This is a genomic window from Pseudomonas glycinis (assembly GCF_054871425.1).
On sequence record NZ_JBTYHF010000005.1, the window covers coordinates 338019 to 392240 of the forward strand.

The 54222-nt window shown below is 59.3% G+C and carries 60 protein-coding genes and 1 tRNA gene (2 of these 61 running past the window's edge); 22 read left to right on the forward strand and 39 right to left on the reverse strand.

The window, feature by feature from the left end; all coding sequences use genetic code 11:
• From ACYSTU_RS14580 to ACYSTU_RS14605, 6 genes are all read right to left on the reverse strand, one after another.
• Nucleotides 1-225, reverse strand: partial view of an MFS transporter gene (locus ACYSTU_RS14580; RefSeq protein ID WP_038861763.1) — the start only. Its footprint begins 1455 nt before the window's first position; 225 of the gene's 1680 nt are visible here — the first part of the coding sequence; the start codon lies at nt 223-225; the stop codon falls past the left edge of the window.
• Between the two features lie 178 nt (nt 226-403).
• On the reverse strand, nt 404-1171 hold the full coding sequence (gene phnE / locus ACYSTU_RS14585) for a phosphonate ABC transporter, permease protein PhnE (protein ID WP_206422065.1): 768 nt from the start codon (nt 1169-1171) through the stop codon (nt 404-406).
• A complete protein-coding gene (locus ACYSTU_RS14590; RefSeq protein ID WP_024013147.1) occupies nt 1168-1995 on the reverse strand; it encodes a PhnE/PtxC family ABC transporter permease in 828 nt (275 codons plus the stop codon). Before ACYSTU_RS14590 ends, phnE begins: the two co-directional genes overlap by 4 nt.
• The gene (locus tag ACYSTU_RS14595; RefSeq protein ID WP_498999566.1) at nt 1989-2786 is read right to left on the reverse strand and encodes a phosphonate ABC transporter ATP-binding protein; all 798 of its coding nucleotides are present in this window, start codon (nt 2784-2786) and stop codon (nt 1989-1991) included. Before ACYSTU_RS14595 ends, ACYSTU_RS14590 begins: the two co-directional genes overlap by 7 nt.
• Nucleotides 2783-3646, reverse strand: a complete 864-nt coding sequence (locus tag ACYSTU_RS14600; protein ID WP_498999569.1) for a putative selenate ABC transporter substrate-binding protein — start codon at nt 3644-3646, stop codon at nt 2783-2785. Before ACYSTU_RS14600 ends, ACYSTU_RS14595 begins: the two co-directional genes overlap by 4 nt.
• 157 nt (nt 3647-3803) lie before the next feature.
• On the reverse strand, nt 3804-4202 hold the full coding sequence (locus ACYSTU_RS14605; RefSeq protein WP_122698149.1) for a RidA family protein: 399 nt from the start codon (nt 4200-4202) through the stop codon (nt 3804-3806).
• 115 nt (nt 4203-4317) lie between these two features.
• On the opposite strand from ACYSTU_RS14605, the gene ACYSTU_RS14610 reads away from it, so the two are divergent.
• The 3 genes from ACYSTU_RS14610 (at nt 4318) to ACYSTU_RS14620 (ending at nt 7616) form a co-directional block, all read left to right on the forward strand.
• Nucleotides 4318-5211: a LysR family transcriptional regulator gene (locus tag ACYSTU_RS14610; protein WP_264365362.1), complete on the forward strand. Its 894-nt coding sequence runs from the start codon at nt 4318-4320 to the stop codon at nt 5209-5211.
• Nucleotides 5212-5329: 118 nt separating this feature from the next.
• Complete coding sequence (locus tag ACYSTU_RS14615; RefSeq protein ID WP_130886945.1) at nt 5330-6490, forward strand: radical SAM protein; 1161 nt, start codon at nt 5330-5332, stop codon at nt 6488-6490.
• A gap of 115 nt (nt 6491-6605) precedes the next feature.
• The gene (locus ACYSTU_RS14620; protein ID WP_177421646.1) at nt 6606-7616 is read left to right on the forward strand and encodes a GlxA family transcriptional regulator; all 1011 of its coding nucleotides are present in this window, start codon (nt 6606-6608) and stop codon (nt 7614-7616) included.
• 219 nt (nt 7617-7835) lie between these two features.
• Here the strand turns inward: ACYSTU_RS14620 and ACYSTU_RS14625 are convergent, their stop codons facing one another.
• Nucleotides 7836-8870 carry an alpha/beta fold hydrolase gene (locus tag ACYSTU_RS14625; RefSeq protein WP_498999575.1) on the reverse strand — a complete coding sequence of 345 codons (1035 nt, stop codon included), beginning with the start codon at nt 8868-8870 and terminating at the stop codon, nt 7836-7838.
• Nucleotides 8871-9176: 306 nt separating this feature from the next.
• Between ACYSTU_RS14625 and ACYSTU_RS14630 the strand changes: the two genes are divergently transcribed.
• Nucleotides 9177-9251: transfer RNA gene (locus ACYSTU_RS14630), tRNA-Gln, on the forward strand.
• 113 nt (nt 9252-9364) lie between these two features.
• Here the strand turns inward: ACYSTU_RS14630 and ACYSTU_RS14635 are convergent.
• On the reverse strand, nt 9365-11353 hold the full coding sequence (locus ACYSTU_RS14635) for a peptidase U32 family protein (protein ID WP_498999577.1): 1989 nt from the start codon (nt 11351-11353) through the stop codon (nt 9365-9367).
• A gap of 224 nt (nt 11354-11577) precedes the next feature.
• Between ACYSTU_RS14635 and ACYSTU_RS14640 the strand changes: the two genes are divergently transcribed.
• Nucleotides 11578-12054 carry a hypothetical protein gene (locus ACYSTU_RS14640; protein ID WP_498999580.1) on the forward strand — a complete coding sequence of 159 codons (477 nt, stop codon included), beginning with the start codon at nt 11578-11580 and terminating at the stop codon, nt 12052-12054.
• Nucleotides 12055-12220: 166 nt separating this feature from the next.
• Here the strand turns inward: ACYSTU_RS14640 and ACYSTU_RS14645 are convergent, their stop codons facing one another.
• Together ACYSTU_RS14645 and gstA are read right to left on the reverse strand one after the other, a co-directional pair.
• Nucleotides 12221-12601 (reverse strand): RidA family protein, encoded by a 381-nt coding sequence (locus ACYSTU_RS14645; RefSeq protein WP_016774944.1) that lies wholly within the window; start codon nt 12599-12601, stop codon nt 12221-12223.
• A gap of 72 nt (nt 12602-12673) precedes the next feature.
• Nucleotides 12674-13285, reverse strand: coding sequence for a glutathione transferase GstA (gstA, locus tag ACYSTU_RS14650; RefSeq protein WP_217878324.1), 612 nt, complete (start codon nt 13283-13285; stop codon nt 12674-12676).
• Between the two features lie 108 nt (nt 13286-13393).
• Here gstA and ACYSTU_RS14655 point away from each other — a divergent pair, with 108 nt between their 5' ends.
• Nucleotides 13394-14287, forward strand: coding sequence for a transcriptional regulator GcvA (locus tag ACYSTU_RS14655; protein WP_498999584.1), 894 nt, complete (start codon nt 13394-13396; stop codon nt 14285-14287).
• A gap of 123 nt (nt 14288-14410) precedes the next feature.
• The gene (locus tag ACYSTU_RS14660) at nt 14411-14824 is read left to right on the forward strand and encodes a cupin domain-containing protein (protein ID WP_217878322.1); all 414 of its coding nucleotides are present in this window, start codon (nt 14411-14413) and stop codon (nt 14822-14824) included.
• 12 nt (nt 14825-14836) lie between these two features.
• On the opposite strand, the gene ACYSTU_RS14665 is transcribed toward ACYSTU_RS14660, so the two are convergent.
• The 5 genes from ACYSTU_RS14665 to ACYSTU_RS14685 all read right to left on the reverse strand — a co-directional run bounded on the left by ACYSTU_RS14665 (nt 14837) and on the right by ACYSTU_RS14685 (nt 17263).
• Entirely contained in the window at nt 14837-15088 is a 252-nt protein-coding gene (locus ACYSTU_RS14665; protein WP_016774942.1) for a hypothetical protein, read from the reverse strand.
• Nucleotides 15085-15342: a DUF6555 family protein gene (locus ACYSTU_RS14670; RefSeq protein ID WP_016774941.1), complete on the reverse strand. Its 258-nt coding sequence runs from the start codon at nt 15340-15342 to the stop codon at nt 15085-15087. Before ACYSTU_RS14670 ends, ACYSTU_RS14665 begins: the two co-directional genes overlap by 4 nt.
• 208 nt (nt 15343-15550) lie before the next feature.
• Nucleotides 15551-16102 (reverse strand): ATP-dependent Clp protease proteolytic subunit, encoded by a 552-nt coding sequence (locus ACYSTU_RS14675; protein ID WP_073476696.1) that lies wholly within the window; start codon nt 16100-16102, stop codon nt 15551-15553.
• A gap of 97 nt (nt 16103-16199) precedes the next feature.
• Nucleotides 16200-16616, reverse strand: coding sequence for a con-10 family general stress protein (locus tag ACYSTU_RS14680; RefSeq protein WP_498999782.1), 417 nt, complete (start codon nt 16614-16616; stop codon nt 16200-16202).
• Between the two features lie 470 nt (nt 16617-17086).
• On the reverse strand, nt 17087-17263 hold the full coding sequence (locus ACYSTU_RS14685) for a con-10 family general stress protein (protein ID WP_016774938.1): 177 nt from the start codon (nt 17261-17263) through the stop codon (nt 17087-17089).
• Nucleotides 17264-17591: 328 nt separating this feature from the next.
• Here ACYSTU_RS14685 and ACYSTU_RS14690 point away from each other — a divergent pair, with 328 nt between their 5' ends.
• The gene (locus ACYSTU_RS14690; RefSeq protein ID WP_110645428.1) at nt 17592-17759 is read left to right on the forward strand and encodes a con-10 family general stress protein; all 168 of its coding nucleotides are present in this window, start codon (nt 17592-17594) and stop codon (nt 17757-17759) included.
• A gap of 67 nt (nt 17760-17826) precedes the next feature.
• Here the strand turns inward: ACYSTU_RS14690 and ACYSTU_RS14695 are convergent, their stop codons facing one another.
• From ACYSTU_RS14695 to ACYSTU_RS14720, 6 genes are all read right to left on the reverse strand, one after another.
• Nucleotides 17827-18057 carry a hypothetical protein gene (locus tag ACYSTU_RS14695; RefSeq protein WP_016774936.1) on the reverse strand — a complete coding sequence of 77 codons (231 nt, stop codon included), beginning with the start codon at nt 18055-18057 and terminating at the stop codon, nt 17827-17829.
• Between the two features lie 155 nt (nt 18058-18212).
• Nucleotides 18213-19250 carry a DNA topoisomerase IB gene (locus ACYSTU_RS14700; RefSeq protein ID WP_073476691.1) on the reverse strand — a complete coding sequence of 346 codons (1038 nt, stop codon included), beginning with the start codon at nt 19248-19250 and terminating at the stop codon, nt 18213-18215.
• A gap of 71 nt (nt 19251-19321) precedes the next feature.
• Entirely contained in the window at nt 19322-20401 is a 1080-nt protein-coding gene (gene modC / locus ACYSTU_RS14705) for a molybdenum ABC transporter ATP-binding protein (RefSeq protein WP_498999592.1), read from the reverse strand.
• A gap of 3 nt (nt 20402-20404) precedes the next feature.
• Nucleotides 20405-21085 carry a molybdate ABC transporter permease subunit gene (gene modB, locus ACYSTU_RS14710; RefSeq protein WP_122506786.1) on the reverse strand — a complete coding sequence of 227 codons (681 nt, stop codon included), beginning with the start codon at nt 21083-21085 and terminating at the stop codon, nt 20405-20407.
• Nucleotides 21086-21853: a molybdate ABC transporter substrate-binding protein gene (gene modA / locus ACYSTU_RS14715; protein ID WP_390896814.1), complete on the reverse strand. Its 768-nt coding sequence runs from the start codon at nt 21851-21853 to the stop codon at nt 21086-21088.
• A gap of 133 nt (nt 21854-21986) precedes the next feature.
• Nucleotides 21987-23051: an NAD(P)H-dependent flavin oxidoreductase gene (locus tag ACYSTU_RS14720; RefSeq protein ID WP_498999596.1), complete on the reverse strand. Its 1065-nt coding sequence runs from the start codon at nt 23049-23051 to the stop codon at nt 21987-21989.
• Nucleotides 23052-23258: 207 nt separating this feature from the next.
• Between ACYSTU_RS14720 and acuI the strand changes: the two genes are divergently transcribed.
• Complete coding sequence (gene acuI / locus ACYSTU_RS14725; protein ID WP_136492566.1) at nt 23259-24242, forward strand: acrylyl-CoA reductase (NADPH); 984 nt, start codon at nt 23259-23261, stop codon at nt 24240-24242.
• Here the strand turns inward: acuI and ada are convergent.
• From ada to ACYSTU_RS14745, 4 genes are all read right to left on the reverse strand, one after another.
• The gene (gene ada, locus ACYSTU_RS14730) at nt 24232-25293 is read right to left on the reverse strand and encodes a bifunctional DNA-binding transcriptional regulator/O6-methylguanine-DNA methyltransferase Ada (RefSeq protein ID WP_498999601.1); all 1062 of its coding nucleotides are present in this window, start codon (nt 25291-25293) and stop codon (nt 24232-24234) included. The genes acuI and ada overlap by 11 nt on opposite strands.
• 80 nt (nt 25294-25373) lie before the next feature.
• A complete protein-coding gene (alkB, locus tag ACYSTU_RS14735; RefSeq protein WP_498999603.1) occupies nt 25374-26045 on the reverse strand; it encodes a DNA oxidative demethylase AlkB in 672 nt (223 codons plus the stop codon).
• A 7-nt stretch (nt 26046-26052) separates the two neighbouring features.
• Nucleotides 26053-26223: a hypothetical protein gene (locus tag ACYSTU_RS14740; protein WP_016774926.1), complete on the reverse strand. Its 171-nt coding sequence runs from the start codon at nt 26221-26223 to the stop codon at nt 26053-26055.
• 28 nt (nt 26224-26251) lie between these two features.
• The gene (locus ACYSTU_RS14745) at nt 26252-26554 is read right to left on the reverse strand and encodes a DUF1883 domain-containing protein (protein ID WP_007912251.1); all 303 of its coding nucleotides are present in this window, start codon (nt 26552-26554) and stop codon (nt 26252-26254) included.
• Between the two features lie 211 nt (nt 26555-26765).
• Between ACYSTU_RS14745 and ACYSTU_RS14750 the strand changes: the two genes are divergently transcribed.
• Entirely contained in the window at nt 26766-27122 is a 357-nt protein-coding gene (locus tag ACYSTU_RS14750; protein WP_016774925.1) for a hypothetical protein, read from the forward strand.
• Nucleotides 27123-27194: 72 nt separating this feature from the next.
• On the forward strand, nt 27195-27425 hold the full coding sequence (locus ACYSTU_RS14755; RefSeq protein WP_016774924.1) for a hypothetical protein: 231 nt from the start codon (nt 27195-27197) through the stop codon (nt 27423-27425).
• A 3-nt stretch (nt 27426-27428) separates the two neighbouring features.
• On the opposite strand, the gene ACYSTU_RS14760 is transcribed toward ACYSTU_RS14755, so the two are convergent.
• On the reverse strand, nt 27429-27716 hold the full coding sequence (locus ACYSTU_RS14760) for a hypothetical protein (protein ID WP_071172599.1): 288 nt from the start codon (nt 27714-27716) through the stop codon (nt 27429-27431).
• Nucleotides 27717-27857: 141 nt separating this feature from the next.
• On the reverse strand, nt 27858-28043 hold the full coding sequence (locus ACYSTU_RS14765) for a hypothetical protein (protein WP_016774922.1): 186 nt from the start codon (nt 28041-28043) through the stop codon (nt 27858-27860).
• Nucleotides 28044-28301: 258 nt separating this feature from the next.
• Here ACYSTU_RS14765 and galU point away from each other — a divergent pair, with 258 nt between their 5' ends.
• Together galU and gorA are read left to right on the forward strand one after the other, a co-directional pair.
• Entirely contained in the window at nt 28302-29141 is an 840-nt protein-coding gene (gene galU, locus ACYSTU_RS14770) for a UTP--glucose-1-phosphate uridylyltransferase GalU (RefSeq protein ID WP_024013124.1), read from the forward strand.
• Between the two features lie 129 nt (nt 29142-29270).
• On the forward strand, nt 29271-30629 hold the full coding sequence (gorA, locus tag ACYSTU_RS14775; RefSeq protein WP_498999612.1) for a glutathione-disulfide reductase: 1359 nt from the start codon (nt 29271-29273) through the stop codon (nt 30627-30629).
• On the opposite strand, the gene ACYSTU_RS14780 is transcribed toward gorA, so the two are convergent.
• On the reverse strand, nt 30626-31642 hold the full coding sequence (locus ACYSTU_RS14780; protein ID WP_498999615.1) for a DNA-binding protein: 1017 nt from the start codon (nt 31640-31642) through the stop codon (nt 30626-30628). The genes gorA and ACYSTU_RS14780 overlap by 4 nt on opposite strands.
• A 177-nt stretch (nt 31643-31819) precedes the next feature.
• On the opposite strand from ACYSTU_RS14780, the gene ACYSTU_RS14785 reads away from it, so the two are divergent.
• The 3 genes from ACYSTU_RS14785 (at nt 31820) to ahpF (ending at nt 35146) form a co-directional block, all read left to right on the forward strand.
• The gene (locus ACYSTU_RS14785) at nt 31820-32758 is read left to right on the forward strand and encodes a site-specific integrase (protein ID WP_498999618.1); all 939 of its coding nucleotides are present in this window, start codon (nt 31820-31822) and stop codon (nt 32756-32758) included.
• 137 nt (nt 32759-32895) lie between these two features.
• A complete protein-coding gene (gene ahpC / locus ACYSTU_RS14790; protein WP_016774916.1) occupies nt 32896-33459 on the forward strand; it encodes an alkyl hydroperoxide reductase subunit C in 564 nt (187 codons plus the stop codon).
• 124 nt (nt 33460-33583) lie between these two features.
• The gene (gene ahpF, locus ACYSTU_RS14795; protein WP_122698166.1) at nt 33584-35146 is read left to right on the forward strand and encodes an alkyl hydroperoxide reductase subunit F; all 1563 of its coding nucleotides are present in this window, start codon (nt 33584-33586) and stop codon (nt 35144-35146) included.
• 252 nt (nt 35147-35398) lie between these two features.
• Here the strand turns inward: ahpF and gloA are convergent, their stop codons facing one another.
• Nucleotides 35399-35920 carry a lactoylglutathione lyase gene (gloA, locus tag ACYSTU_RS14800; RefSeq protein WP_016774914.1) on the reverse strand — a complete coding sequence of 174 codons (522 nt, stop codon included), beginning with the start codon at nt 35918-35920 and terminating at the stop codon, nt 35399-35401.
• A gap of 137 nt (nt 35921-36057) precedes the next feature.
• On the opposite strand from gloA, the gene ACYSTU_RS14805 reads away from it, so the two are divergent.
• On the forward strand, nt 36058-36576 hold the full coding sequence (locus ACYSTU_RS14805; protein ID WP_071172593.1) for a DUF4946 domain-containing protein: 519 nt from the start codon (nt 36058-36060) through the stop codon (nt 36574-36576).
• A 215-nt stretch (nt 36577-36791) separates the two neighbouring features.
• On the opposite strand, the gene ACYSTU_RS14810 is transcribed toward ACYSTU_RS14805, so the two are convergent.
• Both ACYSTU_RS14810 and ACYSTU_RS14815 read right to left on the reverse strand, forming a co-directional pair.
• Nucleotides 36792-37157 carry a histone-like nucleoid-structuring protein, MvaT/MvaU family gene (locus ACYSTU_RS14810; protein WP_016774912.1) on the reverse strand — a complete coding sequence of 122 codons (366 nt, stop codon included), beginning with the start codon at nt 37155-37157 and terminating at the stop codon, nt 36792-36794.
• A 227-nt stretch (nt 37158-37384) separates the two neighbouring features.
• The gene (locus ACYSTU_RS14815; RefSeq protein ID WP_498999624.1) at nt 37385-38920 is read right to left on the reverse strand and encodes an EAL domain-containing protein; all 1536 of its coding nucleotides are present in this window, start codon (nt 38918-38920) and stop codon (nt 37385-37387) included.
• 351 nt (nt 38921-39271) lie between these two features.
• Between ACYSTU_RS14815 and hppD the strand changes: the two genes are divergently transcribed.
• Complete coding sequence (gene hppD, locus ACYSTU_RS14820) at nt 39272-40348, forward strand: 4-hydroxyphenylpyruvate dioxygenase (protein WP_016774910.1); 1077 nt, start codon at nt 39272-39274, stop codon at nt 40346-40348.
• 139 nt (nt 40349-40487) lie between these two features.
• On the opposite strand, the gene rarD is transcribed toward hppD, so the two are convergent.
• Both rarD and ACYSTU_RS14830 read right to left on the reverse strand, forming a co-directional pair.
• On the reverse strand, nt 40488-41369 hold the full coding sequence (gene rarD, locus ACYSTU_RS14825; RefSeq protein WP_071172591.1) for an EamA family transporter RarD: 882 nt from the start codon (nt 41367-41369) through the stop codon (nt 40488-40490).
• Nucleotides 41370-41654: 285 nt separating this feature from the next.
• A complete protein-coding gene (locus ACYSTU_RS14830; protein ID WP_130927775.1) occupies nt 41655-42965 on the reverse strand; it encodes an MFS transporter in 1311 nt (436 codons plus the stop codon).
• 171 nt (nt 42966-43136) lie between these two features.
• Between ACYSTU_RS14830 and ACYSTU_RS14835 the strand changes: the two genes are divergently transcribed.
• From ACYSTU_RS14835 to ACYSTU_RS14850, 4 genes are all read left to right on the forward strand, one after another.
• Nucleotides 43137-44255 carry a sugar diacid recognition domain-containing protein gene (locus tag ACYSTU_RS14835; protein ID WP_498999628.1) on the forward strand — a complete coding sequence of 373 codons (1119 nt, stop codon included), beginning with the start codon at nt 43137-43139 and terminating at the stop codon, nt 44253-44255.
• A gap of 217 nt (nt 44256-44472) precedes the next feature.
• Complete coding sequence (locus tag ACYSTU_RS14840) at nt 44473-45609, forward strand: glycerate kinase (protein WP_498999631.1); 1137 nt, start codon at nt 44473-44475, stop codon at nt 45607-45609.
• A gap of 158 nt (nt 45610-45767) precedes the next feature.
• Nucleotides 45768-47393 (forward strand): methyl-accepting chemotaxis protein, encoded by a 1626-nt coding sequence (locus ACYSTU_RS14845; protein ID WP_425643602.1) that lies wholly within the window; start codon nt 45768-45770, stop codon nt 47391-47393.
• 41 nt (nt 47394-47434) lie between these two features.
• Nucleotides 47435-48622 (forward strand): pyridoxal phosphate-dependent aminotransferase, encoded by a 1188-nt coding sequence (locus tag ACYSTU_RS14850; RefSeq protein ID WP_264365354.1) that lies wholly within the window; start codon nt 47435-47437, stop codon nt 48620-48622.
• Between the two features lie 149 nt (nt 48623-48771).
• On the opposite strand, the gene ACYSTU_RS14855 is transcribed toward ACYSTU_RS14850, so the two are convergent.
• The 6 genes from ACYSTU_RS14855 to ACYSTU_RS14880 all read right to left on the reverse strand — a co-directional run.
• Nucleotides 48772-49734, reverse strand: a complete 963-nt coding sequence (locus ACYSTU_RS14855) for a 2-hydroxyacid dehydrogenase (RefSeq protein ID WP_498999635.1) — start codon at nt 49732-49734, stop codon at nt 48772-48774.
• Nucleotides 49735-49748: 14 nt separating this feature from the next.
• Entirely contained in the window at nt 49749-51047 is a 1299-nt protein-coding gene (locus tag ACYSTU_RS14860; RefSeq protein ID WP_498999638.1) for an MFS transporter, read from the reverse strand.
• Between the two features lie 57 nt (nt 51048-51104).
• On the reverse strand, nt 51105-52112 hold the full coding sequence (locus ACYSTU_RS14865) for a sugar kinase (RefSeq protein WP_498999640.1): 1008 nt from the start codon (nt 52110-52112) through the stop codon (nt 51105-51107).
• The gene (locus ACYSTU_RS14870) at nt 52105-52887 is read right to left on the reverse strand and encodes a sugar phosphate isomerase/epimerase family protein (RefSeq protein ID WP_136492581.1); all 783 of its coding nucleotides are present in this window, start codon (nt 52885-52887) and stop codon (nt 52105-52107) included. Before ACYSTU_RS14870 ends, ACYSTU_RS14865 begins: the two co-directional genes overlap by 8 nt.
• A gap of 150 nt (nt 52888-53037) precedes the next feature.
• A complete protein-coding gene (locus ACYSTU_RS14875; RefSeq protein WP_498999643.1) occupies nt 53038-54066 on the reverse strand; it encodes a LacI family DNA-binding transcriptional regulator in 1029 nt (342 codons plus the stop codon).
• Between the two features lie 133 nt (nt 54067-54199).
• Nucleotides 54200-54222 carry the 3' portion of a DUF1345 domain-containing protein gene (locus ACYSTU_RS14880; RefSeq protein WP_136492583.1) on the reverse strand. Its footprint extends 619 nt past the window's final position, so the window shows 23 of its 642 coding nt (coding positions 620-642); its start codon lies off the right edge, out of view — the gene reads right to left on this strand; it ends in the stop codon at nt 54200-54202.

Sequence of the window (54222 nt, forward strand, 5' to 3'; positions counted from 1 at the left end):
AAACCCGGCGGCAAACGCCAGCAGGGCAAAGATGAACGCGGTGGTTTCGTTGACGCCGGCGAAGAAGTGCTTGGCGATGATCGCCGCCAGTGAGCCGTAGAGGTAAAAGTCGTACCACTCGAAAACCGTGCCCAGCGAGGAGGCGAAGATGACCTTGCGCTCCTCCTTGGTGATGCCGCCGCTGCGCGGTGGCGTGCCGGTGGATGCTGTGTCGATTGTGGCCATGGGTGTTCTCCGTCGTGCTTATTGTTGTAGGCCGGAGTCCCCCGTTACTGCCTGTCGCACTCTGGCCCGTTGGCATCTGTCGCCATCGCTGTCGCGTGAAGCTTGCACAGTCTGACCGCCTCGCAGGGCTGCAAGGTTTCCTGAAGCATAATCAGCTTTTGCCAGATATCCACTCGGCCTACGCTTTGACCCAACGCTGCCGGCTCCAGGCGCTCAACCAATCGACCAGAAACACCAGCAACAGCATCGCCAGAATCACCGTACTGGCCTGGGCTTCCTGGAACAGGCTCAGGCTGACATACAGCATCTGGCCCAGGCCGCCGGCGCCGACGAAACCGAGCACGCTGGCCATGCGGATGTTGTTTTCCCAGCGATACAGGCAGTAGGCGAGCAGTTGCGGGGCGAGGTTCGGCAGGGTGCCGTAGCAGAACGCGAGAAGCGGATTGCCGCCCTGCAAGCGAATCGCTTCGGCGGGTTGCGCCGGGGTGTTTTCCAGCGCTTCGGCGAACAGCCGACCGAGTACCCCGGTGGTGTGCAGAGCGAGGGCGAGGGTGCCGGCGTTCGGTCCGAGTCCGGCGGCGAGCACCATCAGCGCCGCCCAGACCAGCTCCGGAATCGCCCGCAAGCCGTTGAGCAGCAGACGCGCCGCACTTTGCAGCGGCCAGCCGAAACGCCCGGCAGCGGGCAGCGCGAGAACGATGCCGAACAGTGCCGCAAGCAGGGTGCCGAGGGCCGACATAGCGAGAGTTTCCAGCGAACCGTGGGCGATGGCTTTCAGATACCCGGCGCTCAAATCGGGACTGAGAAAACGCTGCACATAACTGCCCATCTGCTTGAGGCTATTGGCGCTGCCGAGTTCGGCAAGATCCAGTTCCAGATAGGCAAAAGAGGCGACCACCGCGACCGCAATGGCGGCGAGCAGCAGCAGGTTGATCAGGCGCCTCATGTCAGCCTCCAGCGCAGCAAGCGGCTGAGTTGATCGGCGCACAGCACCAGCAGCAGGAACGTCAGCAACATGCTGGCGACTTCACCGCCGGCGAACATGCGGATCGACAGGTCGATCTGTTGCCCCAGGCCACCGGCTCCGACAAAGCCCATCACCACCGAGGCACGAATCGCGCACTCCCAGCGATACACCGTGTAGGAGAGCAATTCGGCGGCGACATTCGGCAGCGTGCCGTAGGCAAACGCCGCCAGTCGACCGCTGCCGGCCTGCAACAGTGCGTGCGCCGGGCGTTGGTCGGTGGATTCGAAAATTTCTGCGTAGACCTTGCCGAGCATGCCGCTGTAGGTGATGGCGATGGCCAGCACGCCCGCCGCCGGCCCGAGGCCGACCGCGCGCACAAACAACAGCGCCCAGACGATCTCTGGCACGCTGCGCAAAAAGATCAGCAATCCGCGTACCGGCCAGCGCAGCAAGCGCCCGGGCAGGCTCGGCACGCCGCCTCGGGACGCCGCTGAGAGCGACAACGCGCGACTGGCGATCAGACTTGCCGGTACCGCCAGCAGCAGCGCCAGGGCCATGCCCGCTGTGGCAATCGCCAGGGTTTGCAGGGTGGCTTTGAGCAGCAGTTGCAGAAACGCCTGATCGTGCGCCGGTGGCCAGAATGCCGAAACGAAACGGCCCATTTCGTTCTGGCTGTCGGCCTGAAACAACACGCCCAGGTCCAGTTCGCTGAGCTGAATGCCCGGCCACAGCAGGGCCAGCGCCAGCAATGTCAGCAACAATCGCGGCCACGCCGCCGGGTCCCGTGAATCGGCCTTCAGCATCGCGGAATCTGCACAATCAAAGGTGCGACCGCTGGCGCTGGCGATTGCAGTTGTTCATTGGCGTACAGCGCATCGAGCTTGTCGCGGCTGACTTGATCGGATGGGCAATCAAAAAGAATCTGCCCGTCGCGCAAGCCAATGATCCGTGGGAAGTGCGCCAAGGCCAGATCTACCGCGTGCAGGCTCGCCACCAGTGTGACGTTGTGCTCGCGGGCGTGACGCGAAAGGATCGACAGCGTATGGCCGGCAAGCACCGGATCCATGGCCGATACAGGTTCGTCGGCAAGCAATATTTCCGGCGCCTGATACAGCACCCGCGCAATGCCGACGCGCTGCAATTGCCCGCCGGACAACTGCTGGCAATGGGCGAACAGTTTGTCGCCCAGATCCAGTCGCGCCAACGCCGCGCGAGCGCCCGCCACATCCAGTGGATGCAGCAGGTTCAGCAGACTTTTGCCCAGACTCCACTGACCGAGCTTGCCGGCCAGCACCGCCGTAATCACCCGCTGACGCGGCGGAATCGGCGGCGCCTGATGCACCAGGCCGATGCGCGCACGCAGGCGCTGCCGCTGGTGCGCCGACAAGTGCCAGGCGCGTTCGCCGAGCACTTCGATCTCGCCATTGCTGGGCTTGAGCGCGGTGGCCAGCAGATTGAGCAGGCTCGACTTGCCCGCGCCGGACGGACCGATGATCGCTACCTGTTCGCCAGCGCCAATCTGCACGTCGATGTTACGAAGGGCATCGACGCCATTGGCATGGCGCAGGCTGCCTTGGGTGAGGCGTAGGGTCATTTCAGCAGTTCGGCAGCGCGGGCGGCTTCCTCGATGCCCTTGTAGTTCTCGGGCTTGGTCTCGATGAAACGGCTGGCGGCCTGCAGATCGAGGATCTTTTTCTGCTCAGGATTGGTCGGGTCGAGGTCGAGGAAGGCTTTCTTGATTTTCGCGGCCAGCTTCGGATCAAGGGTGCCGCGCACGGTCCAGTTGTAATCGAAGTAGGTCGGCGTGGTGGCAAAGACCTTGACCTTGTTGGTGTCGACCTTGCCGGCGTCGACCAGCTTCTGCCAGACGCTGGCGTTCAATACACCAGCGTCGACCTTGCCGGCCTGCACCCAGGCAACGGTGGCGTCATGCGCGCCGGAGTAGGCGACGCGGCTGAAATAGCCTTCAGGCTTGATGCCGTCGTTTTTCAGCATGAAGTAACGCGGCATCAGGCTGCCCGAAGTAGACGACACCGAACCGAAGGCGAAAGTCTTGCCCTTGAGGTCGGCGAGGCTTTTCACGTTCGGGTCGGCGGTGATGAATTTGCTGGTGAACTGCGCGTCCTGCTCGCGCTGCACCAGCGGGATCACTGGGGTGGTGGCGTCGGTCTTCAAACGTGCCTGCACAAAAGTGAAACCGCCGAGCCAGGCCATGTCGAGGCGATCGGTGGCCAGCGCTTCAACCACGGCCGGGTAGTCGGCGACGGGGACAAACTGCACCTTCATGCCCAACTGCTGCTCAAGATAGGCACCCAGCGGTTCGAACTTGCGCAGCAGCTCGGTCGGGGCTTCGTCGGGAATCGCGCTGACGCGCAACACATCAGCGGCTTGCGTCATCAGGGCAGAAAAGGACAGCGCCAGACCGGCAGTGAGGGCGAGGGTACGCTTGAACATAGAATTCTCCGTTTCGTAAGCGTCAACATTCGAAGGGCCACCGGTAGTCAACGGCGCGCCACGTCAGGGTAGACGAAACGGCGAGGTTATACGCATTCGCGAGGAGATTGGCCAGCCTCCGTGCCGGCGCGTTGTGTCTGTTTGTGTGCCGTTCCGGTCAAGCCGCTTCGGGCAGTCTGGCAATCACCTTGATTTCAAAATCGAAACCCGCCAGCCAGGTCACGCCGACAGCGGTGATGGTCGGAAACGGCGCTTCGCCCCAGAACTCCGGTACCACAGTCCAGATCGTTTCGAACGTCGAGTGCGGATCGACCATGAACACGGTGACATCCACCGCATCATCGAAGCTGCAACCGGCCGCAGCGAGGATCGCGTTGAGGTTGTGGAAGGCGGTGCGCACCTGATCGCGCAGATCCGCCTCGGGCGAGCCATCCTCACGGCTGCCGACTTGTCCCGAGACAAACAGGAAACCGTTTGAGCGAATCGCCGGCGAGTAGCGGTGACGCTCATACAGGGCGTGACGGGCGGGTGGGAAAACTACATCGCGCTTGGACATGGGGCTGACTCCATCAGGGGGTTGATGGGAACGACTTTAGGTATTTGCAGTGCGCGGATAAACGCGCAAGCTTGGCGTTCACTGTTTGCAAATCCCAAACAATCGAGGGGCGCGGATGGACCGGTTCGATGCGATGCAGGCCTTTGCCCGGGTGGTCGAGGCGGGCAGTTTCACCAAGGCTGCCGAAACCCTGCACATGAGCAAGACCACGGTGACGCAACTGGTGCAGCAATTGGAGGCGCGGTTGCGGGTCAAGTTGCTCAACCGCACCACACGCAAAGTCAACGTTACCGCCGACGGTGCGGCGTATTACGAGCGGGTGATCAAGCTGTTGGCCGACATGGACGACGCCGAAACCAGCCTGCCCGGTGCCGCCGCACGGCCACGCGGGCGCTTGCGCATCGACGTGCCGAGCCCCTTCGCGCGGCATATTCTGGTGCCAGCCTTGCCGGATTTTCACGCGCGCTACCCGGACATCCAGATCGACATGGGCGTCAGCGACCGCATCGTCGACATCATCGATGAGAACGTCGATTGCGTGGTGCGCGGCGGCGAGCTGCTCGATCAATCGTTGATGGCGCGCAAGCTAGCAGATCTGCCCTTGGGTGTTTTCGCCGCGCCGGCTTATCTGGATCGCGAAGGGACGCCTGAGCACCCACTGGAACTGCAAGACTCCCATCACCGCGTCGTCGCTTTCCTCTGGGCTCGCACTGGTAAACCTCTTCCGTACACGTTGCACAATGGCACCGAGCGCCTGCAGATCAAGGGCCGGCATGTGCTTGCGGTGGATGACGGCAATGCTTATCTGGCGGCGGGGCTGGCGGGCATGGGGGTGCTGTGGTTGCCGACGTATATGGCCGATGCGCATGTCGCGCGCGGAGAGCTCGTGCCGTTGTTTGAGGGCTGGCGCCTGGAAAGCATGCCGCTTTACGTCGCGTATCCGCCGAACCGGCATGTCAGCTTGAAATTGCGGGTGTTTATCGACTGGATTGTGGCGTTAATGGCGTAGTGCTCTGGTGCGCTTATTGCTTTACGTGAAGGCGGGTCGTCAGAAAAACAACCAACCCGGCGACCCGAACGTGCTCGTGATGAGAGGTGCACGTTCGACCCAAGGAGCTATGCGCGTAATGAATATGTACATCGATATCGTCGGCGCCTGCAATCTGAGCTGCCCGTCATGCCCGATGGGTAATTCGGAAAATGCCAATTTCAAGAAAGCCATGCAGCTCGAGATGTTCACGCAGATTGTCGATAAGGCACGGCGTGAAGGGGTCAAGGCGATCTTTTTGTACAACTGGACCGAGCCGTTGATTCACCCGCGCATCGGTGAGTTCGTCGAAATCATTAACGCTGCAGGTCTGCAAAGCGGCATCAGCTCCAACTTGAACCTGGCCAAGAACATTGAAAGCGCGATGCTCGCCAATCCCTGGTTCTTCCGTGTCTCCCTGTCCGGGTTCCACCAGGACACCTACCGCCAAGGCCATGTCGGCGGCGACATCGAAGTGGTCAAGCAGAACATGATCAAGCTGCATGACCTCAAGCAGCGTCACGGCCTGAATACCCTTATCGAGGTCTATTACCACCGCTATCTGGATAACCTCGAAGAAGAGGGGCTGATGCGCGAGTTCAGCGAGCGCCTGGGTTTCAATTTCTCCACCGGCTACTCGGTGATGATGCCGCTGGAAAAAACCTTCGCCATCGTCGAAGACGATGCCTCGGTCACCGACACGGACCGGGAAACCCTCAAGCGCCTGGCGTTGCCACCGTATGCAGACCTGGTCAATCTGGTCAAGCAATACCCCAAACAGGCGTGCACTCTGAAAGATGATTGGCTGGTACTCGATTGCAATGGCAATACCGTGCTGTGCTGCACGATTTTCAATCAGTCTGAATACAGCGTCGGCAAGTATCTGGACATGCCGGTGCAGGAATTGATGAGTCGCAAATCCACGCAAAAGAACTGCGTGGACTTGTGCAACCGCTGCGCGAAGAACGGTCTGCACATCTACTCCGCATCGCCCAACAAGGGGCCGCTGGAAAGTCACGCGGTCAATCGCATCATCGACTTTCAACGACGCACGATTCTCGAACAGCCGATTGATAGCGAACTTCTGGGCCGTACAGGTGAAGTCAGCGCCGAGCATTTCGATGAGGCTCAATATCTGCGACTCAACGCCGACGTAAAGACGGCAATCGCCACAGGCGCCTTCTCCAGTGGCTATCAACACTACGTCCTGTTTGGGCGCCTCGAAGGGCGGCTCGGGGCGGGGTTGAACACGGTCGTTTGACAGATCCGGGGCGACGGCCATGGGTTGTTTGGTGGTGTGGCCCGATGACGTGATTGACTCTTTACCGGTTCCGGCCAACTATCGGCGCACAACAATGTGACCGATGGATTGAAACTTGACCGAACGACGCCAATTCAGCGGAGGCATGAAGGGGAAAAACCTCCGCTATCTGAATGAGCAAAGCGATAACGCGCAGTTGACGCGCACCGGTTTTCTGCTGCTCGAACACTTTTCGCTACCGGCCTTTACGCAGACGCTGGACGCCGTGGTGACCACTAATCTGTTGCGCCCGGGGCTGTTTACCTCGCGCACCTTCGGTCTGGGTGAGGGCGAGGTCATCAGCGACCTGGGGTTGGTGATCCGCCCCGATGCGCGCTTGGACTCAGCAGCGCTCGAGGAATTGGATCTGCTGGTGGTCTGCGGCGGTTATCGCACCGAGTTGCGAGCGAGCGATGGGTTTGTGCATTTGCTCAAACTGGCGGCGGAGCGGGGCGTCAGTCTGGCCGGGTTGTGGAACGGTTCTTGGTTTCTCGGCCGCGCCGGGTTGCTCGACGGCTACCGTTGCGCGATTCACCCGGAACATCGCCCGGCACTGACCGAAATCGCCAAGAGCACCCACGTCAGTAGCGAACCCTTTGTGATCGACCGCGACCGGCTCACCGCGTCGAGCCCGTCGGGGGCTTTCCACATGGCGCTGGACTGGATCAAAAGCCTGCACGGCAAGGCGCTGGTCGAGGGTGTCGAGGACATTCTGGCGTTCGAGGAATCGCGCTACAGGCGGATCAAACCGGATGAAAACATCTGCGTCAGCGCGCCGTTGCGGGAAGTGATCAAGCTGATGGATGCCAACCTCGAAGAGCCGCTTGAGCTGGAACAACTGGCGGTCTACGCCGGCCGCTCACGGCGCCAGCTCGAGCGCTTGTTCAAGGAACAACTGGGCACCACGCCGCAGCGCTACTATCTGGAGCTGCGCATCACCGAAGCCCGCCGCCTGCTGCAACATACCGAGCTGTCGCAGGTGGAAGTATTGGTGGCTTGCGGTTTTGTCTCACCGAGCCATTTCAGCAAGTGCTACAGCTCGTACTTCGGTTATCGGCCTTCGAAGGAAAAACGGCTGGTTAAATAGATCGACCGGTGCAATCCCCAAAAACCCTCACCCCAGCCCTCTCCCAGAGGGAGAGGGAGCCGACCGAGGTATCTTGCGCTGTACATCGACCTGAAAGATGGACGTCGACTTTGGATTCAATACAGCGCTTTCAGGTCGGCGTAAATCTCGAATATCCCCCAATCAGTTCCCTCTCCCTCCGGGAGAGGGCTAGGGTGAGGGGTATTGAGGGCGGGTCTGTCAGAGACGATCAGCATCGATTACAGCTTGCGCAAACGCCGCCGGGCTTTCCTGGGGCAAATTGTGCCCAACCCCACCCTCAATCAATCTGAATTGATATTTCCCGGTAAAACGCTTGGCATAGTCCTCAGGCTTGGGATGTGGCGCTCCATTGGCATCGCCTTCCATGGTAATCGTCGGCACGCTGATCGACGGGGCAGTCGCAAGCCTCTCTTCCAGCGCGGCATATTTCGCCTCGCCCTGCACCAGGCCCAGGCGCCAGCGGTAGTTGAACACGGTGATCTCGACGTGATCGGGGTTCTGCAACGCTTTGGCACTGCGGTCGAAGGTTGCGTCGTCGAATTTCCATTGCGGTGAAGCCAGTTGCCAGATCAGTTTGGCGAAGTCGTGGGTGTTCTTTTCATAGCCAACGCGGCCGCGTTCGGTGGCGAAGTAGAACTGGTACCACCACTGCAATTCGGCTTTCGGCGGCAGTGGATTCTGCCCGGCGGCCTGGTTGCCGATCAGATAGCCGCTGACCGCCACCAGCGCTTTCACGCGCTCTGGCCACAAGGCCGCGACGATGCCCGCTGAACGCGCGCCCCAGTCGTAGCCGCCAAGCACTGCTTGTTTGATTTTCAGCGCGTCCATGAAGTCGATGATGTCGCTGGCCAATGCCGCCGGTTGGCCGTTGCGCAGAGTGGCTTTGGACAGGAATTGCGTGTCGCCATAACCCCGTGCATATGGCATCAGCACGCGGTAACCCTTGGCCGCGAGCAGTGGTGCGACTTCGTCATAGCTGTGAATGTCGTAGGGCCAGCCGTGCAGCAGGATCACCACCGGGCCATCGGCAGGACCGGTTTCGGCGTAGGCCACATCGAGCAAGCCTGCCTTGATGTGCTTCAGCGGGCCGAAAGGAGAGGGCGCTGAATAGCTGACGGCGGCCGGTTCAGTGGTTTGCGCCTGAGCGCTGCCGACGGTGCCGAGCAGTGACAGCGCCAGGACTGACAAGCCGAGCGCGGCGGTGATTTTAGAGGTATGCAGAGCCTGTTTCATGCTGACGTCTCCTTTGCGAGCCTGTGGCCAAGGGGCTGGATGAACCTTGAAACCCTGGGTGCATTGAAGCGTAGCGAGGTATCCGATCTGTGTCCCCGGACGGCAGTTTTGCAAGGGCGTGTATGGCGGCGGGGCGCGTACACAGTGTGTTACACGGAGGCGAAACCCATTGTTTTCGCGCGAAAATAATAAGTCGCTGTTTTAAAACAAAAAATATTTCATCTCGGGCTTCCCAAACGAAATGAATGTTGTTAAATTGCGCCCCGTTCTCACAGCGATCCTAACGGAGCCGCTGACCAGAGCTACAGGGGCGTCGCCAAGCGGTAAGGCAGCAGGTTTTGATCCTGCCATGCGTTGGTTCGAATCCAGCCGCCCCTGCCATCTACGAAAAAACGCCAACTTCGCAAGAAGTTGGCGTTTTTTTATGCCTGCGATTTACCGCGCTTGAGCCAAGCAGGCGTGCGCGTTGCCGAAGCACCGCGCACGCCGGTCACTCAGTGCGGTGCGCGCGGGATGGTTTTCATCAGGTCTTCAGGGCTGATGTGGCCGACCACGCTGCCCGGCTGCGGCAGATTGAGGATGTGGCCTTTCATCTTGCCGATGATGTGCATCTCGCACGGCTTGCAATCGAACTTCAGCGTCAGCACCTCATCGCCGTGGATCAACTGCATCGGCGCGACCTTGGTACGCACACCGGTGACGCCTTTGGCCTGTTTCGGGCACAGGTTGAAGGAGAACCGCAGGCAGTGCTTGGTGATCATCACTGGCACTTCGCCCGGCTCTTCGTGAGCTTCGTACGCCGCGTCGATCAGCTTGACGCCGTGACGGTGGTAGAAGTCGCGCGCCTTCTGGTTGTAGACGTTGGCGAGGAAGGTCAGGTGCGAATCCGGGTACACCGGCGGCGGCGTGGTTTCGGCCTTGCGGCTGCCACGCGGATGCGCGGCGACGCGGGCCGCCGTCAGCGCTTCGATCACTTCACGACGCAGGGACTTGAGCTGCGAGTTGGGAATGAAGAACGCTTGCGGCGCATCCAGCTTGATGTCGGTGGCGTGGTACTGCGTGGTGCCGAGCTGACCGAGGAGGTCGCGCAATTGCTCCAGCGCTTGCTCAGGCTTGTTGGCGACGCCGAACGGCCCGTTGAGGGTGACGCTGGCGCTGATGCCTTCTTCGCTGGTCGCGGTCACTTCCAGCTGTTCTTCGCGCAGACGAGCGAACCAGCTCAGGGCCACACGACGTTCCGAAGAGGTCTTCTGCAACGCCTGCTGCCAGTTGTGATCGAGGTTGCGATTCAACGGGTGGCTCGGACGCAGCTTGAACAGGCCTTCAGGCATTTCGTTCGGCTCGACGCGGTAGCGGTAGCGCTTCTCGCCGTCTTCTTCGAACTCGCCTTTGGCCTCGGCGATGTTGGCGCGGAAACCGACCACTTCGCGTTTGACCAGTACGTTCAGACCGTCACCGTTGGACAGCGGCTCATGGGTGACGACCTGCATGTCACGCTTGCCGACTTTTTCCACCGTACCCACCGGCAGGCCGGTGAAGGTTGGCGAATCGAAGGCGCCGATGTCGATCTTGCGATCAGTGACGAAATAATCGGTGCTGCCACGGTGGAAGGTCTTTTCCGGATCGGGCAGGAAAAAATGCACAGTACGGCCGCTGGAAGCGCGTGCCAGGTCCGGGCGGTCTTCAAGCACGTCGTCGAGGCGCTGGCGGTAATAGGCAGTGATGTTTTTCACATAGCCCATGTCCTTGTAGCGACCTTCGATCTTGAACGAACGCACGCCGGCCTCGACCAGTGCGCGGATGTTGGCGCTCTGGTTGTTGTCTTTCATCGACAGCAGGTGTTTTTCGTAGGCGATCACGCCACCCTTTTCATCCTTGAGGGTGTAGGGCAAGCGGCAGGCCTGGGAGCAGTCGCCACGGTTGGCGCTGCGGCCGGTTTGCGCGTGAGAGATGTTGCACTGGCCGGAGAAGGCCACGCACAGCGCGCCGTGGATGAAGAACTCGATGGCGGCATCGGTTTCATCGGCGATGGCGCGGATTTCTTTCAGGTTCAGCTCGCGGGCCAACACCAACTGGGAGAAACCGGCCTGATCGAGGAACTTCGCTCGCTCGAGGGTGCGGATGTCGGTCTGGGTCGAGGCGTGCAGCTCGATCGGCGGAATGTCCAGCGCCATCACGCCCAGATCCTGGACGATCAGCGCATCGACGCCAGCGTCATACAACTGATGGATCAGCTTGCGCGCCGGCTCCAGTTCGTTGTCGTGCAGGATGGTATTGATGGTGGTGAAAATACGCGCGTGGTAACGGCGGGCGAACTCGACCAATTCGGCGATTTCGCTGACTTCGTTGCAGGCGTTGTGGCGTGCGCCGAAGCTCGGGCCGCCGATGTACACGGCGTCAGCGCCATGCAGGATGGCCTCGCGGGCAATGGCGACATCGCGGGCAGGGCTGAGCAATTCCAGGTGATGCTTGGGCAAGGACATAGTTTTTTTAGTCAGGCGGTCACGGGCAAGGGGCGCATTGTACCTGTGAAACACCCAGGCGGCACCAGCGTGCCGGTATCAGGTACGAAGGACCTAGCACAATACGAGGCAATGCATAACTGTAAAGTCTGTCAGTTGTCCGTCCGCGTCCAAAGCGTGAACATCAGGTGGGAGCGGGAAAGTCGCTCTGGCCTATATCACGCAAGACATTGGAGATTAATATCATGAACGGTAACAACGCCTTCGCGACGATTGGTATCTCGGATTTCGCCTCGTTTAAATCGCGTCCGCAGAAGAAGGCCGAGGTGTATTACAAAGCGGTCGTTTCACCCAATCATCCGGGCATTGGCAAGCCAATATTCTCCGCTACTCGGCATCTTTATTTCGGCACAAAGGAAACGTTCAGCGTTATTGGTCAATATTTTACGGACGAGGTGGGTGAGATTATTTCATTTGTGATAGATCGCTCCCTTACGGACGGTACGCATGAAGTTGGCGGGTTCGGAAGTTCCGTGGCGGGAGTGATGACTATGTCGCATGAAATTTTATATGCGAAAACAGGAACGATAGAGTTTGCGCGCAAACACGAAGAAGGTACCGATTCGATTACGGCAACATTCAATTTTGAAGTCGAGCACCGCGGGCAAACATACCGGGTATCAGAAGGTAAACTGTTTGTTGTAGCTAGCGGTCCACTTTGAGTTTTGTGAATAGACCGTTGACGCTAATTCGCTCAACGGGCGAGCCAGCGCTTGCCAAACGGCCCCGTCCTGGTGGCTGCTGTGTTTGGCGCGCGCCCTTGAGTATTTTCACTGCGTATGTCGCACCTCGGAATCGTGGAGGTAGCCTACGCAGTATTTCCGCAAATCAGCCTTTCGCCGCCATCGCCGTCACTTCCACACGCATCCCTTCAACCGCCAGCGAGGCCACGCCTACCGCCGCCCGCACCGGCCAAGGCTTGGCGAAATAGCGTTTGTACACTTCATTGAAAGCCCCGCGATCGCCCATGTCGGTCAGGTAAATCGTCAGGTGCAGCACCCGGTCCATCGAACTGCCAGCACGTTCCAAGGCGACTTTCAGCGCTTGCAGGGTGCACTCGCTCTGCTCGGTGATGCCGCCGAGTTCCAGGCTGCCATCGGCGCGGGTTGGAATCTGCGTGGAAATCATGATGCCGCCGAAGGTGGCAACGTCGGAAGAAATCGAATCGGTGTCGGGATCCGGCGTGAAGATGATGTCTTGATTGGCCATGGGCATCTCTTGTTTGAGTGAATGAAGATTGCGGCAGTTTACAGATTCCCTCCGGCCATGGCCCGCGCGCGTTCAGACAGGCAAAGTCGCTTCTTCTGCGGCAATTGCCGCAAGCACACTGGGCCGCGCGCCGATGCGTTGCGTGTACGACGCCAGAGCTGGCCATTCGCTGATGTCGATGCTGAACGTCGGTAGCCAGTTCAGGACCGTGAACAGGTAGGCATCGGCAACGCCGAAGCCGCCCATCAGATAGTCCCGATCCGTCAGGGTGCCCTCAAGGTAATCCAGCCGTTTGAACAGTTTTTGCCGAAAAATCGCTTTGACCGGTTCGGGGATTTCCGCGCTGAACAATGGCGCGCTGGCGGCATGAATCTCAGAGCTGATGAAGTTCAGGTGTTCCTGCAAACGTGCGCGCTGCCACGTACCTGCGGCAGGTGCCAAGTCGCTCCCGGGGACTTGATCGGCGAGAAACTGCAGGATCGCCGGGCCTTCAGTGAGCACTTCGCCGTTATCCAGTTGCAGCGCGGCCACGTAGCCTTTCGGATTGATCTCGCGGAAGTCACGGCCGTCAGCCGTGCGCTTGGTCTGGTTGTTGACGCGGATCATTTCGAACGGCAAGCCGAGTTCGCGCAGGACGATATGCGGGGCGAGCGAACAGGTCATCGGTGCAAAGTAAAGTTTCATGGCATGTCCCTTGAAAGTGGAGGCGCCACGATCCACTGCGGGCAAAACTTCCGCAAAGGTCATTTGCAGTGCTAGCGTATGACAAATTCTCATGCGCTCCTTAGCCTTATGACTGCCAGACTTCCCTCCCTCAACGGCCTGCGCGCGTTCGAAGCGGCGGCTCGACATATGAGCTTTACCACCGCTGCGACCGAGTTGAACGTCACGCAGACAGCAATCAGTCACCAGATCAGGCGCCTCGAAGCCGAGTTGGGCTTGGCATTGTTCCTGCGCCTCAAGGATGGCCTGGCGCTTAGCGAAGACGGGCAGGCCTACCTGCCGGGGGTGCGTTCTGCATTTCAAGCGTTGCGCCATTCGACGCAACAATTACTCGAGTCGCGCGGGTCCAGCGTATTGACCATCAGCACGCTGGTCTCGGTTGCTTCGAAATGGCTTTTGCCGCGTCTTCCGGCATTTCAGCAGGCGTTCCCGGACATCGATGTGCGCATCAGTGCGACCACCGATCTGGTGGATTTTCGCCGAGGAGGCATAGACGCCGCGATTCGCTACGGACGGGGCGACTGGAAAGGCTTGCGCGCGGACTTTCTCATGGCCGATGAGGTATTTCCCGTGTGCAGTCCAGCAGTGGCGACGACATTGCACACTCCGGAAAATCTGGCCAGTCACACCCTTGTACAAGTTAGCGGCCTCACCGCCAGCGACTGGCAGGCCTGGCTCAGCGCCGCCGACCAGCCTGCGCAGTTGGCCGACGGCGGGAAGCTGACCTTCGATCTGGCGATGATGGCGGTGCAGGCGGCAATTGACGGGCAGGGCGTGTGCATCGGTCGTTCGACTTATGTAAACGACGATCTGCGTGCGGGCCGATTGGTCGCACCGTTCGACCTGCGCCTGCAGGATGATCTCGGTTTCTATTTGGTTACACCCCATGAAACCGCTGAATCGCCAAAGATCAGCGCTTTCAGAGAATGGCTTGTGGCGGTGGCCAGCGACACGTTTGTATAAGCATGTATCAACCCCCAGCCGATACACACGGCAACACCAAACTGCGCCTTCGAGACACATCCGCCCTACATGCCGAGCCCAAAGTAGCCCTCACACCAACACTACGCTCAAGAGGGCATCACCATGTACCGTTCACTGTTTCTGGCTTCTGCCGTTGTCTTCGCCTCCCTGACCGGCTTCGCCCATGCGGCGGATGCGCCAGCAACCAGCTGGCAGAAAGGTCTGAGCCGCACCGATCTGGTTCGTCAGGATCTCGGCGCTGACAATCGCGAAGTGATTCAGGCGCGTATCGATTTCGACGCTGGCGTCACTTCACCTCGGCATGCTCATCCCGGCGTGGAAGTCGCCTATGTCATCAGCGGCACGTTCGAGTATCAGCTCGAAGGGCGGGCGCCGGTGATACTCAAGGCCGGCGATTCGTTGTTCATTCCGGCGGGCGTTGCGCATGTGGCCAAAAACGTTGGCAACGAGAAAGGCGTCGAACTGGCCACTTACGTCGTCCCGAAAGGCGAACCGCTACTGATCCTCAAGCCATGAGGCGCCAGTCCGCTATTTCGAGCGCGGCTTGCTCATCGCGCGCTTGATGCGCATCCAGTCCTGATAGGCCGCCGTTCGTTTGGCGTCGGCCATAGCCTTGGCTTCGCTGAAACGGGCCCAGGCTTCAGGATTGTCCGTGTCGTTCTCGATGATCCTGTAAGCCGCTTCTTCGAGCAGATCGGCCTCGCGGAACATCGCGGTATTTTCCGCCATCTCGTCATCCCACGAGCGGCCGAAACCGAATTTCAATGTGCGTTCTGTCATTTCACGTGATCCTCCTCCCAGACCAAAGGTACTGATTCTCGCCATTGCACCTCGGTCACGCCAAAGCGTTCCGCCATCGGCTTGGAAAAACGTTTCAACGGAGGTCGGCCGGGGCGGGGGATGGGCGCGATACCCGCGTCACAACTTGCCCACTGCCACGCTTCGGCATTGTTCATGGTTTTTGTGCGAATGACGAATGACCTGGGCTTCCCGTGAAGCAGGTAATCAATCACGTACAAATCCTCTCCGCTCATACATTTCCTCCGGCTGTTAAGAAGAGGGATATCTGGCGAAATGAATAATTCAGAGAAATTGAAACGGGCGTGATGACCGGCTGGTTGGGCGCTTTGCAGGCCTGTACGGCAGATCGATTCTGTACAAGTTCGTCTGGAATTTTTGGCTGAATTGACGCCTGTTAAGACAGGAACGCGCCCGCTACGACGCGTTATCAAGTGGGACGATTCAGGAGTAGATGCACGAGCAGACAAAGTCCGCGTGAACCTCGGTGTCTTCAATCGCCGTAATAAGGCCTGAATGCATGGCTTCTTCAGGATTGATGATGCGCGGCGCTGCTGTCAGATATTTCTCTGTCTCCAGCGCATTTTTTCCGTTGCTCGTACGCTCGGCGACAATCTGGGCGTAGAGGTGCAAGTCGTAATCCAGGCTCATGGCGTATTCCGACATGCGCGAGTGATCGACCGAACCTTGCAGGTGCCAATGAAATGGGTGAAACAGAAACTTGCTGTGGGTACAGGCGGTGCGGCGCTGGCCGGCCAGAAAGACAATGTTGCCCATCGATTCGACCGTTCCCAAATTGTGGGTGTGTACCGGAATAGGCAGGGCCAACAGGAAGTTGTACATCGTGAAACCGTAACTGCATTCGCCGCCCATGGTGGCGATGTTGACGATCAGTCGCGGTGCATCTTCCTTTACGGCGAGCGAGGCTTTATCGATCAATTGGCCGCACGTCGAGGCATTGATCGGGCCGGTGAAGTTGATGACATGAACAGGCATGGCGATTCCCTCGGCTGGTCAGGACTCCTAAGCAATAGCTGTAATTTCGCTTGAATGAAAGTGGGCAGGGGAGCCGCGCTCCCCTGCACCCGACGCATCAACTGTTGCGCCCGCCACCATGGCTGTTTTGACCACCTTTCTGTCCAGCTTCAGAGGCTTTTTCCCGATCGTTGGCAAAGTTGCCGCCGCTGCTCTGGCCGCCCTTGCTGCCAGCTTCAGAGGCTTTTTCCCGATCGTTGGCAAAGTTGCCGCCGCTGCTCTGGCCGCCCTTGCTGCCAGCTTCAGAGGCTTTTTCCCGATCGTTAGCAAAATTGCCACCGCTGTTCTGGCCACCTTTGCTCCCGGCTTCGGAGGCGCGCTCAGGATCATTCTTGAAGTTGCCGCCACTGTTCTGGCCGCCTTTACTGCCGATTTCCTGATAGAACTCTTTATCGTGCGAAGCCGAAGTGGCATCACCACCTTTCTTGCCTGCTTCGTTAACCGACATGCTGCCTTGTTGTTTATCTTGTGCCATTTCAAACTTCCTCATTTTCTCTATATAGGCACTCGGCGAATCAAGGATGCACAAACTACGTGCCGTCGTTGTTCGCGAAATGCTCATAAAGTTTACTGATGTCGTTTGCTTTAGTTGGTCTGGCTTGTCTTGTGATTACAAGTTAGACCTTTGTGCTAAGAGGAGCGCTCATAAGTCGGCGTTGTATCCGGTGTCCGGGAGTTTTCAGAATTTACTGCAAGTTCCCGGCGTTCATAACATTCCTGCTGAACACTTTCCCGGTGCCTTGGACTGATTTGCTGTCGTTCGACACAAGGTGACACCGACGGACTGTCCGACCTGGTCACGTGCGAACTGCGCGCTGCTTCGGGATACACTTCCGCTCCCTTGTTTCGTTGCACTTCGCCTCGTGCAAAAGCCGGTACCGTTCTCATGATTACGCTCCATCAGCTGATTTCAAAGGGCAGCGAGGCTGCCCTTGTACCGCTTGCTCAGGACTTGCGACCGCCGCCGTGGCTGTTCTGCCCGCCTTTGCGGCCAGCCTCGGATGCTTTTTCACGATCATTGGCAAAGTTGCCGCCCGACGACTGACCGCCTTTCTTGCCGGCCTCAGATGCCTTTTCACGATCGTTTGCGAAGTTACCTGGATTTTTATTTCCTGTGGTCATGATAGCTCTCCGATATCAATTAACGTTTCGCTAGTTATGTCCGTTGTCGCACCGGACATCTACTCCGATTACGAGCCGGCGAAAAATGTTTTGAAAATTTTTCCTCAGGCCGATGAACGGTAACTTTGTGATGAAACTTATACAGCCTGCTGTTTTCTGCGTCGCTTCGTATAACTTTTCGAGTTGCTGGTTGATGTGCAAAAGAGGTTGGAGTTTGTTACCGCTTCGCTTCGGAATTCTGACCATTTGTCGGTGCGAAGTTGAACTGTAATCGGCTGAAACTAGAGTCTGTTAAGTGTATGTATATAACTATTCTGAGGACATTGAGATGACCAATCATCACAAGGATCAACCGTTCGCTGAAGACCCACAGAAAATCAAGGAAGCCGGCAAGAAAGGCGAGAGTCCAGTCAACGTGAAAGTTGATCGGGCCGAGAAGGCACGCGTCGGCGGGCAGCACAGCCATGGAGGCGGCCGTACCGGCAAGGGCGACTGAGTCGGTCGGAAAAGTACCAATCGGCGTCCTCTCTGCGCCGATGCAGAGAGGACTGCTACGCGGAGGCCTATCTGAACCGTGGCAACGGCCGGTCGATCGGTTTGAGCGTCGAGAGCGTATCGCGAATCAGCGGCGCATCCTTTTCAATGTCGTGCAGCCGGTCGCGAATGCGCAAAGCTGTCGGATGCCCGCCCTGATGATCGACCCAGTCGGCAATCTCTTTGCAGGCGGCTGCGAGGCGCGCCTGGCGGGCGTCGAGCAGGGTGAGGAGGGTGGTGATGGACTCTTTTTCGGACATGAAACACCTCCGTTCGCTGAAACGGCTGAGTTGCAACAAAAAGTCCGCGTGGCGCGAACCTTCAGATCAACTATAGAAGACCTGTGTGATCGTGCAAAAAATACCCAGTTCAACTCGTCGGCAAACCTTTGTAGGAGCGAGCGTTACGCTGGAGATCAAGACGCCTCGCTTACCTCACACATCCGCTCGAGAAACATCGCCAAGGCTACTTCCTCGGCGCGCAGGCCTTTGCGCACGCGCGGACGGGGCAGTTCGGCGAGGGCGCCGAGCATGAAATGTTCGACCACTGCGGGGTGGATGTAGCACTTGCGGCACACCGCCGGCGTGTTGCCCAGCTGTTTGGCGACGTTCTTCACCGCTTCTACCACATGGCGCTTGGCTTCGGTTTCCGACTCATGCTGCAACTCGCGCAGCACCGACAACGCCAGGGCGCTGCCCGCCCAGGTGCGATAGTCCTTGGCGGTGAACGCCGCGCCGGTGAGCTTTTGCAGATAGGCATTGACGTCGGAGGAGGTGACGGTGTGCCGTTCGCCATTTTCATCAAGATACTGAAACAGGTTTTGCCCGGGAATTTCCAGACAGCGCTTGATGATTCGCGCCAGGCGGCGGTCCTTAACGGTGATCTGATGCTCGATGCCGCTCTTGCCACGGAACTGGAACAGGATCGCGCTGCCGTTGACCTCGACATGCCGACTGCGCAACGTGGTCAAACCGTAAGAGCGATTGTCCCGTGCGTATTGGGTATTGCCGACGCGGATCAGCGTGGCGTCGAGCAAGGTAATCACCGTGGCCATGACCTTGTCGCGGCTGAAGCCCGGCTCATCGAGCAGCGCCTCGAGCTTGCGCCGCAGTTTGGGCAGGGCCATGCCGAAGTCGCGCAGGCGCGAGTATTTGTCGGCGTCGCGCACTTCGCGCCAGCGCGCGTGGTAACGGTATTGCTTGCGCCCGCGCGCATCGCGGCCGGTGGCTTGCAGATGGCCGCACGGATCAGCGCAGATCCACACATCGGTGTAGGCCGGTGGTACCGCGAGGGCGTTGATGCGTTTGATTTCGTCCGGGTCGGTGATGCGCTGGCCCGATGGTTCGAAATAGACGAACTTGCCGCGCAGTTTTTTCCGGGTGATACCAGGCTGAGTGTCATCGACATAATGCAGATCGGCGGGCAGAGCATCTGTCAGCACGGTATCGGGCATGGCGGTTTCCTTCGGTCATACGGCAGTCTGTAACTGATTGACCGCAGGCGCCGGCCGTCGTGCCGAATGATTTACGCGAGCACCGCCACCGCCTTGATCTGCGCCCACAGCCGCTGGCCCGGATGCACGCCCAGTTGATCACGCGAGAAGCGGGTGATCCGCGCCAGCAGCGGCGTGCCCCCGGCATCGAGGCGGATCAGCACATGGGCACTGTTGTCAGCGGCCTGTTCGCTGACGACCGTAACGGGCAGACGATTGAGAATGCTGCTGGCTGCATCGTTGTTCAGCGCCAGGCTGATGTCGCGCGCGTGCACTTTGCAGCGCAGGGCCTGGCCCACGGCCATCGGCGCATGGGTGACGCGAATGTTCATTGCAGTGGCCGGCAGTTGCAGGCTGAGCAATTGATAGGTGGCGTCGTAGGCGCTGACCTGGCCTTCGATGATTACCCCGGCGTCATCGCCCATTGCCAAGGGCAGATCCAGGCGTGCGAGGGTCTCGCCGATCGGGCCGCTGGCGAGGGCTTTGCCATCACGGAGCAATACCAAATGATCGGCCAGACGTGCGACTTCATCCTGCGCATGGCTGACGTACAACAGCGGAATATCCAGTTCGTCGTGCAGGCGTTGCAGGTATGGGAGGATTTCGCTCTTGCGCCGGCTGTCGAGAGCCGCCAGCGGTTCGTCCATCAGCAACAGTTTCGGGCTGGTCAGCAGGGCGCGGGCGATGCCGACGCGCTGTCGTTCGCCGCCGGACAGATGCTGTGGATGACGCTCGAGCAAATGGCTGATACCGAGGAGTTCTGTGGCCTGGTTCATATCGACCCGGCGTTGCGACCTGGCGATGCGTTTGAGACCAAACTCCAGATTGGCCAGCACCGAAAGATGCGGGAACAGGCTGGCTTCCTGAAACACATAGCCAAGCGCACGCTTGTGCGGCGGGACGAAAATGCCCTTGGCACTGTCCTGCCAGATCTCGTCGTTGATCTGCACAAAACCCTCCTCGGCGCGCTCCAGCCCGGCGATGCAGCGCAGACAGGTGGTTTTGCCCGAGCCGGAATCACCAAACAGCGCGGTGACGCCGCGGCCCGGCACTTGCAGATCGACATCCAGTTCAAACCCCGGATAAGTGCGTTTCAGGCGTACATCAATCATCGATCAGCTCCAGCCTGCGCGGGTCTTGCGGCTGGAGTACAGCGCCAGCAACACCAGAAACGAAAACACCAGCATCGCCGCAGACAGCCAGTGCGCCTGGGCATATTCCAGCGCTTCGACATGGTCGTAAATCTGCACCGAGACCACGCGGGTCTTGTCGGGGATGTTGCCGCCGATCATCAGCACCACGCCGAATTCACCCACGGTGTGGGCGAAGCCGAGGATCGCTGCGGTGATGAAGCCGGGGCGCGCCAGTGGCAGGATCACGCTGAAGAACGTGTCCCAGGGATTGGCGCGCAAGGTCGCCGCGACTTCGAGCGGGCGGGTGCCAATTGCCGAGAAAGCGTTTTGCAGCGGTTGCACCACGAACGGCATGGAGTAGATCACCGAACCGATGACCAGCCCGGTGAAACTGAACGTCAACGTGCCCAGCCCCAGCCATTGAGTGAACTGACCGAGAAAACCGTGCGGCCCCAGTGCCAGCAGCAGATAAAAACCGATCACCGTCGGCGGCAGCACCAGCGGCAGGGCAACGATGGCGCCGATCGGCCCGCGCAACCACGACGAGGTGCGCGATAGCCACAGCGCGATCGGCGTGCCGATCACCAGCAGGATCGCAGTGGTCAGTGACGCCAGTTTCAGGGTCAGCCAGATCGCGGCGAAGTCGGCACTGGTCAGTGACATTTACAGTTCATATCCGAAGGATTTGATCACCGCAGCGGCTTTCGGACCTTTGAGGTAATCGACCAGCGCCTTGGCAGCAGCGCTGTCCTTACCATTGTTCAAAATCACCGCGTCCTGTTTGATCGGATCATGCAGGATGGCCGGAACAATCCATGCCGAGCCGCTGCTGACCTTGCCGTTCTTATAGATTTGCGACAGGGCGACGAAGCCCAGTTCGGCGTTGCCGGTGGAGACAAACTGGTAGGCCTGCGTGATGTTCTGGCCTTCGACGATTTTGCTTTTCGTGGCTTCGCTCAACTGGAGTTTTTCCAGCACCTGGGTGGCGGCGAGACCGTATGGCGCGGCTTTTGGATTGGCGATCGCAAGGTGTTGGTATTGGTTGGTTTTCAACACTTTGCCCTGCGCATCTACGTAGCCTTCTTTCGCTGACCACAGCGCTAGCGTGCCGATGGCGTAGGTGAAGCGCGAACCTTTGACGGTTTCGCCTTCCTGCTCAAGCTTTGCCGGGGTCGCGTCGTCAGCAGCGAGAAACACTTGGAACGGTGCGCCATTCTTGATCTGGGTGTAGAACTGGCCAGTGGCGCCGTAAGCGGCGACCAGTTTGTGGCCGGTGTCTTTTTCGAAGTCGGCAGCGATCGCCTGGATTGGCGCGGTGAAGTTGGCGGCGACCGCCACTTGCACTTCGTCAGCCTGCGCGGCGCCCATGCTGAACATTGCGAGGAGTGAAGCGAAGCAGGCAGGGGCGAGGCGTGTGGCAGCAAGTGTCATGTAAAGGCTCCGTGATCGGCGGTAAATGCTTTGCTTTGGATAACGCCGATACACGGGCGCAATCGCTGTATACGGAAATATATAGCGATACGCCGCCAAGTGGCGAGGGAATAAATCCGCTCGCCGCGTAAATTCAATGACGGTTGAGTTTTGCCAAGGCGCCTTCGGCGAGTTGCCGGGTCAGTTCAGCGCTGCCGATATCCTTGCCGAGCGTAAGCGCCTGTCCGGCCCAGAGGTTGGCAAAGTCGGCGTCATCCTTGGCCCGCAGCGGCATCAGGGCACCGCCAGCCAACGGGAAGGCCGGCGCCTGCGCTGACATCGGGCCGAGTTCACGCATCGCCCGATTGACAATGCCCCGCGCCGGACGTCCGGTAAAAATGTTGGTGATGGCGGTCTGGCTTTCCTTGGCGGTGCGCAGGGCCTTGTGGTGTGAGGCGCTGACTTTGGCTTCCGGCGTGAACAGGTACGCCGTGCCGACTTGCACCGCCGAGGCGCCGAGCATCAACGCCGCTGCAACACCCCGCGCATCGCTGATCGCACCCGCCGCGATCACCGGCACTTTCACCGCGTCGACCACCTGCGGCACCAGGGCGAAGGTGCCGACCTGGGTGCTCAGATCATCGCTGAGAAACATCCCGCGATGGCCACCGGCCTCATAACCCATGGCGATGATCGCATCGCAGCCGTGTTGCTCCAGCCAGATCGCTTCTTCGACCGTAGTCGCAGACGAAAGGATTTTCGCCCCGGTCGCCTTGACCCGATCGAGCAGATTTTTCTCCGGCAGCCCGAAATGAAAACTCACCACTTCGGGACGGAATTCTTCGAGCACGGCACACGCGGCCTCGTCAAACGGTGCGCGATTGGACACCGGCGTCGGCGCCTCGAAATCGGCACCGAGTTCGCGGTAGTAAGGTTCGAGCAGATTTTTCCAGTCCCGGGCTCGCTGTTCATCTGGCGCCGGTGGCTGGTGGCAGAAGAAATTGACGTTGAACGGCTTGGTGGTGTGCTGGCGAATCGTCTTCAGTTCTTCGCGCAGTTGCTCGCTGCTCAGCATCGCTGCCGGCATTGAACCGAGGCCGCCAGCATTGCACACGGCAATCACCATCGAAGAGTTGGTCGCCCCGGCCATCGGGCCCTGGATGATCGGCAGTTCGATCCCGAGAAGATCAAGGATGCGGGTGTCTGGCCACTGGCTCATAAAGCAATTCTCCGAACGATGAAACGGGCAGGGACGGCACGCGGTTTTTAACAGCAAAACCGGATGCGGGGCCAGTCTGAAATTCTGAACATTACGTGCAGTTTTTCAGCGTCGGTGCGGGTGGCTTGGCGAAAGTCGAGTGTGGCAATGTGTTGCGATGTGCTATTTCAAGGCATGCTTGTTTCAAATCATTTTCGAGAGGCCGTCATGTTCAACGCCATCCTGATCGACAAAGACGACAGCGGTTATCGCGCCAATCTTCAGCAAATCGATGAGCAGCAACTGCCCGAAGGCAATGTCAGCGTGAACGTCGCGTACAGCACCCTGAATTTCAAAGACGGCCTGGCGATCACCGGCAGCAGCCCGGTAGTACGCAAGTTTCCCATGGTGCCGGGGATCGATCTGGCGGGGACTGTCGAGTCCAGTTCCCATGCTGATTTCAAGGCGGGCGATCGGGTGCTGCTCAACGGTTGGGGCGTCGGTGAAAGCCACTGGGGCGGACTGGCGCAAAAGGCCCGGCTCAACGGTGACTGGCTGATTCCACTGCCCGAAGCTTTCACCCCGGCGCAAGCCATGGCCATCGGCACCGCCGGCTACACGGCGATGCTGTGCATTCTGGCGCTGGAGCGCCATGGCGTGACGCCGGATCACGGTGAAGTGTTGGTCACTGGCGCCAACGGCGGGGTCGGCAGCTTTGCCATCGCCTTGCTCAGCAAGTTGGGATACCGCGTGGTGGCATCCACCGGCCGCGTGTCCGAGCATGAATATCTGGAGCAATTGGGCGCTGCCGAAATCATCGATCGCGCCACCTTGTCCGAACCGGGCAAGCCATTGGCGAAGGAGCGTTGGGCGGCGGTGGTCGATTCGGTCGGCAGCCATACTTTGGCCAACGCTTGCGCCAGCACGCGTTCGGAAGGCGTGGTTGCGGCATGCGGGTTGGCGCAAGGCATGGACTTTCCGGCCTCGGTAGCGCCGTTCATTCTGCGCGGCGTGACGCTGGCTGGAATCAACAGCGTGACCCAGCCCAAGGCGCGCCGTATCGAGGCCTGGGGCCGGCTGGCCAAGGATCTGGATATCTCATTACTGCAATTGATCAGTCAGGAAATCAGTTTGAGTGAAGCCCTTGAGGCTGCGCCCAAACTGCTCGCCGGGCAACTGCGGGGCAGGGTGGTGGTCGACGTCAATCGTTGAGTTCGCGCTCAAGCAGTTGGCGTTTGCGCTCGACGCCCCAGCGGTAGCCGGAAAGGTTGCCATCGCTGCGTACCACGCGGTGGCAGGGAATCGCCACCGCCAGGCGGTTGGCCCCGCAAGCCTGGGCCACGGCACGCATCGAAGTCGGCGCGCCAATGCGTTGCGCGATTTCGGCATAACTGGCGGTGCGGCCTGCGGGAATCTCCCGCAGCGCCTGCCAGACGCGCTCCTGAAACGCCGTGCCGCGTATATCCAGCGGCAAGTTCAGGCCCGTCGCGGGCGCTTCGACAAAGCCGACGACGCTGGCGATCAACTGTTCAAATTCGTGGTCGGCGCCGATCAGGTTGGCGTTGCGAAACTGATCCTGCAGGTTGCAGACCAGTTGATGCGGATCGTCGCCGAGCAGAATCGCGCAGATCCCACGGTCGCTTTGCGCCACCAGAATCGCCCCAAGCGAGCATTGGCCAACGGCAAAGCGGATGTCGTTGTTCTGCCCGGCGGCGCGGTAATCGGTGGGTGTCATGCCGAGCAGTTGATCGGCTGATTCGTAGAAACGGCTGTTGGAATTGAATCCGGCGTCATACAGCGCGTCGGTCACCGAGCCGCCGTCGGCCAGGCGCGCACGCAGCTTGCGTGAACGATGCGCCATGGCGTAAGCCTTGGGCGTCAGGCCGGTCGCGGCTTTGAATACTCGATGAAAATGGAAAGGGCTAAGGCCTGCGCCGGCGGCGAGGCTGTCGAGCGCGGGCAATGTCTCGGACGCTTCGATCTGCCGGCAGGCCGCTGCGATGATCGCCGCGTGCTGCGCGTCATTCTGGTCCTTGCTGGCGCGTTTGCTTGCCCGGTATCCCGCTGCTTCGGCCATTTCGGCTGTTTCGAAAAATATGACGTTCTGCGGTTTCGGCAAACGCGCAAGGCTGCTCGGTCGGCAATAAACGCCGGTGGTTTTTACTGCGTAGACAAACTGCCCGTCCGCACGCGGATCGCGCGCCACCACGGCGGCCCAGCGTGGATCGTCTTCAGTTCTGATCGTCTTCGAAAGCGTGTCCATGAGAGGGAATCCGTTGACCTGTTTGAGTCAGGTTAACCAGCATCGTAACCCGCGACACTCCGCGCCTTGCGGTCAAACTTTTACTGATCGCCAGCAACGCGGAAGGTGATGTTGATGCGCCGTTCGCCCAAGAGCGGGTGATGGCCGGGTTTGATTGGCAGCACGCCGTGATAGCGCAGACGGTCCACGCCGCCCCAGACCACCATGTCGCCATGCAGCAGCGGGATGCGCCGGGTTTTATCGCTGCGTTCGAAACCGCCGAACAGAAACATTGCCGGCAACCCCAGCGACAACGAAACGATGGGCGCGGCATAGCCCTTTTCGTCCTTGTCCTGATGCAGCGACATCTTGGCGCCGGGGACGTATTGGTTGATCAGGCAGGAGTCGGCCTGAAAACCCGGGAAGCCGGCGCGTTTCGCCGCCTCGTGGGCCAAATCGGCAAACACCGCCGGCATCGATGGCCACGGCAAGCCGCTGAGAGGATCGACGCTGGAATAGCGGTAACCGCTGCGATCAGTGATCCAGCCCAACTGCCCGCAGCTGCTGGTGCCAACCGACATGCTGAAACCGCCGGGCGTGACCATGTGGCGTAGCGGGGCGGCGGCAAGAATGGCTTCGAGCTCGGTCAGCAGTTGCTCGACCTGCGGCAAGGCGAATCCGCGCAGCACCCACGATTGTGCGCCGATCTGCTCGGCGCGGGCTTGCTGTACGGGTTCGTTGTCGGCGAACAGGTCAAACGTGGTCGGTTGCATGATTCGGTTACAGCGCTTTGCTGACCTTGATGTCACTGAGTTCTTCGTCAGCGTGCATTTTCTTCAGCGCCGCTTTCGCTTCCTCGTCAGTGCCGGTTTCCAGTTCAGCGAATTCGAAACGCTGTTCACCGTCCAGTTTGTACTTGATCACGTATTTGGTTTTTTGCGCCACGGTCATGTTTCCCTTTCAGAATAGGCTGTGCGTCTCAGCTCAGTTTAGTGCTGGAGCGACGGATGATCTTGATCGAGTGGGTCAGCGTCGGCTTGCGAGTCACGCTGATTGCGCGGCGGTTGACGGTGTCGATGGTGATGTTCCAGAAGCCGGTGCTCGGTGCGGTGATGCGTGCCGGAAACGTGTCGAACGCGCCACCGTGGTAAGTGTGACGGCCGCCGTTTTTGAAGCTGCGGAAGTTGGCGTCGTTCATCAAACGGATGTTGCACATCTGCGAGCATTGGATGACGACGATGTCGTCTTCGTTGAGGTGCTCGCGCTGGTGAATGAATTTCATGGGCGCCTCCAGAAGGGCTTTTTCTACTAAATCAAAACGATAGCTTGTCGATGGGCGCAGTTTATCAGCCCGCACGGGTTATTATCTGGCCGTCGGGCGTTGCTTTGACAAATTTTGAACAGAACTTCGCCATGGCAGGCGGGTTAAATGCACAAGGCCCCGGAGAAAAGCGGCATTTGTGCTGTCGGACGGTCTTTAACGGAGGATTCATATGAAGTGGGGTGTGGTGTGTGTGCCGTTGATTCTGGCGATGGCCGGTTGTGCAAATGTTTCCGAAATCAATGAAACACTGCCAACCATGAGCGTGATCTCCGGCAAAAAGCCCCAGGAGTATGCGCAATGCCTGACCGACAAGCTCGCTGACAGTCGCGGCGCGTTGCAGGTGCAGCCGCAGAAGGACGGAGTACGAGTCATCGTCCCGGGCAAGCTTTCTTCAGGCCCGGCAGCCGTGTTTGATATCGAAGATCGCGCCGGCGGCAGCAGCATCAAGCTGCATGAGCGCATGTCCAACGTGCCGGTTCGCCCTCGCGATGTACAGAAAGCCGCGAACGCCTGTATTTCCGGCTGATAGACTAGCGAACATCAGCACCCGATGCCGTCACAGTCCTGCTGTGGCGGCATTGTCATTTATGGAGTCGCGATGAAGCGAGAGCACGTGCGGGAGCGCCACGCAGAGGGCCTTATCTCTGCCACCCATGTCATCCAGAACCCGGCGAATCCCGGTGAATGGATCGTGTTTTTCAAGAAGAGTGCAGGTCGCAGCTACTTTTTGGTGGATGACAATGACGAAGTCGAGTCCTTCAATCGGCTCGATGATCTGATCGAGGTCGTCCGTGGCCTCGGGATCAAGTTCGCCGAAATCCACATGTAAGGCTTACTTGCAGACGACCACGACGTTGCGGGTCTTGTAATTGCCAACGTCAACGCCCAGGGTTTTGTCATCTTCCTTGGGCGCCGGCGTGCCATCGGTGCCGACGATGCGATAACCGGTGCCAGCGCAGGAGGCATCGGCCTTTTCGTAGCACATGGCCCAGGAGTTGGCTTCGCCGGAACAGTCGATGCTCAGACCCTGTTCGCCATTGTTCAGATAGGTGGGCTGCGAAGTGGCACAGCCGCTCAGTACCAATACCGCGAGAAGCGGCTGCAGTTTGTTCAGGTTCATGGTTGCGTGGTCTTCAAGTGGGGGGACTGCATGCTCTGACAGCGCCGCGATGAAAAGGTTATAGCGATTGGCCACTTGTTTGCCAACAAGGCACAAAAAAGCCCTGCGTTCTGGCAGGGCTTGGCGCAAGTGCTGGCAGGATCAGTCCTGATCTTTGCCACGGCGCTTGGAAGAAGCAGGTGTATCGGTGAACACCGAGGCTACATCCGTCGCCATCTGCTCGCTGTCGAAAGGCCCGGCGATATGTTCGCCATTGGTGGTGGTCAGCGTCCACTTGCCGTCTTTCTTGTCGATCACATACCCGTTGATGATTTTTACCGCAGCCATCTGGTCATTCTCGTTCGGTGGTTCAAAGGCGCCATGATAGCGGCAAATGCTCGCATTGGGGGCTGATAAGCGTATGGTGATCCTGTTTGCCCGGATCTTGAGCTACGCTGACTCCGCCGCTGAAATACCCGGATGGAACTATCCGCGCGAATATTTCTCTATGTTGGCATCGGTTAGCCAGCGCGGGGCATTGTAAGGCGCACGCCGCCTGATTAGACTGCCCCGAAACTCGTACACACAGCCTTTTCAAGGACTTATATGATCAAGAAATGCTTGTTTCCAGCAGCCGGTTACGGCACTCGCTTCCTCCCAGCGACCAAAGCCATGCCTAAAGAAATGCTGCCGGTGGTAAACAAGCCACTGATCCAGTACGGCGTTGAAGAAGCACTGGACGCGGGCCTGACTGAGATTTCCATCGTCACCGGCCGTGGCAAGCGTGCTCTGGAAGACCACTTCGACATCAGTTACGAGCTGGAAAACCAAATCAAGGGCACCGACAAGGAAAAGTACCTGGTCGGCATCCGCAAGCTGTTGGACGAGTGCTCGTTCTCCTACACCCGTCAGACCGAAATGAAAGGTCTGGGCCACGCGATCCTGACTGGCCGCCCGCTGATCGGTGACGAACCGTTCGCCGTGGTCCTGGCGGACGACCTGTGCGTCAACATCGATGGCGACGGCGTGCTGACCCAGATGGTCAAGCTGTACAAGCAGTTCCGCTGCTCGATCGTCGCTATCCAGGAAGTCGATCCGCAGGAAACCAACAAGTACGGCGTAATCGCTGGCGAAATGATCCGCGATGACATCTACCGCGTACACAGCATGGTCGAGAAGCCTAAGCCGGAAGACGCGCCGTCGAACCTGGCGATCATCGGTCGCTACATCCTGACCCCGGACATCTTCGACCTGATCGAACAGACCGAGCCAGGCAAGGGCGGCGAAATCCAGATCACCGACGCCCTGATGAAGCAGGCCCAGAACGGCTGCGTGATGGCCTACAAGTTCAAGGGCAAGCGTTTCGACTGCGGTGGCGCTGAAGGCTACATCGACGCGACCAACTTCTGCTTCGAAAACTTCTACAAGACTGGCAAAGCTTACTGATAGCGTTTGCCTCGTCTGCAAAAGAAAGCCACCTCCGGGTGGCTTTTTCATTTTCCGCCCTTATATGGATGGCAGTGCTTGCCCAATGGATGACTGCGGGTATGCTGATGGCCTGCCGAGGAGATAGAAATGGCCTACGATTTTGACCTTTATGTGATTGGTGCCGGTTCCGGCGGTGTGCGAGCTGCGCGGTTTGCCGCCGGCTTCGGGGCGAAAGTGGCGGTGGCCGAGAGCCGTTACCTGGGTGGCACCTGTGTCAACGTCGGTTGCGTGCCGAAAAAGCTGCTGGTCTACGGCGCGCACTTTGCCGAGGACTTCGAGCAGGCGTCCGGTTTTGGCTGGAACCTGGGCGAGGCCAACTTCGACTGGGCCACGCTGATCGCCAACAAGGATCGCGAGATCAATCGCCTCAACGGCATTTATCGCAATCTGTTGGTCAACAGCGGTGTGACCCTGCACGAGGCGCACGCGAAAATCGTCGGGCCGCACGAGATTGAGGTCAACGGCGAACGCTACACCGCCAAGAATATCCTGATCGCGACTGGCGGCTGGCCGCAGATTCCCGAAATTCCGGGGCACGAGCACGCGATCGGTTCGAACGAGGCGTTCTTCCTCAAAGAGCTGCCCAAGCGTGTGCTGGTGGTGGGTGGCGGTTATATCGCCGTCGAGTTTGCTGGGATTTTCCATGGTCTCGGCGCCAACACCACGCTGCTGTATCGCGGCGATCTGTTCCTGCGTGGTTTCGATGGGTCGGTGCGCAAGCACCTGCAAGAAGAATTGACCAAGCGCGGCCTTGACCTGCAATTCAATGCCGACATCGCTCGCATCGACAAGGAAGCTGACGGCAGCTTGAAGGCGACGCTCAAGGATGGTCGCGTACTCGAAGCCGACTGCGTGTTCTACGCCACCGGCCGGCGTCCGATGCTGGACAATCTGGGCCTGGAAAACACCGATGTGCAACTGGACGACAAAGGCTTCATCAAAGTCAACGACGAGTACCAAACCACCGAGCCGTCGATTCTGGCGCTGGGCGACGTCATTGGTCGCGTGCAGCTGACACCGGTCGCGCTCGCTGAAGGCATGGCCGTGGCGCGGCGTCTGTTCAAGCCGGAGCAATACCGCCCGGTGGACTACAAGATGATTCCGACCGCCGTGTTCAGCCTGCCGAACATCGGCACAGTCGGTTTGAGCGAAGAAGAAGCGCGCGATTGTGGCCGCGAAGTGGTCATTTTCGAAAGTCGCTTCCGGCCGATGAAGCTGACCCTGACTGACTGTCAGGAGAAAACCCTGATGAAGCTGGTAGTCGATGCCAAGACCGACAAGGTGCTTGGCTGCCACATGGTCGGCCCGGACGCTGGCGAGATTGTGCAAGGTCTGGCGATCGCCTTGAAAGCCGGCGCGACCAAGCGCGACTTCGACGACACCATCGGGGTGCACCCGACGGCCGCCGAAGAGTTCGTCACCATGCGTACGCCGGTCAGCGCTTAAGCGTCTTTCGCTTTGGTCGAGTCTGGCGCTGCCGCAACGGCAGCCGCCAGACGCTGACTCTCCTCAAGGCTTGCCTGAGCCTTGAGCAATTCCTTTTCCAGTGACTGATTGAGTTGCGTCTGCTCGTCGACGCTCTGCTTGAGTGCCTGACTTTCCAGCGTCGCGACGCGCAGACGTTCCTGGAGGAGGGTGCGCTCGCTGTCCATGCGCGTCGCCTGCTCGAGCAATTGATCCTGACGCTGATTGCTCTGCTTGAGCTGATCCTGCACCAGATTCAGCTCGCGCTGGGTGCCACGGTTTTCGGTAAGCAGGCGTTCGTTGTCGCGGTGCAACTGTGTGATCTCATCCTGACGCACCAATGCACTCTGCTGGGCTTGACGCAGTTCGGCCTGGATCTGCTGGATTTGCCCTTCGTGGCGGGCCTGTTCCTGCTCGCGCTGTTCCTTGGTGGCGTTACGGTAATGCTCCAGCGCATCGCGGGCGTGCAGGTGTTTTTCTTCCAGCGAGCGGATCTGTTCGTCCTTGTCCTGCAAGCGCAATTCAAAATCGGCCAATGCCTGGTTGAGGCCGGCATTGCGCGTCTGTTCGGTTTGCAGCATCGAGCGGGTGTTGCTCAGCGCTTCAGATTCGCGTTGCAGTGCGGCGCCTTGAATGTCGTGATCGTGCTCGAGTTTTTCCAGCGCCTGGCGAACCTGTTTCAGCTCGGTTTCCAGTGCTTCGCGTTGCTCTTCGAACTGTTCGCGGGCTTGCTCGATGGGCTCCTGCGCCTGTTCTTTCAGGCGCTGGGCGAGGCGAGAGACGAGGGCGGTCAGCTCATCATCGATCGGTTCGGCTGACGCTTCTGCTGGTTGTGCGCCGTCATCCAGTTCTTTCAGGTAGCGATGGATCGTGGTTTTCGAGCCGGTGTTGCCCATTTCAATGCGTACTGCATCGATGCTTGGGTGTTCGCCGCGAGCCAGGATCGCTGTGCGCGCGATTTGCACCAGTGCTTTGGTAATGCCGCCACGGGCCATGTGAACTCCTACGGTTACGTACTGTGGTACATGCCACTAAAGTACGCAGTGTACCATGCTGAAAATATAGGTAAATATTTGAATTAAAACACGCGGGATATACTGGTATTACCCAATGTCAGGCGGCAAAATGCGCATCGGCATGAGTGAGCCCGTACACAAGCGAGAAAACTGCCCATGAGTGACGTCGATCGATATCTGCAAGCCGCCACCCGGGACAACACTCGCCGCAGCTATCGCATGGCTATCGAGCATTTCGAGGTGACGTGGGGCGGATTTCTCCCGGCTACTGCCGACAGCGTTGCGCGCTATCTGGTGGAGCACGCCGGGGTTCTGTCGATCAACACCCTCAAATTGCGCCTGTCGGCGCTGGCGCAGTGGCACAACAGTCAGGGCTTTGCCGATCCGACGAAGGCGCCAGTGGTGCGCAAGGTGTTCAAGGGCATTCGCGCATTGCATCCGGCGCAGGAAAAACAGGCTGAGCCGTTGCAACTGCAGGATCTGCAACGAGTGATCGATTGCTTGGAGCAGGAGGCGCAAACCGCCCGCCAGGATCAGGACCGCCCGACCTTGCTCAAGGCTTATCGGGATCGCGCGCTGATTCTGCTGGGCTTCTGGCGTGGCTTTCGCAGTGACGAGTTGTGCCGCCTGCAGATCGAGCATGTGCAGGCGAGCGCTGGCAAGGGCATCACTTTGTATCTGCCGCGCAGCAAGGGCGACCGGGAAAACCTCGGGCAGACCTACCAGGCCCCGGCGCTGCTCAAGCTGTGCCCAGTGCAGGCCTATATCGATTGGATTACAGAGGCTGCGCTGGTTCGCGGCGCGGTGTTCCGCAGCATTGATCGGTGGGGCAATCTGAGCGAGGAGGGCCTGCACGCCAACAGCATCATTCCGCTGCTGCGCCAGGCGTTGCAGCGCGCCGGGATTGCCGCCGCCAACTACACCAGCCATTCACTGCGGCGTGGCTTTGCCACATGGGCGCATCAAAGCGGCTGGGATCTAAAATCACTGATGAGTTACGTTGGCTGGAAGGACATGAAATCCGCCATGCGCTATGTTGAGGTAAGCCCATTCCAGGGAATGGCTCGGATTATGGATAAGCCGGATCAAGCGTAGAAATCGTTTTCTTCTATTAATACAGTCAGCTAATAGCGAAAACAAATCAGCAGCATCAGGTTTGCCAATGAGCCTTCCGTCGAGTGAGTGGGTAGGATTCACCCATCAACTTCATAACCCCTGACGGAGAGTCATCGATGCCTATCATCAACAGCCAAGTAAAACCGTTCAAAGCTACCGCGTTCAAAAACGGCGACTTCGTTCAAGTCTCGGATGCTGACTTGAAAGGCAAGTGGTCCGTAGTGTTCTTCTACCCAGCCGACTTCACTTTCGTTTGCCCAACCGAGCTGGAAGACCTGGCCGACAACTACGCTGAGTTCAAGAAGCTGGGCGTGGAAATCTACAGCGTTTCGACCGACACCCACTTTGCTCACGCTGCCTGGCACAACACTTCGCCAGCCATCGGCAAAATCGAATACACCATGATCGGCGACCCGACCCACGTCATCTCGCGCAACTTCGACGTGCTGATCGAAGAAGCTGGTCTGGCTGACCGTGGCACCTTCGTGATCAACCCTGAAGGCCAGATCAAAATCGTTGAACTGAACGATGGCGGCGTTGGCCGTGACGCTTCCGAGCTGCTGCGCAAAATCAAGGCTGCTCAGTACGTCGCTGCACACCCAGGCGAAGTTTGCCCGGCCAAGTGGAAAGAAGGCGAGGCCACTCTGGCTCCGTCGCTGGACCTGGTCGGCAAGATCTAAGTCTGTGACATGCGACGCAGGGCGGCACGCCGCACCTTCTTAAGTTAGCTGCACCGCCCAATAAAAATGCCCGGGCGAGATTCGCTCGGGCTTTTTTTCGCCTCAAATAAAGGAAATCGCCCGTATGTTGGACGCCAATCTTAAAGCCCAGTTGAAATCGTACCTGGAACGGGTCACCCAACCGATCGAGATCGTTGCATCCCTCGACGACGGTGCGAAATCCCGTGAAATGCTGGACCTGCTGAAAGATGTTGCCAGTCTTTCGAGCCAAATTACCCTGATCGACAGCGGTGACGATGCCCGCAAGCCATCGTTCTCGATCAATCGCCCCGGAGCCGACATCAGCCTGCGTTTCGCCGGTATTCCGATGGGCCACGAATTCACCTCGCTGGTGCTGGCCCTGCTGCAAGTCGGCGGCCACCCGTCGAAGGCCAGCGTTGAAGTCATCGAGCAGATTCGCTCGCTCAAAGGCGAGTTCAGCTTCGAGACTTACTTCTCGCTGTCTTGCCAGAACTGCCCGGACGTCGTACAGGCGCTGAACCTGATGGCCGTGCTCAACCCGAACATCCGCCACGTCGCCATCGACGGCGCGCTGTTCCAGGACGAAGTCAACGATCGCAAGATCATGGCCGTGCCGAGCATCTACCTCAACGGCGAAAACTTCGGCCAGGGCCGCATGGGCCTGGAAGAAATCCTCGCCAAACTGGACACCGGCGCCATCGTGCGTCAGGCCGAGAAGATCAGCGCCAAAGAAGCCTTTGACGTGCTGGTCGTCGGCGGTGGCCCGGCCGGTGCTTCGGCGGCTATTTATGCCGCACGTAAAGGCATCCGCACTGGTGTCGCGGCTGAGCGTTTCGGCGGTCAGGTGCTCGATACCATGGCCATCGAGAACTTCATTTCCGTGCAGGAAACCGAAGGGCCGAAACTGGCCACGGCGCTGGAAGAACACGTCAAGCAGTACGACGTCGACATCATGAACCTGCAACGCGCCGACAAGCTGATCCCGGGCAAGAATGGCGAGTTGCACGAAGTACACTTCGCCAGTGGCGCAACTCTGAAAGCCAAGAGCGTGATCCTGGCGACCGGCGCACGCTGGCGCGAAATGAATGTTCCGGGTGAGCAGGAATACCGCAACAAAGGCGTGGCATACTGCCCGCACTGCGACGGCCCGTTGTTCAAAGGCAAGCGCGTGGCGGTGATCGGCGGCGGTAACTCCGGCGTTGAAGCGGCTATCGATCTGGCCGGTATTGTGTCGCACGTAACGCTGCTGGAGTTCGACGTGCAACTGCGTGCCGATGCCGTGTTGCAGCGCAAGCTGCACAGCCTGCCGAACGTCACGGTGATCACCAGTGCGCTAACCACTGAAGTCACCGGCAATGGCGAGAAGGTCAACGGTCTGCGTTACAAGGATCGCACCACAGATGAGCTGCGCACGGTTGAGCTGGAAGGCATCTTCGTGCAGATCGGTCTGCTACCGAACACCGATTGGCTGAAGGGCACCATCGAGCTGTCGCCGCGTGGCGAGATCATTGTCGATAACCGTGGCGAGACTTCGATTGCGGGGATCTTTGCAGCGGGTGACGTGACGACTGTGCCGTACAAGCAGATCGTGATCGCAGTGGGCGAGGGCGCCAAGGCTTCGCTGAGTGCGTTCGATCACTTGATCCGGACTTCGGCCCCGGCGTAACTGCTAGGTCGAAAACGAAAAAACCCATGAGCGATCATGGGTTTTTTATTGCTCGTGGAAAGCCACCCCTCACCCCAACCCTCTCCCGAGGGAGAGGGAGCCGACCGAGGTGTCTGAAGTCATCCATCGACCTGAGAGAGCCGGTCGATTATGGATTCACCGCCAATCGTTCAAGTCGGCGTAATTCTCCAACATCCCGCAATCAGTCCCCTCTCCCTATGGGAGAGGGCTAGGGTGCGGGGCTTTCAGCTTTTACAGCGGCGCAGGCTGAATGATTTCGACCCAGTAGCCATCCGGATCCTTGATGAACGCCAGGCTCTTCATCCGGCCATCGGTCAGACGCTTCTGGAAATCGCAACCCAGCTCTTCAAACCGTGCACACGCAGCGACGATATCCGGCACTGAGATGCAGATGTGGCCGAAACCGCGCGGGTCGGTGTTGCCGTTGTGATAGGCGAAGTCGGCATCGTTTTCGGTGCCGTGGTTGTGGGTCAGTTCGAGAATGCCCGGGATCGATTTCATCCATTCGGTACGCGCAGCGTCGTCGGCCGGGATCTGTGATTTATCGACCAGCGCGAGGAAGTACAGGCTGAACTCGGCTTCCGGGAAATCACGCTTCTCGACAAGCGAGAAACCCAGTACGCGGGTGTAGAAATCCAGCGACTTGGTGATGTCCTTCACGCGCAGCATGGTGTGGTTGAACACGAAGTTGCGGGTTGCGCTGTCTGGCGTGGCAGTCACGCCGGGGAAAGTGTTCAGTTCGTTGAGGCTCATGGGCCCTCCAATAACAATGGGCGAGTGAATGGGCGCAATGATACGCATGCCGACCGGCATCGCCAAATGCAAGGCGGGCTTGCCCTGCGCGAAGGCGGGGCTCAGACTTTGCTTTCTATCCATGAGTGCGTCCGGCAATGATCCGACTGTTGAAATCCGTGTTTGTTTTTTTTGCTTTGTCGTCGGCTGTGGTTTTACCCGTAATGGCCGAACCAAGTATCACTTGGCCGACGGGCTGGGAGGTTGAAGCATTGCCGGAAACCGCGCCGCCAGTCTCGCGGCAACGGGCGGTGAAGCTCGATGCTGATGGCAATCAGGTGATGGTGATGGAGTTGACGATGACGCAAGTGGAGGCGGGGCATCAGGTCAATTTGCAAGGCGTGCTGCTGGAAATGCGCAAATCGATCCAGAAGGATTTCTTCCGCAGTGGTTATCAGAGCGTCTGCAACAGAATTCATCCGGCTGCGCTCGGCTCATTGTCCGGGCTGGAGACGACCTGCACGGTCACCGAGAACGGTCGACACGTATTATCACAAACGTTGGTGGCAGCTGTGGAAACAGACAAGGCTTACGTACTTTCATATGCCGGACAGGCCGAGGTTTATAAGGCGAGCGTCGACGATATAGAAGCGGCGCGCAAAAGCCTGAAATTATAAACGTTCGTACTAACTCGCAGCAGTCCGCTTACCGGAAAGGATTAAGCACATAGTTTGATCACGCGCTCGAGGTAACATCGCGCAGCAAAATGTTTAGCCTGATGATTCAGAAGCGTTACACAAATTTCCAACTTGCTCGATGAAAATCATTTCATTTGTTAGATATTGTCAATAAAAAAGCCCTGCATCAGGCAGGGCTTTTTGTTGGCGCCAGATTAACCGCGCAACCATGAATCCACGGTGGCTGCACCGTACTGCTCTTTCCAGGCTTTCAGACCGCGATGGTTGCCGCCCTTGGTTTCGATCAGCTCGCCAGTATGCGGGTTCTGGTAAACCTTGACCACGCGGGCGCGGCGGGTCTTGGGCGCTGCGGACTGCTGCAGACCGGACTTTGCCGGGTTTGGATCAAGGATGGCGATGATGTCTTTCAGGCCTTTGCCATAGGTTTTCATCAGTCCCTGGAGCTTTTCTTCGAATTCGATTTCTTTCTTCAGCCCGGCATCATTCTTCAGCGATTCCAGCTGTTTGAGCTGTTCCTGAAGGGCCTTTTCAGCTGCGCGAAATTCAGCGAGTCTGGACAATATCTTTACTCCAATAGTGTGTTTGGCTGATACCAACCGCAAACAAAGCTATAAGCCAAGAGCCTGGAAGCGACTCGGTGATAATTGGCTCACCTGCCAGTCTGGCTCAGGTTGAAAAAATTGTAGTAGTTAATGCGACAAGAGTAAATCCTGATGTTGTCGCCATGTAACAACAATGACTTTTTGTATCAATTTGGTGCGGTTGTTCGGCGGGCAGTGTCGGCGATTTAATGATGAGTTAATGCTTCGAGGAAATCAGCGCCAGGCATCGGTCTACCGTACAAATAGCCCTGCAAAAAGTTAACGTTATGCTCGGTCAGGTAATCAGCCTGGGCCTGAGTTTCGACACCTTCGGCAACAATGCCCAAGTCCAGTTTGGCCGACAGTTCAATGATGGAGTCGAGAATATGCCTCGATAACGCGTCTACACCGATCATGGCCACGAAGCTCTGATCGATCTTTAGAACGTCGACGTTGAAGGTGCGCAGATAACCAAGGCTCGAGTGCCCGGTACCAAAGTCGTCGATCGCGATTTTTACTCCCAGTGCATGCAATTGCTCAAACAGCTTAAGCGTGATGTCGCTCGGCTCGATCAGTTCGCGCTCCGTCAATTCCAGCACCAGTTCGATGCTGCCGGGCGCAAACGCCGCCAAGAGGTCACGACAATCTTCGACCAGCTCCAGATCCTGGCAGTGGCTGGCGCTGATGTTGATGCCGATATGGAAAGGCTTGACGAAGTTCACAGAGTGCGGTCCCAGCAGGGCCGCAGTCTGTTGCATCAGCGCGCGGGTCATCGGCACGATCAGACCTGAGTGCTCGGCAAATGGAATGAACAGATCCGGGCGTACCAGCCCCTCTTTCGGGTGATTCCAGCGCATCAGCACTTCGGCACCCGACCATCGCTTGCTGTCGCCGTGAACCACGGGCTGGAAGTACGGAATGAATTCCCCGGCCTCGAGTGCGCGCATCATTTCGTGGCTGGGCGAGGTCGATCGCTTCTGAACGAAGTGGCCAATGGCACCGGAAATTGCACCGAAGAAAATCAACAGACTGAACAGCGGAGGGTATTCAGCCGCCATGTAACGCCGGACTTCGCCCTTGGGGAAACCCGCCGACACTTTGAAGCCGTAACGCTCGGATTCCAGCAGGCTGTGCGCGACCGGCGGGGCAGGCAGTGATCCCTGATGAACTTTGCCGTCGGCGGACAGCCAGTTATCGCCCACTTGCAACGTCAGTAATGTCTGGCGGCCGATCAGGCGCAGGATGTTGCTCAAGTGATAGCCATCCAGTGTGGTCAGCGCGCCACCACGACCGTCGCTGAGACGGTAGATCAACAATGCCGTATCGGGCGTCACCGGATTGCCGTTCATCAACCACAGTTTGCCTTGATGATAGTCCCCGGCATTGACGGCTTCCTGGAACGCCCCGAAGAGTGAGCTGCAGTAGAGATTGTTGTCCCAGACCAGATTGGTCGAGCGCACGAAGGGGCGGCGGGTCACTTGTTCGCGCAGGGCCAGTTTCACCTCTTCGCAATTTTTCCCGGCAAGCGGCAGCAGGACCCGAGCGGCTTCTGCCGTGTTATCGAGCATCAGATCGAACTGTCGCAGCGCTTGTTCGGCCGTTTCCTCGGCACTTTGCTGCAGTGTGCGTTCTGCCTGCATATAAAGAATCCCACTGCCCAGTACGATCGGCAGCAGACCGCTGAGCACAGTCACGACGATGCGGGTCCTGCGTTTGCGGCGGGGTCTGCGGGTCAGCGGCATGGACACATCCTGTGGAGTCGAAGTCCGGCCCGATAGACAATTGAGCCAGAGGGGAGAATAGATCGCAGATGGCTCTTGCGCCGTACGAAAAAAAGCGGATTTTATACAGAGGGCAGACAGGTCCCGTTACGCTGTGTAGAATCGATTTACGCATACAATAATAATCGTCTTCTGGCAGCAGAAGCCTCGCCCGCAAGAGCCTTGGGTCGACAATGAAGATATTCGGGTTCCAACTGATCTACGGAGACTTCCTCGCGCGCAGCGTGCGTGGCATCTCCTGTGCGCCTCCCTCTACATCACTTTCCTGACAAATAACCCTGGTTAATTGATAAGAAATGATGAGGCGTCACCATGGCAGATTTATACGAAAACCCAATGGGTCTGATGGGCTTTGAGTTCATCGAGTTCGCAGCGCCGACTCCCGGCACGCTGGAGCCGATCTTCGAGATCATGGGCTTCACCAAAGTCGCGACCCACCGTTCCAAGAACGTGCACCTCTATCGTCAGGGCGCGATCAATCTGATCCTCAATAACGAACCCAACAGCGTCGCCTCGTACTTCGCCGCCGAACACGGCCCGTCCGTTTGCGGCATGGCGTTTCGGGTGAAGGATTCGCAGAAGGCCTATTCCCGCGCACTCGAACTCGGCGCTCAGCCGATCCACATCGAAACCGGTCCGATGGAGCTAAACCTGCCGGCGATCAAAGGCATCGGCGGCGCGCCGCTGTATCTGATCGACCGTTTCGGCGAAGGCAGCTCGATCTACGACATCGACTTCGTGTTTATCGAAGGTGTTGATCGCAACCCGGTTGGCGCCGGCCTGAAGATTATCGATCACCTGACCCACAACGTTTATCGCGGTCGCATGGCGTACTGGGCGAACTTCTACGAGAAGCTGTTCAACTTCCGTGAAATCCGTTACTTCGACATCAAAGGCGAGTACACCGGTCTGACTTCGAAAGCCATGACCGCACCGGATGGCATGATCCGCATCCCGCTCAACGAAGAGTCGTCCAAGGGCGCCGGGCAGATCGAAGAGTTCCTGATGCAGTTCAACGGCGAGGGCATCCAGCACGTTGCGTTCCTCACCGACGACCTGATCAAGACCTGGGATCAGCTGAAGAAAATCGGCATGCGTTTCATGACCGCGCCGCCGGATACCTACTACGAAATGCTTGAAGGTCGCCTGCCGAACCACGGCGAGCCGGTCGATCAGCTGCAATCACGCGGCATCCTGCTCGACGGTGCCTCGGAGCAGGGCGACAAGCGTCTGCTGCTGCAGATCTTCTCGGAAACCCTGATGGGGCCGGTGTTCTTCGAATTCATCCAGCGCAAGGGTGACGACGGTTTCGGCGAGGGCAACTTCAAGGCTCTGTTCGAATCGATCGAGCGTGACCAGGTGCGTCGTGGTGTGCTGACCACCGAGTAATCTCAAATGAAAAAATCCCGGCCTGCAGAAATGCAGGGCCGGGATTTTTTTAAGATCAAAAGATCGCAGCCTTCGGCAGCTCCTACATTTGGAATGCATTTTTCCTGTAGAAGCTGCCGAAGGCTGCGATCTTTTGCTTTTAAGAGCGGCGTTGGCGCGTCAAGTGTTTGAAGCCCTCGAACACCAGCACCACAACCGCCAGCCAGATCGGGATGTAAGTCAGCCACTCGCCCGACTTGATGCTTTCCCCCAACAACAACGCCACCGCAAGCAACAACACCGGTTCAACATAGCTCAACAAACCAAACAGACTGAACGGCAGCAAGCGGCTGGCGATGATGTACACCACCAGCGCGGAAGCGCTAATCAAGCCGAGCAGCGGAATCAGCCACATCAGTCCCGGATATTGATCGAACACGGCCAGGCCCTGTTCGCCGCCCTGCACAAACCAGTAGGCGACCGGCAGCATCAGGGTCATGTCGACCCACAGGCCACCGAGGTTGTCGGTTTTCAAGTATTTGCGCAGTACGAAGTACAGCGGATAACCGACCACGACCACCAGTGTCGCCCAGGAAAAACCACCCACCTGATACAACTCGTTCAACACGCCGAGGCTGGCAAAAAATACGGCGATTTTCTGCAGGTAAGACAGGCTCTCGCCATAGGCAATCCGCCCGGTCAGCACCATAGCCAGTGGCAAGAGGAAATAACCCAGCGATACATCCAGGCTGTAGTCATTGAGCGGTGCCCACATGAACAGCCACAGCTGAACCCCGAGCAGGGCGGAAGAAACCAGCAGCCCGGCGATCAGCTTCGGCCTGGCTGCCATCAATCGGAACAGCTCCAGCACCCGCCGCCATTCCCCGGAAACCAGCATGAACACGGTCATGCACGGCACGGTCAGGAGCATGCGCCAGCCGAAGATTTCCACACCGCTCAGAGGTGTCAGCAGCGACGTGTAGTAATACATGACGGCAAACAGCACCGAGGCTGAAACCGATAGAGCGATACCTTTAGACAAACTGTTCTCGCGACGTGATGGTTGAACGGGGCGCGCAGGATACGTGGTTTTTGTGTTGAATATTGAGCGGATGCTCATTATTTCCCACATCCAGGAGCCACAAATCCTGTGGGAGCGAGCCTGGGCGCGAAGCGGCCGGCAGAGTCAGCATAGATGTTGCGTCGACTGGCGCTATGCATGATTGCACCGCTTAAACGCAAAAGATCGCAACCTTCGGCAGTTCCTACAGGGAACGCATTCCACAGTAGCTGCCGAAGGCTGCGATCTTTTGATCTGCGCTTCTGATTAAGCCCGCAACGTCCGCGTCATCCGCAACGCCAGCATACTCCCGCCAACGATCACCGCCGCCAGCACATACAACGCCGCATCCGTCGAGCCAGTGCTGTCCTTGACCCAACCCACCAGATACGGGCTGAGGAACCCGGCCATCTGCCCCATCGAGTTGATCAGCGCCAGACCGCCAGCCGCCGCGCCCGCGCTCAGCATGGCGGTCGGCACCGGCCAGAACATCGGCAGACCAGTCAGTGCGCCCATGGTCGCGATGGTCAGGCCGAGAATCGCAATCGCCGGATTCGCTGCGAAATTCACTGCGATCACCAGACCGACAGCGCCCATCAGCATCGGCACCACCAAGTGCCAGCGGCGCTCCTTGCGCAAGTCCGCCGAGCGGCCGACGACCAGCATGAACACCGCCGCGAGCAGGTACGGAATCGCACTCAGCCAGCCGATCACCAGGTTGTCGCTGAAGCCGAGGTTCTTGATGATCGACGGCAGCCAGAAGTTGATCGCGTACACGCCGCTCTGGATGCAGAAATAGATCAGGCCGAAGGCCCAGATCGCAGGATTCTTGAACACCGCAAGCAGCGAGTCGGTGGCGGTTTTCGGTTTGTTGGCGAGGTCTTCGGCGTGGTCGGCTTCGAGCACCGAACGTTCGTGGGCGGTCAGCCATTTGGCGTTGGCAAAGCTGTCGCTCAACAGGAAATACGCCAGTGCGCCGAGGATCACCGTCGGAATGCCTTGCAGCAGGAACATCCACTGCCAACCGGCCAGGCCGCCTTGGCCGGCGGCGAAGTGGTTGAGGATCCAGCCGGAAAACGGGCTGCCAAGCAGACCGGAGACCGGAATTGCCGACATGAACAACGCCATGATCCGGCCACGGCGGAAGGTCGGGAACCACTGCGAGAGATACAGCACGACGCCCGGGAAGAACCCGGCTTCAGCGGCACCGGTGAAAAAGCGCAGGGTGTAGAACTCGGTCGGGGTGGTGACGAACAACAGGCAGGTCGACAGCGCGCCCCAGGTGATCATCATCAAGGCAATCCAGCGCCGAGGACCGAAGCGGGTTAATGCCAGGTTGCTCGGCACGCCGCACAGCACGTAACCGATGAAGAAGATGCCGGCGCCGAGGCCGTACACGGTTTCGCTGAATTTCAGTGCGTCGAGCATCTGCAGTTTGGCGAAGCCAACGTTGACCCGGTCGAGGTAGTTGAACAGATAGCAGATGAAAATGAAGGGAATCAAACGCAGGGTGATGCGTTTGTAGACGGCGTTTTTACCGTCGTCGATGGTCTGGGTAGCTGCGGCGCTCTGCGACATAGCGGCTCTCTCTTTATTATGATTTTTTGCGATGCAAAGGGTAACGTTGATCGCCCAGAGAGTCTCGGCCACCTTTGGCCGGATTGTCTTTGTGCCTGAGCACAGGGTTTGCCGCCAGACCCTGTGCGGCTGAACAACCGTTCGTGCCTGAACTGAAGGATTGCCGCCGCTATGTTCGAACTCGATCACGACCTTGCCCAGGACATCGTCGACCGGGCCATGGCCATTTTGCCGTACAACGTCAATGTCATGGACAGTCAGGGCCTGATCCTCGGCAGCGGTGAACCGGAGCGCATCAACACCCGGCATGAAGGCGCGCAACTGGTGCTGGCCAACGGGCGCGTGGTGGAAATCGATGCGCAGACGGCGGTGCACCTCAAAGGCGTGCAACCGGGCATCAACCTGCCGCTGTTGCTCGATCAGCGCTTGATCGGCGTGCTTGGCATCACTGGCGAGCCGGAGCAATTGCGCACCTACGCCGAGCTGGTGCGCATGACCGCCGAAATGCTCGTCGGCCAGCGCAACCAGCAGGCCGAGCAGCAATGGCGACGGCAGCGTTGCGATGATCTGCTGGCTTTGCTGCTGAGCGAGGCGGGGGATTCGCCGCGCCTGATCGATGAGGCGCAGCAGCTTGGGCTCAAGCCGCAATTGACCCGGGTGCCGTATCTGTTTGAACTGGGGCTTGAGCACGCCCCGGGGCAAACCGTCGAGGCATTGAGTGCATGGCTGACCTCGCGGTATCCCGACAGTTGGTGCGTGAGTTCGGCGAAGTCTTCGCTGTTGTGGTGTCGCCCGGCGAGCCAGAACGTCGAGCACGATCGCCTGCTGGAAAAACTCGATGGCCTCGGCTGGAAAGTTCTGCGGATCGCCGTCGGCGGGCAGGCGGATGGCCTGGCCGGGTTGCGCCGCTGTTATCGACGGGTCGGCGATTTGCTCGCTTATGGTCGTGACGTGCTGCCGAATTCGAGACTGCTGACGCTCAATCGTTATCGCTTGCCGGTCATGCTGTGGCGGCATCGCAACGATGATGCGCTGGACGAATTGCTCAAGCCGCTGCGCAAGGTCATCGCCAAGGACAGCAACGGCCAGTTGCTGGCGACGCTACGCAGTTGGTGCGAGCACGACGGGCAGAGCCAGGCCTGTGCCGAAGCGCTGGGTATCCATCGCAACAGCCTGCGTTATCGCATGGAGCGGATTGCCGAGTTGAGCGGGGTTGATCCGTTGAAGCTGGACGGGATGCTGGCGTTGTACCTGGGGGTGCAGCTGTTGCCGCAGACTGATCCGAATTGATCGGTGTGTTCAATGGCCCCTTCGCGAGCAGGCTCGCTCCCACATTTGGAATGCATTTCAAAATGTGGGAGCGAGCCTGCTCGCGAAGGGGCCGGAACATCCAACGCCAGCCTTTTGTGGAAATGAACAATAAACGCCGACGCCACTTGTGCACCCGACCGGCGTCAACGCTCACGACCGCTGGCAGCATGAACGCCACTGCAACCGGAGAATTCCCATGAAAATCGTCATCGCCCCCGACTCGTTCAAGGACAGCCTGAGTGCCCAAGGCGTTGCCGAAGCCATCGCCCTCGGACTGGCGCAGGTCTGGCCGCAGGCGACGCTGATCAAATGCCCGATGGCCGATGGCGGCGAAGGTACGGTCGAGTCGATTCTCGCAGCCTGCGAAGGTGAGTTACGCCGCACCCGCGTGCGCGGTCCACTGGGCGCGCCGGTCGAAGCCGCATGGGGCTGGTTACCGCACAACCACACCGCGATCATCGAAATGGCCGAGGCCAGCGGTCTGCAACTGGTCCCGCCGGGACAGCGCGATGCCTGCATCAGCAGCACGTTTGGCACGGGTGAATTGATTCGTGCAGCGCTGGATGCCGGCGCGCAACGAGTGATCCTGGCGATCGGCGGCAGCGCGACCAATGATGGCGGTGCCGGGGCGATGCAGGCATTGGGTGTGAAGTTGCTGGATGCGCAGAATCAGTCGCTGGTGCCCGGCGGCCTGGCCTTGGCGCAACTGGCGCGATTGGACCTGAGTGGACTTGATCCGCGCCTGGCCGATGTGCGTTTCGACATCGCCGCCGACGTTAACAATCCGCTCTGCGGCCCCCACGGCGCCTCGGCCATTTTCGGCCCGCAGAAGGGCGCATCGCCCGCGCAGGTTGAGCAACTCGATCAGGCGCTGGGGCACTTCGCCGAGCTTTGCGCGCAAGCACTGGGCAAGGACGTGCGCGATGAACCGGGCAGCGGCGCGGCGGGTGGTCTGGGGTTTGCCGCCAAGGCTTTTCTCGGCGCGCAGTTTCAGGCTGGCGTCGAGGTGGTGGCGGAACTGGTCGGGCTCGCTGAGGCGGTCAAAGATGCGGATCTGGTCATCACCGGAGAGGGCCGCTTCGATGCGCAGACCCTGCGCGGCAAAACACCGTTCGGGGTGGCGCGAATTGCCAAACGATACGCCGTGCCGGTGATCGTGATTGCCGGAACCTTGGGCGAGGGCTATCAGGAACTCTACCAACACGGCATCGACGCCGCGTTCGCCGTGACCAGTGGACCGATGACATTGGAACAGGCCTGCGCCGAAGCCCCGCGCCTGCTGCGTGAACGCGCTACAGATATTGCTCGGGTCTGGCAACTCGCCTCAGCCTGAAAAATATTTACCGCCGACCCGAAACCTTCCTCAAGCCTGGCCGATACAACGGTCAGGCGCACACAAAACCAAAATTCAGTGCCGCCGGACTGTCGCCCGCTATGGGCCAGTGCTCACGGCATGGACGCTCGCAGTTTCTTTCTTTCGAGAGTCCGACCATGTCCCTGCGTAACCTGAATATCGCGCCCCGTGCTTTCCTCGGTTTTGCCTTTATCGCCTTGCTGGTGATTGTCCTCGGCGTATTCGCCGTCAGCCGCATGACGGTCATTCGTCAGGCGTCGATCGATATGGACACCAACCAGTTGCCAAGCGTGACCCACCTCAGTGTGGTCACGGAAAACGTCCTGCGCATGCGCATTCTTTCGTTCCGCGTGCTGGTCAATCGCGAACCGGCCAGCCTGCAAGAGGCAGAAACCCGCATCGCGGTGCTGGTCGACAAGGTGCGCAAAGCGCAGGCCAGCTACGCTGCGTTGCCGGCAGGCCCTGAAGAGCACGCCGTTTTCCAGACGTTTTCGACGACGCTCGATAATTACCTGCAAGCGCAGAATCAGATGATTGAGCTATCGCGCAAAGGCGATCTGGAAGCGATGCGCGCGTTGATCAACACGCGCATCAAGGAAGGCACCGATCAAATGGGCGAGCAGCTCAACAAGTTGATCGGCATGAATACCGCCGGGGCCAGAGCGGCGGCCACCAAGGCCGGTGAAAACTATGACAGCGCCATCACCGGGATCATCATCGTCGCCGTGATTGCGGCGCTGGCCACCGTGTTGCTCGCCTGGTTGCTGACCCGCAGCATCGTCACGCCGCTCAACCGCGCCGTGCTCGCCGCGCAAACCATTGCCAGCGGTGACCTCAGCAAAGCCATCGAAGACGACGGCAAGGATGAACCGGCGCGCTTGCTTGAAGCCTTGGCGGCGATGCAGACCAACCTGCGCAAAACCATCGAGCAGATCGCCGGTTCCGCCACGCAACTGGGCGCCGCTGCCGAAGAACTCAGCGCCGTCACCGAAGAAGCGTCGCGCGGGCTGCAGCAGCAGAACAACGAAATCGAGCAGGCCGCCACCGCCGTCAACGAGATGACCGCTGCGGTGGAAGAGGTGGCGCGCAACGCCGTGTCGACTTCCGAAGCGTCAAACCAGTCGACCCACGCCGCCCGCGAAGGTCGCGATCAGGTGGTGAAAACCGTCGACGCGATCCAGACCATGACTCACGACGTGCAGAACACCGCGCAGATGATTGAAGGCCTCGCCGCGCAAGGTCGTGACATTGGCAAGGTGCTGGACGTGATTCGGGCCATCGCCGAACAGACCAACCTCTTGGCGCTCAACGCTGCAATTGAAGCGGCGCGTGCCGGCGAGGCTGGCCGTGGTTTTGCCGTGGTGGCTGACGAAGTGCGCGCCTTGGCCCATCGCACCGCGCAGTCGACTCAGGAAATCGAAAAAATGGTCGCCGGCATCCAGAACGGTACCGGAGAAGCGGTTTCGTCGATGCAGCAAAGCAATCAGCGCACCCAGTCCACATTGGAAATGGCCCGCGCGGCCGGCGTGGCGCTGGAGCAGATCACGCAATCGATTCACCAGATCAACGAGCGCAACCTGGTTATCGCCAGCGCTTCGGAAGAGCAGGCGCAAGTCTCCCGCGAAGTCGATCGCAACCTGGTCAACATTCGCGACCTCGCCACGCAATCGGCCGCCGGCGCCAACCAGACCAGCGCCGCGACCCACGAACTGTCGCGACTGGCAGTGGATTTGAACGCCATGGTGGCGCGTTTCGTGATTTGAGATACGGTGAAGGCTGGAAACCGCGCTAACAGGAGACGTACATGCGCTATTCAGCCTTGACCCAACGAATCGCCGGGGAGGGTGCCGCTGCCTGGCAGATTCACGACCGAGCGCTGGAACTGCGCGCCGACGGCGTTGATGTTTTGTTGTTGAGCGTCGGCGATCCGGATTTCGATACGCCGTTGCCGATTGTCCATGGTGCGATTGACAGCCTGTTGGCCGGCGACACCCATTACGCCGATGTGCGTGGGCGGTTCGAGCTGCGCAGGCTGATTGCCGAGCGTCATCGCCAGCGCAGTGGTCAACGGGTTGATCCTGATCAGGTGATTGTCCTGCCCGGCGCGCAATGCGCGGTGTATTCGGTGGCGCAGTGTCTGCTCGATCCGGGCGATGAAGTGATCGTCGCCGAGCCCATGTACGTTACCTACGAAGGAGTGTTTGGCGCTTGCGGTGCCAAGGTAATTGCCGTGCCGGTGCGCCCGGAGAACGGTTTTCGTGTCGACCCCGCCGATGTCGCCTCGCGCATTACCCCGCGAACTCGCGCGATGCTGCTCAACAGCCCGAACAATCCCAGCGGCGCGAGTCTGCCCTTGCTGATCTGGCAGGAACTGGCAGCGCTGTGCATTCGCCATGACCTGTGGCTGATCAGCGATGAGGTGTACAGCGAGCTTTTATACGAAGGCGAGCACGTCAGCCCGGCGAGCCTGCCGGGCATGGCCGAGCGCACCGCGACGATCAACAGTCTGTCGAAATCCCATGCGATGACCGGTTGGCGCATCGGCTGGATGATCGGCCCGAAACCCTTGGCCGAGCATCTGGTGAATCTGTCGCTGAGCATGCTCTTCGGTCTGCCGGATTTCGTACAGAAGGCCGCACAAGTGGCGCTGCAAAGCGATCTGCCGGAAGTCACGCAGATGCGCGAGGAGTATCGCTTGCGCCGCGATCTGGTCTGCGAACGTTTGTACGGTTGCCCTGGGTTGCAGCCGATTTGCCCGGATGGCGGCATGTTCGTGATGGTCGATGTGCGCCAGACTGGCCTTGGCGCTCAGGCGTTTGCCGAGCGCTTGCTGGAACGTTATGGCGTCTCTGTGCTGGCCGGCGAAGCGTTCGGGCCGAGCGCGGCGGGGCATATTCGCATCGGTCTGGTGGTGGATCGGGTCAAACTGGCGGATGCCTGCGCGCGGATTGCGTTGTGTGCGGTGCAGCTGTTGCAGGCGCGCAGTGCCTGATGGATTTGTGTTGCCTGAACCGGCGCCTTGCTGATCGTTCCCACGCTCCGCGTGGGAATGCCTCTAGGGACGCTCCGCGTTCCAGCTTTCGGAAGGGAAGCGGAGCGTCCCGGGCTGCATTCCCACGCTGAGCGTGGGAACGATCAGTATCAAGGATTAACCAGATTCGCCGGCCGCTGCCCATTCAACGCCGCCAACAGATTCTCCACCGCACACCGCGCCATCGCTTCACGCGTCTCATGGGTCGCCGAGCCCATGTGCGGCGTGGCCACAACATTGCTCAACTGCAACAATGGCGAATCATGATTCAACGGCTCGCGCTCGAACACATCCAGCCCCGCCGCGCGAATGCGCTTGCTGCGCAACGCCTCGATCATCGCCACCTCATCGACCACTTTGCCCCGCGAGATATTGATGAAAATGCTTTCCGGCCGCATCAGCGCAAATTGTTCCGCGCCGATCAAACGTTCGGTCTGCGCCGTCAGAGGCAAAGTCAGGCAAATGAAATCGGCCTGCTGGAGCAACTCTTCGAGGCTGCGATATTGCGCAGCGAACCGCTCCTCGACCGCCGGCTTGCGCGACTGACTGTGGTAGATCACCGGCATGCCGAAACCGAAATGCCCGCGCTGGGCCAGGGCCTCGCCGATGCGGCCCATGCCGATGATGCCCAGCGTCTTGCCATGCACATCGGTGCCGAAATGCGCCGGGCCGATATTGCGGCTCCACTGCCCGCCACGGACCATGTTCGCCAGTTCGACCACCCGCCGCGCGGCAGCGAGGATCAGGGCGAAACCGGTGTCGGCGGTGGTTTCGGTGAGCACGTCGGGAGTGTTGGTCAGCAGAATCTTGCGCCGGTTCAGATACTCGATGTCGTAGTTGTCGACACCCACCGAGACGCTGGCAATCGCCTCCAGTTGCGGCGCCAGATCCAGCAACGCCGCATCCAGTTTCAGGCTGGCGCCGAGCAAACCGTGGGCTCGGGGCAGGGCATCGCGCAACTGCATGAGGCCATCGGCGTCGAGGCTTTCGATCAGCGTTACGTCAAACTGCTCTTGCAGGCGCGCCATCAGCGCGGGCGAAAGTTTCTTGTACAGCAAGACCTGTTTTTTCATGGCAAAAAATCCTTTCAGGAATGCGCCGGCACACGCGGCGTGGCGGCGGCTTTGGCGACGACGCGATCACTGGCGCCGGGCTTGAGGAAAATCGTCAGCACCACCGACAACAGCAGCGCGCCGCTCATCAACAGGTAGGAGGCGCCGGGCGAGCCGGTGGAGCTGTTCAGGTAGCCGACCAGATACGAACCGCCGAACGAGCCGAGCGCGCCCATGCTGTTGATCAGCGCCATGGCGCCACCGGCAACGTTGGCCGGCAGGATCTCCGGAACGATGGCGAAAAACGGCCCATACGGCGCGTACATGCAGGCGCCGGCAATCACCAGCAGCGTGTACGACCACCAGAAATGTTCAGCGCCCAAGGCATACGAGCCATAAAACGCAATCGAAGCGATCAGCAGCGGCGGCCAGACGAAGCGTTTGCGCTTCTGCAATTTGTCCGAACCCCACGACACCGCGAGCATGCCCAGCACGGCCGCCAGATAGGGCAGCGACGAGAGCCAGCCAGCCTCGATCATGTCCATTTGCGCGCCTGCCTTGAGGATCGACGGCAGCCACAATACGAAACCGTAGACGCCGATGCTCCAGCAGAAAAACTGCAGCGCCAGGATGATCACCTTCGGCGAACGGAAAGCCTCGGCGTAGTTCTTCACAGCCTTGATGCCGACCTGCTCTGCGGCGAGCGCGCTTTCCAGATCGTGTTTTTCCTGTTCATTGAGCCACTTGGCCTGGGCCGGACGATCATCGGCCAGACGCCACCAGATAAACGCCCACAACACTGCCGGCAGACCTTCGATGATGAACATCCAGCGCCAGCTGAAATGCTGCACCAGATAGCCCGACACCACCGACATCCACAGCATGGTCACCGGGTTGCCAAGGATCAGAAATGTGTTGGCCCGCGAGCGTTCGGCGCGGGTGAACCAGTGGCAGAGATAGACCAGCATCGCCGGCATCACCGCCGCTTCGACCACGCCGAGCATGAAGCGAATGACGATCAGCCAATAGGCGTTGGATACCACGCCAGTCAGCGTGGCGAGCCCGCCCCAGAGAATCAGGCTGACGAAAATCAGCTTCTTCACGCTGTGCTTTTGCGCGTAGATCGCGCCGGGCACCTGGAAGAAAAAGTAGCCGAGAAAGAACAGCGCGCCGAGCAGCGAGGACAGGCCCGGCGTGATCATCAGGTCTTCGGCCATGCCCGACGCGGCGGCAAAACCGTAGTTGGCGCGATCGAGATAGGCCAGGCTATATGTGATGAACACAATCGGCATGATGTACCACCAGCGGCGGGTGGCGAGGGTAACGGTTTTCATCGGTGTGACTCCTGAGCTTGTTGTTTTTGTCGCAGCAGGTTCATTGATTTGCGGTGATCAGGCAGGCCTCTTCGCGAGCAGGCTCGCTCCCACATGTGAAATGCGTTCCCCTGTGGGAGCGAGCCTGCTCGCGAATTCAGCGGTCAACTCCAAGCGGGAAGGCAACCCCTCCATATCCCCGCGACTCTGCACCGCGCGACTGCCAATCCAGTTCGCTCGCTGCACGGCCTCGGCAAAACTCTGATGCTCGAGCAGGGCACTGATCATCCCCACCGCAAAACCATCCCCGGCGCCTACGGTATCGACCACCTTGGTCACCGGCACGCCAGCGACAAAACCCTGATCCAGCTGCGTGCGGTAATAAGCGCCTTCAGGCCCGAGCTTGATCGCCACCGCCTCCGCACCTTGATCCAGATAAAACGCAGCAATGTCGGCCGGGTCGTCGAAACCGCTGAGCAGGCGGCCCTCGCTTAACCCCGGCAACACCCAGTGGGCGAGGGCGGCGAGGCGGTTGATCTCGCGGATCATCTCGGCCTCGCTGGCCCACAGGCTTGGGCGCAGATTCGGGTCGAATGAAACGCTGCGTCCGGCGGCGCGCATGCGGGTCATCAGTTCGACGGACATTTCCCGCGCCGAGGCGGAGAGCGCCGGTGGGATACCGGTGGCGTGCAAATGGCGGGCGCTCAGCAGGTTGTCGTTGATGGAGTGCGGCGACAGATGACTGGCCGCCGAACCACGGCGGAAATACTCCACCTGCGGGTCGCTGCCGTCGTCGTTACGCGATTTGAACTGAAAGCCTGTCGGATGGTTTTTATCCACCTCGACGTGGCTGCAATCCAGACCTTCCTTGATCAGCGTTTCCACGACAAAGCGACCAAGTGAATCGTTTCCGACCCGGCTCAACCATGCGACGTTGAAACCCAGCCGGGACAAGCCGATCGCGACGTTGCTGTCGGCCCCGGCAATCCGTTTGTGAAACTGCTCGACTTTTGCGAGGTCACCGGTCTGCTCGGCGACCAGCATCGCCATGGTTTCACCGAAAGAAAGAATATCGATCTCAGACATGGGCTGGCTCCAGGCGCGATTGACCGAGGCGGGCGAGTGCGGCGACGTGTTCGCGGGTCAGTTGCACCAGGTCATCGCCTTGCAGCGGGTATTCGGCGGCGCGCATAACGCCTTGGTCCATGTGCCGCAGCAGTTGTTCCCACAGATGCAGATCGCTGATGGCCGGCGGTACCGCAACCAGTTTGCCGTCGTCGCGGCGCGCCACGGCTTTGCAATGCACGTAACCGACGTGACGCCCCAGCGCGCGAGCGGCGCTGGCGGCAGACTGGTCCTGCCAGTGCCAGTTACCGATGTCGAAAGTCATCTTGATCGGCAGATTGTGCTGCTCGACGGCGGCGAAGAAACGCTGGAACGGCTCGATGCGCCCGCCGTGCAAGGTCTGGTCGTTTTCCACCAGCAACTGAACCGGGCTTTGTTTGAGTCGCTCGGCCAGTGCCTGCAAGTCAGAGTTGTCAGTGAAATAGCCAAGCGAAACTTTCAACCATTTCGAACCGAATGCCTGGGCCTGTTGCAGCGCGGTAATCAGTTCGGGATTTGGCTGCGCTTGCCCTGCGAGCCAGAGTTCGGTGGGTGAGGAATAAATACTTTGCAGGCCCTGCGCCTGGGTAGCCTGAGCCAGTTGCGCGGGATCTTCACGGGTCAGTAGCTCTTCGCGCCACTCGATGCGATTGGCGCCGGAGGCCGCGAGGATCTCGATAAAGGAATCCTGCCCACGCTGGCGCACAAGCTCGGCACCGTAGCTGGACAGACTGATGGAAACGGCTGGTTTATTCATTGTTATTGACCTCTGAAACCGGTTTCATTTTTGTTCAAAAAAAATCAGGTGATTCTGTAGTGTTTTTGCAGGCCCTTTCGCGAGCAGGCTCGCTCCCACAATGGAATGGGATCAACCTGTGGGAGCGAGCCTGCTCGCGAAAGCGCCAGATCAGACGCCGTCAATCCCTCGGGTCGAACCCCGCTCAATCAGCACAGGGGCAAAATCCACCATCCGCGCCACCTCATCATCCCCGCGCAAGCGCTTGAGCAGACACTCAAACGCCCGCGCGCCAATCTCTTGCGTCGGCTGTGCCAGCGCGGTAATTCCGCTGCCCACCAACGGATACCAATCCAGATCATCCAGGGCAATCAACCCGACATCTTCAAATAGACGCACGCCCAGCGCGCGCAGCGCATGCGTTGCCGCAAGCGCCGCGACACCATTGGCGCAAAACAGCGCTTTCGGGCCGTCACCGGGTGTGTTTAAAAAGCTTTGAAGTTGCGCGGTCAGATCATCACCGGTTTCCAGCACCGCCCCAGTCAGGGTCGAGTGCTGAGCAATCTGCGCCTGAAAACTGCTGACCCGCTCGATCCGCGAGCTGGTGCCGTCATACGGTTCGGTGACCAGCAAAAGATCCCGATATCCGCGTTGCTCGAGATGCGCGAGCGCCATCTCTACTGCTTGCGGGTTGTTCAACCCGACCATGTCGCTGTCGAGCCCGTCGACCTTGCGATCCACCAGCACCAGCGGCATCTCGCGGCGCAGTTCGTGCAGTTCGTCCCGGTGATGGCCCAGCGTGTTCACGATCAGCCCTTCGATGTTGTACGAGCGCAACAGCGCCAGATGCTGGCGCTCCTGCTCGTCATCGCGGTCTGTGTTGCAAACCACCAGGCTGTAGCCGTGCGCCCGGCAGGCGGTTTCCACCCCGTGCATCACGGCAATCGAATAGGGGTTACGGATATCGGCGACGAGCATGCCGATCAGCCGAGTGCGTCCGCGTTTCAGACCACGGGCCATTTGGTTGGGGCGGTAACCGAGTTCGCCGATGGCTTGTTCAATGCGCAAGGCAATCGCTTCGGAGAGCAGCGCGCGGTCATCGCCGATGAAGCGCGAGACGCTGGCCTTGGACACGCCGGCGCGTTCGGCAACATCAAGCATGGTCACACGGCTGCGCTGGGCGGCGGAGAAGTCGTTCACGGTCTGAAACCTTGTTATTGGATTTATAGGTCAGGCAGAGCCTGAAACCGGTTTCAGGAAACACCAGAAACAATTCTGTCGTCAAGTAAATGATCACAGGATTGTCCGAAGATACCGACGGGCGGGTGATTCCCTAGCCGAACAAACCCGCGGCAA

What these genes read in the sequence shown, in the direction of transcription:
- ACYSTU_RS14855 (WP_498999635.1), bottom strand. Translation starts at nt 49,734, where the DNA reads ATGAAAAAACAGGTCTTGCTGTACAAGAAACTTTCGCCCGCGCTGATG.
- ahpC (WP_016774916.1), top strand. Translation starts at nt 32,896, where the DNA reads ATGCCTATCATCAACAGCCAAGTAAAACCGTTCAAAGCTACCGCGTTC.
- ACYSTU_RS14610 (WP_264365362.1), top strand. Translation starts at nt 4,318, where the DNA reads ATGGACCGGTTCGATGCGATGCAGGCCTTTGCCCGGGTGGTCGAGGCG.
- ACYSTU_RS14870 (WP_136492581.1), bottom strand. Translation starts at nt 52,887, where the DNA reads ATGAATAAACCAGCCGTTTCCATCAGTCTGTCCAGCTACGGTGCCGAG.
- ahpF (WP_122698166.1), top strand. Translation starts at nt 33,584, where the DNA reads ATGTTGGACGCCAATCTTAAAGCCCAGTTGAAATCGTACCTGGAACGG.
- ACYSTU_RS14605 (WP_122698149.1), bottom strand. Translation starts at nt 4,202, where the DNA reads ATGTCCAAGCGCGATGTAGTTTTCCCACCCGCCCGTCACGCCCTGTAT.
- ACYSTU_RS14670 (WP_016774941.1), bottom strand. Translation starts at nt 15,342, where the DNA reads ATGAGCGGAGAGGATTTGTACGTGATTGATTACCTGCTTCACGGGAAG.
- ACYSTU_RS14785 (WP_498999618.1), top strand. Translation starts at nt 31,820, where the DNA reads ATGAGTGACGTCGATCGATATCTGCAAGCCGCCACCCGGGACAACACT.
- hppD (WP_016774910.1), top strand. Translation starts at nt 39,272, where the DNA reads ATGGCAGATTTATACGAAAACCCAATGGGTCTGATGGGCTTTGAGTTC.
- ACYSTU_RS14740 (WP_016774926.1), bottom strand. Translation starts at nt 26,223, where the DNA reads ATGACCGTGGCGCAAAAAACCAAATACGTGATCAAGTACAAACTGGAC.
- ACYSTU_RS14755 (WP_016774924.1), top strand. Translation starts at nt 27,195, where the DNA reads ATGAAGCGAGAGCACGTGCGGGAGCGCCACGCAGAGGGCCTTATCTCT.
- ACYSTU_RS14780 (WP_498999615.1), bottom strand. Translation starts at nt 31,642, where the DNA reads ATGGCCCGTGGCGGCATTACCAAAGCACTGGTGCAAATCGCGCGCACA.
- ACYSTU_RS14695 (WP_016774936.1), bottom strand. Translation starts at nt 18,057, where the DNA reads ATGTCCGAAAAAGAGTCCATCACCACCCTCCTCACCCTGCTCGACGCC.
- phnE (WP_206422065.1), bottom strand. Translation starts at nt 1,171, where the DNA reads ATGAGGCGCCTGATCAACCTGCTGCTGCTCGCCGCCATTGCGGTCGCG.
- ACYSTU_RS14660 (WP_217878322.1), top strand. Translation starts at nt 14,411, where the DNA reads ATGTACCGTTCACTGTTTCTGGCTTCTGCCGTTGTCTTCGCCTCCCTG.
- gloA (WP_016774914.1), bottom strand. Translation starts at nt 35,920, where the DNA reads ATGAGCCTCAACGAACTGAACACTTTCCCCGGCGTGACTGCCACGCCA.
- ACYSTU_RS14665 (WP_016774942.1), bottom strand. Translation starts at nt 15,088, where the DNA reads ATGACAGAACGCACATTGAAATTCGGTTTCGGCCGCTCGTGGGATGAC.
- ACYSTU_RS14850 (WP_264365354.1), top strand. Translation starts at nt 47,435, where the DNA reads ATGCGCTATTCAGCCTTGACCCAACGAATCGCCGGGGAGGGTGCCGCT.
- ACYSTU_RS14720 (WP_498999596.1), bottom strand. Translation starts at nt 23,051, where the DNA reads ATGAGCCAGTGGCCAGACACCCGCATCCTTGATCTTCTCGGGATCGAA.
- acuI (WP_136492566.1), top strand. Translation starts at nt 23,259, where the DNA reads ATGTTCAACGCCATCCTGATCGACAAAGACGACAGCGGTTATCGCGCC.
- ACYSTU_RS14625 (WP_498999575.1), bottom strand. Translation starts at nt 8,870, where the DNA reads ATGAAACAGGCTCTGCATACCTCTAAAATCACCGCCGCGCTCGGCTTG.
- gstA (WP_217878324.1), bottom strand. Translation starts at nt 13,285, where the DNA reads ATGAAACTTTACTTTGCACCGATGACCTGTTCGCTCGCCCCGCATATC.
- ACYSTU_RS14860 (WP_498999638.1), bottom strand. Translation starts at nt 51,047, where the DNA reads ATGAAAACCGTTACCCTCGCCACCCGCCGCTGGTGGTACATCATGCCG.
- modA (WP_390896814.1), bottom strand. Translation starts at nt 21,853, where the DNA reads ATGACACTTGCTGCCACACGCCTCGCCCCTGCCTGCTTCGCTTCACTC.
- ada (WP_498999601.1), bottom strand. Translation starts at nt 25,293, where the DNA reads ATGGACACGCTTTCGAAGACGATCAGAACTGAAGACGATCCACGCTGG.
- ACYSTU_RS14690 (WP_110645428.1), top strand. Translation starts at nt 17,592, where the DNA reads ATGACCAATCATCACAAGGATCAACCGTTCGCTGAAGACCCACAGAAA.
- ACYSTU_RS14745 (WP_007912251.1), bottom strand. Translation starts at nt 26,554, where the DNA reads ATGAAATTCATTCACCAGCGCGAGCACCTCAACGAAGACGACATCGTC.
- ACYSTU_RS14845 (WP_425643602.1), top strand. Translation starts at nt 45,768, where the DNA reads ATGTCCCTGCGTAACCTGAATATCGCGCCCCGTGCTTTCCTCGGTTTT.
- ACYSTU_RS14805 (WP_071172593.1), top strand. Translation starts at nt 36,058, where the DNA reads ATGATCCGACTGTTGAAATCCGTGTTTGTTTTTTTTGCTTTGTCGTCG.
- ACYSTU_RS14595 (WP_498999566.1), bottom strand. Translation starts at nt 2,786, where the DNA reads ATGACCCTACGCCTCACCCAAGGCAGCCTGCGCCATGCCAATGGCGTC.
- ACYSTU_RS14760 (WP_071172599.1), bottom strand. Translation starts at nt 27,716, where the DNA reads ATGAACCTGAACAAACTGCAGCCGCTTCTCGCGGTATTGGTACTGAGC.
- ACYSTU_RS14635 (WP_498999577.1), bottom strand. Translation starts at nt 11,353, where the DNA reads ATGTCCTTGCCCAAGCATCACCTGGAATTGCTCAGCCCTGCCCGCGAT.
- ACYSTU_RS14840 (WP_498999631.1), top strand. Translation starts at nt 44,473, where the DNA reads ATGAAAATCGTCATCGCCCCCGACTCGTTCAAGGACAGCCTGAGTGCC.
- ACYSTU_RS14835 (WP_498999628.1), top strand. Translation starts at nt 43,137, where the DNA reads ATGTTCGAACTCGATCACGACCTTGCCCAGGACATCGTCGACCGGGCC.
- modB (WP_122506786.1), bottom strand. Translation starts at nt 21,085, where the DNA reads ATGTCACTGACCAGTGCCGACTTCGCCGCGATCTGGCTGACCCTGAAA.
- ACYSTU_RS14600 (WP_498999569.1), bottom strand. Translation starts at nt 3,646, where the DNA reads ATGTTCAAGCGTACCCTCGCCCTCACTGCCGGTCTGGCGCTGTCCTTT.
- ACYSTU_RS14680 (WP_498999782.1), bottom strand. Translation starts at nt 16,616, where the DNA reads ATGGCACAAGATAAACAACAAGGCAGCATGTCGGTTAACGAAGCAGGC.
- ACYSTU_RS14700 (WP_073476691.1), bottom strand. Translation starts at nt 19,250, where the DNA reads ATGCCCGATACCGTGCTGACAGATGCTCTGCCCGCCGATCTGCATTAT.
- gorA (WP_498999612.1), top strand. Translation starts at nt 29,271, where the DNA reads ATGGCCTACGATTTTGACCTTTATGTGATTGGTGCCGGTTCCGGCGGT.
- ACYSTU_RS14765 (WP_016774922.1), bottom strand. Translation starts at nt 28,043, where the DNA reads ATGGCTGCGGTAAAAATCATCAACGGGTATGTGATCGACAAGAAAGAC.
- ACYSTU_RS14645 (WP_016774944.1), bottom strand. Translation starts at nt 12,601, where the DNA reads ATGGCCAATCAAGACATCATCTTCACGCCGGATCCCGACACCGATTCG.
- alkB (WP_498999603.1), bottom strand. Translation starts at nt 26,045, where the DNA reads ATGCAACCGACCACGTTTGACCTGTTCGCCGACAACGAACCCGTACAG.
- ACYSTU_RS14655 (WP_498999584.1), top strand. Translation starts at nt 13,394, where the DNA reads ATGACTGCCAGACTTCCCTCCCTCAACGGCCTGCGCGCGTTCGAAGCG.
- ACYSTU_RS14815 (WP_498999624.1), bottom strand. Translation starts at nt 38,920, where the DNA reads ATGCCGCTGACCCGCAGACCCCGCCGCAAACGCAGGACCCGCATCGTC.
- ACYSTU_RS14675 (WP_073476696.1), bottom strand. Translation starts at nt 16,102, where the DNA reads ATGCCTGTTCATGTCATCAACTTCACCGGCCCGATCAATGCCTCGACG.
- ACYSTU_RS14615 (WP_130886945.1), top strand. Translation starts at nt 5,330, where the DNA reads ATGAATATGTACATCGATATCGTCGGCGCCTGCAATCTGAGCTGCCCG.
- ACYSTU_RS14640 (WP_498999580.1), top strand. Translation starts at nt 11,578, where the DNA reads ATGAACGGTAACAACGCCTTCGCGACGATTGGTATCTCGGATTTCGCC.
- ACYSTU_RS14865 (WP_498999640.1), bottom strand. Translation starts at nt 52,112, where the DNA reads ATGTCTGAGATCGATATTCTTTCTTTCGGTGAAACCATGGCGATGCTG.
- modC (WP_498999592.1), bottom strand. Translation starts at nt 20,401, where the DNA reads ATGATTGATGTACGCCTGAAACGCACTTATCCGGGGTTTGAACTGGAT.
- galU (WP_024013124.1), top strand. Translation starts at nt 28,302, where the DNA reads ATGATCAAGAAATGCTTGTTTCCAGCAGCCGGTTACGGCACTCGCTTC.
- ACYSTU_RS14830 (WP_130927775.1), bottom strand. Translation starts at nt 42,965, where the DNA reads ATGTCGCAGAGCGCCGCAGCTACCCAGACCATCGACGACGGTAAAAAC.
- ACYSTU_RS14750 (WP_016774925.1), top strand. Translation starts at nt 26,766, where the DNA reads ATGAAGTGGGGTGTGGTGTGTGTGCCGTTGATTCTGGCGATGGCCGGT.
- ACYSTU_RS14590 (WP_024013147.1), bottom strand. Translation starts at nt 1,995, where the DNA reads ATGCTGAAGGCCGATTCACGGGACCCGGCGGCGTGGCCGCGATTGTTG.
- ACYSTU_RS14685 (WP_016774938.1), bottom strand. Translation starts at nt 17,263, where the DNA reads ATGACCACAGGAAATAAAAATCCAGGTAACTTCGCAAACGATCGTGAA.